We start from the raw sequence: 57,110 nt of genomic DNA on the forward strand, positions 1-57,110 counted from the left end.
TAACATCAAGCGATTGTCCTGATGGAAATAATGAATTTGCTACCGAAGTGGTAGCCATGTACGATTCCAGTACCGAGTTACCAGAATCTCAATACCCAATAACAGTTTACTATCGCTTAGATGGTGATACTGAAGATAAAACCGCAACTATTGAATATGCGGATAACATGTTCACAGTAGTGGGCATCATTGAAGATGAAGATATTGAAACAATTAATAATATAACCATTGTAAGTGCAACCAATAAATATGGAGGTACATTAACAGTGGTATCCGGAGAAGATATTCACACAAGAACAATATTTGCTTTACCGGCAAAACCTATAATAACTGTAACAAACTAAAAACTTTAAATATGAAAAATCTGCTAAAATCTTTGCTCGTAATGTGCTTTACCATTGGACTATTTAGTAGTTCATATGCACAGGCTCCTACTGCTGATAATACACAAACAGGTGTTGTGGCCGGAGGTACTTATACTTATACTATTCCAACAACAACCGGCGAAACTCCAGCTTGGACTGTTCTTGATGATTCGGGTGCTGAATTGGTATCTGGAGCTGGTGATTTTGATTTGTCTTCTGTTTCAGATTTTGAGAAGTCAATTACCTGGAATACACAAGGAACCTTCTATGTAAAAGTGATTACTACAGATGATGCAACACTTTGTACCAATCAATATGTAATTCAGGTAGATGTAGCTACAAACGACTATGTAGTTGCATTCAATACAACAGCAACAGTATCGGTTTATTGTGCCGATGATGCAAATATTGCTTCGGGAATGGAAATTACACTAGATGTTACTCTCGGTGGAACTACTCCAGATGCAACTTACTATGATATGGAAGTTCAATACCAAATAGATAGTGGAAGTACTGAATTGGCTACTATTGTTTCAGGATCTAATGCTTTTAACATCCCTGCAATTACTATTGCTGATGCTGTAAATCCTGGTTTCACCAGTGTTACTGTTACCATTCTTAAGGTGACTGATAGCAAAGGGGTTGAATTTACTCCAGCTTCTGGTGATGAAAATTTTGTAATTACTGTGAATCCAATTCCTGCAATACCAACTATTACATTCTAAGTAAATTAATATGAAAAAGATATTCACAGTAATTTTGTTTACACTCTGTTTTGTTGGGCTTTCCAAAGCCCAGCAGACTCAGTCTGTGAGCTATAATTCTACAAAGACTTATACTGCAAATCCCGATACAGGGACTTCGGTTGATCACTACCAGTGGCAATTGGTCGACATGTCGGATGTTACTGTGAAGGATCTTTCTGCTGAAACAGGTGCAACGGTAAGTATCAGCTGGGATTTGACCATCGGGGAAACCTATCGATTGCGATCGCAGGTTTACGATACCGAGAACTGTTCCAGTGAATTCGTTTATGTGGATGTAACCATTGTTGGCGATGCCTCGGTACTATTTGCCGATGTTTCTGCTAACGAAAGTGTGGTAACTTGTTCTCTGCTTTCAGGAGAGGATGCTACATCCTACGACTTCGACATTACCATAAGCGGAGGAGTTGCTCCTTTTGTGATAAACTATATCTCAACTGATAAGTACGGAGTCGAAATTGTTGGAAGCAAAACTTTTGGTGCTACCGGCGATACAACTCCTTTAACGGGAACTTTCTCTATTTCTGATTTTGAAAATGTAACGGGTGCGAGTCAGACCGTAAGTATTGAAATAACAGGTGGTACTACTGCTGATGGTTCTACCATTGCTATTGACAGTGATGAAAGTGACAACATTAGAAGTGTTACTGTTTATTCAAAACCAGTGATTACAAATCTTACTTTGAATTAAGTTAAACATTAAGATATATGCTACGAACCTTACTACATAAAACACTGCTCACTGCAATAGCCATCCTTTTGGGAGGATGGGCTGTTGTGGCACAGCAATATGTAGAAAAGGGAAGCTCTCTTAATTTTAAAGTAGATGAAGTAGCTAACTACGAATACAATTGGTCGGTAACTTATACAACCACAGGTTCTGAAGAAGAACTTACTTCCAAAACATTTGAATCGGGCGATTACGTGTTTTCCGAAGAGGGAACTTATGAGGTGACTGTTTATCCTAAAGATTCAACCACCCTTTGTTATGGTGATGCTTTGAGTATGACCGTAATAGTTAGTGGGGATTCCCCAACGGCAGTTTTCGAAGATTTAGATGTTCCTTATATTTGTTCGGCGAATAATGGAAGTGATGAGGGTGGCATATTAACGCTTACTGTTTTGTATTCGGGACCTAAACCTTGGACTTTTAAATATTCAGTAGACGATTCTCCTGCGGAAACACCCGATGGAGCCGATGAGATCAATGAAGATAGTTTTGAGTTTGATGTTGAGATTGTAAATACTTCGAGTAAAACATCTCGGGCAGAGATTGTATTGGTTGATGCTCAAACGGTATCTGGTATTGCAGTAGAAGAAGATGCAGATAATCAAACTTTAGAGGTGGATGTAATGGCCTTGCCAGGAACCGAATTTGGTGATTATACCGCCGTAATACAAGCTGGGACTATCCAATCCTATACAGCAACAATTTTAAAGATAGAAGATTACGATCTTTTTATTCCAAGTGGGGCAACAATAGCCAATGAAACAACAACACAATCTAGTGATAATTATTCCAGCGAATTAAGTTTCGATCTTCAATGGGGAAATACTCCTGGCGATTATCAAATAAAATTGATAGAGCGTACGGCATTTGGTTGTGTGGGTGATACTGTTTATGCAAATATTACTGTAGTTGAATCCTTTGTGGTGACTCTTGGTAGCGATCTTACAATTTGTGAAGGGGAGACTGTGGAATTAACTCCAAGCATCGATTTTGATGGAACATATACTTACTTATGGTCCGATGGAACAACAGAATCTACATTATCAGTTTTCGAAACAGGAACCTATTCTGTAACAGCAACTGATACAGATACAGGAAAAACTTCATCGACATCTATCGAGATTACAGTGGTGAATGCTCCAGTTGTAGATTTGGGTGAGGATTATACCTTAGCCGAAGGCGAAACAAAAACGCTTGATGCCGAAAATGAAGGTTTAAGCTATCTGTGGTCTACCGATGAAACAGGTCAGACTATTGTGGTGAGTACTAGTGATGAATACAGTGTAGCTGTTACCAATTCATATGGCTGTATTGGAAGAGATACCATTGTAGTTAGTAGCATTAATGATGTATTTGCTATCGACCTGGGTGCGGATGAGGATATTTGTGCTGGTGATGAATTGGTGTTGAACCCGAACCCAACCATTTCACAAAATTATACTTACCTATGGTCTAATGGTGCGGGTACTTCAACCTTAACAGTGATTGAATCGGGAACTTATTCGGTTACGGTAATGGATGAGGATGGAAATTCAAAAACTGATGAAATTATAGTTACAGTTCATGCTTTGCCAATTGTCGATTTGGGTGATGATATCACACTTTACGATGGAGAAACAGCTTCCTTAGATGCTGGAGATGACGGAACTGGTGGTAGTTATGAATGGAATACAGGTGAAGATACTCAGACTATAACCGTAAGTGAAGAAAATGTTTATTCTGTTATGGTTGTCGATGAATTCGGATGTAGCAGTACCGATGAGATAAGTGTAATCATGAAGGAAGGTCATAGTTTCACAGTTGATTTAGGTGATGATATCGAAATTTGTGAAGGGGATCAAGTTTATCTTACTCCGACTGTTGATAGAACATTTACTTCCGATCCAACTTATTTATGGTCTCCTTCGGGATCAACAGAAAGTGGAATCTTAGTTGATGAATCAGGAAGCTATTGCGTAACAGTTACTGATCCTTATGGTAATGTTGAAGAAGATTGTGTTGATTTAACAGTAAATCCTACTCCTATTGTTGATTTGGGTGAGGATCTTACCTTACAATCTGGTGAAACTGTAACTTTAGATGCCGAAAATACTGGTAGTGTTTATATCTGGTCTACCGATGATATTACCCAAAGTATAACAGTAGAAACAACTGGTGAATATTGGGTTGAAGTAATAAATTCTGAAAGTTGTACAGGAAGAGACACAATCAATATTACGTATACTAGTAGTAGTCAGTATGTAGTCGATTTGCCTACAGCATTTTCGCCAAATAATGATTCAAATAATGATGTGTTGTACTTGAGAGGTGATGTTGATGAAATAAAAGAAATGACCGTTATTATATATAATCGATTGGGACATAGAGTATTTCAATCTGTTCGGATGACAAGTGAAACCGAAGGTTGGGATGGAACTTATAAAGGAGAGAAACAAGACATGGATGTATATGTTTATTTTCTTAGTATTACTTTTACAGATGGTAGTTCAATGAAAAAGCAAGGTAATATTACACTACTACGTTAAAATTGGTGATGAATAAATTTTATTATTACTGTTAAACTTTATCGGATTAATTATATTTAACCAGATTATTTTGTCGTAAAAAGCAAATGTAAAATAAAATATTTCACATTGGGTAATAGAGAATTATTACCCTTTTTTATATTTTTGCTTAGGATTTTATCAAGAGGAGAAATAGCTGCTCCAGTAGTCGAGATCCCCTGTAATCTTGCGTATGAGAAAAATTGCAATAGTTCTTATATTGATGTTTTTGTTCGGAGCCTTTCAAGTCTCTGCTCAACGTGTGCACTCTTCTCAATTCTATTCAATACCTTTATTGTTAAATCCAGCTTTAACTGGTAATTCAGATTATAACCTTCGTGGTGGATTGAATTACCGGAATCAGTGGAACAGTGTTACTACACCTTTTGTTTCTGAAGCTGTTTTTGTGGATGGTAAGCTGTCCACCCAGTTATTAAGTTCTTCATGGATTGGTGTTGGAGGAATGGTTTTTAACGATAAAGCAGGAGACGGAGGCCTAAAAACAACTCAAATAATGTTTTCAGGCTCTTTAAATAAAAGTTTAAACGCTGGAAATACCTTGTTTGTGCATGCTGGGTTAGGACTGGAATTAATTAATAAGTCTGTAGATTTTAGTAAGTTGACTTTTGGAGATCAGTGGGACGATGGTGAGTTTGATTCTTATTATAATAGTGAAAATTATGCGTCTCAATCCCTTTTTTATTTTGATTTTTCTGCAGGTACAATGATTACCTATTTTAAAGGAAAATCGAAATATTTTATGGGATGGGCATTGAGTCATATCAATGAACCTAGTGAATCCTTTTATGGGGAAGATAATGTGACTAACAATCTAGAAAGAAAATTTGCCTGGCATGGTGGTGTTGAATCCAGATTGTCTAATCGATTATATGCTAAGCCTGAATTTATGTATACAACCGAAAGTAGTGCAGATGAGTGGATTGCTGGAGTGAATTTTATGATGCTTTACGGTGAGAAAGGAAGTATTCTGCATTACGGTTTGTGGTATCGTTTTACTCAAGATATTATTCCCGCTTTTGGCTACGAGAAAAATCGTTTAAAATTCATGATTAGTTACGACGTTAATGTTTCTGATCTTCAAACTGCGTCATCAAACCGAGGTGGATTAGAAATTTCTCTTACTTATAATTATAATTATTCAAATCCAAGGGAAATAAGGAAGTTAAAACGTCGTCAAAAAGTGAAAAAACTGGGCGACAAAGCTATTTCATGTCCTAAGTTTTCTCACGAAGATTAATTTTAGTTACCAGTTACCAGTTACCAGTTACCACTGACTACTGTCTATCTTTTTTAATGTATTCTTTTTTCTTTTTCTCGATAACCTTTCCACCTAGAACAATTACAATTTCTCCTTTAACTGTTTTAGAACTGAAATGAGTGATTAATTCAGCAAGTGTTCCTCGAGCGTTTTCTTCGTGTAACTTGCTTATTTCACGAGATACCGATGCTTTTCTGTCTGTGCCCATTACTTCGGCAAATTGTTCCAAAGTTTTTACCAAACGGTGAGGCGATTCGTAAAAAATCATGGTTCTTGTTTCTTCTACCAGTTCGGCTAATCTCGATTTTCGGCCCTTTTTCTGAGGTAAGAATCCTTCAAAGCAGAAACGATCGTTTGGTAAACCGGAATTTACTAAGGCGGGAACAAAAGCTGTAGCGCCAGGTAAACATTCCACCTCAACACCTTGGTCAACGCAATGTTTCACTAGAAAGAAACCAGGATCTGAAATTGCAGGGGTTCCGGCATCTGAAATTAAAGCGATGGTTTCACCTGCTTTCAGCCGATTTACAATGTTTTCAACAGTTTTGTGTTCGTTAAACTTGTGGTGCGAGTGTAAGGGTTTCGAAATTTGGTAATGTTTTAGTAGAAAACCTGATGTTCTGGTGTCTTCGGCTAAAATTAAATCAACACTTTTTAAAATGTTTATGGCTCTCAGGCTAATATCTTCTAAATTTCCAATTGGAGTAGGAACGAGGTATAATTTCGACATGTTTAAAATTTTCTTTTGGTAATATCAATAAATTGAGCTACAGTTGGGTCTTCTAAATCCCATTGTTTTTCAGATTTTATCCAATTCAATACTGTTTCAAAACGGTCGGCTTTATTCACATAGGTAATAGCTGTATTGTATTCCTCTGCGTTGTTTTCGAAAAGCTCTCGGGTGAATAAAAATCGATCGTTTATTCCAATGGCAGATTGGATGTCTTCCAATTTATGGGCGGAAATTTGTTCTCCAATTAATTGAATGTGTTCCGTTAAAGGTTCTTCCTTAGTCAAGGATGATTCTTTTTTAGTCTCTATTTTTTCTTCTGGAGCTTCTACATCAGCCTGATATATAGCTTTGGTTTCCTGATCGATTTCAGGACTTATTTTCTTTTCTGTCTTTTCATCTATATATTGCGACTCCTTGGCAGTATCTTCTTCCTTGCTTACTGATGAAAATATTTCTACAGAATTTGATTCGCAATTCTTTTTCAAAATTTCAAAATCTTTTTGTAAACCTTGAATTCTTGCTTCTAACAGTTCAATACTATCGTTTACATCGGCTGGTTGTTTGGCAAAATACGCTAACAAACTTTGAATTTCTTCCGTTTTATTTTTAAGAAGTTGTATCACTATTTTATTATCCATGATCCGAATTTTATGAAATTTAGAATTGCTGGCTCTAATTTACAAAAGTAAAGTTTATTTTTTTTCTAATGATTGCTTGCTTTGATTTTTCCACTTCAATAGGAAAATATTTTAACTCGGCATTGTTTAAAAGTTTACTCCTTCAGTAATGCAAGTATGAAAGTGTTTTCCTATTTTTGTCTATCTATGTAAAATAAGCTAAAGTTAACTACATGTTTCTTGAAAATGATATTAATAGAGCAGGCAGTAATGGATGGATCGAAGTCATTGTTGGATCAATGTTTTCGGGCAAAACCGAAGAGTTGATCCGGCGATTGAATCGTGCAAAGATTGCCCGTCAAAATGTTGAGATTTTTAAACCTCATATTGATGTGAGATATTCTGAAGATGAGGTGGTTTCGCACAATGCCAATTCCATTCGATCTACTCCAGTAGAGACTTCAGCAAATATATTGCTGCTTGCAAGTAATGTAGATGTAATTGGAATTGATGAGGCTCAGTTTTTTGATTCTGGTTTGTCTGATGTTTGCAACGAACTAGCTAATCAGGGAATTCGCGTTATTGTTGCGGGTTTAGACATGGATTTTAAAGGAAAACCCTTTGGTCCTATTCCCAATATTATGGCTACTGCCGAATACGTGACCAAAGTGCATGCTGTTTGCATGCGTTGTGGAAATCTAGCCAACTATTCTCATCGTTTGGCCGACACTGAAAGTTTGGTTCTTTTGGGTGAAAAAACAGAATATGAACCTCTTTGTCGTAATTGTTATTATAAAATATATCATAAAAATTCAAACAAATAAGTAGCCATAAATGTCTGCTGTACAATCATATCCTATTCAGTTGGTTGCTGAAATTGTCCAAGGACAATTCTTCGGATTTGGCCATCATATCATTACATCTTTGTCGATAGATAGCAGATCCTTGCAACTTCCAGAAGAAAGTCTTTTTTTCGCCTTGGTAGGAAAACGACACAATGGTCATTCCTACATTAAAGATTTATACCAACGAGGTGTGCGCGCCTTTGTGGTGAGTGAGCAGGAGGCAATTCAACTCGATAATTACCCTGAAGCAGCATTTATTTGTGTAGAGGATAGCCTCGTAGCTTTGCAGAAGCTGGCCGAAAATCACCGAATGAATTTTTCTTATCCAGTAATTGCTATCACTGGAAGTAATGGGAAAACAATTGTGAAAGAATGGTTGTATCAGTTGCTTAACGAATCATATTCCATTGTACGAAGTCCCAAAAGTTACAATTCGCAAGTAGGGGTTCCACTTTCGGTTTGGAACATGAATAAGGAAGCAGATTTGGCTATTTTTGAAGCTGGAATTTCGCAAGTAGGCGAAATGCAAAAGTTGGCCAATATCATTCGACCAAGTTTTGGAATATTCACTCATTTAGGAGAGGCTCATCGTGAGAATTTTGCGAACGAGGAGCAAAAATTGGATGAGAAACTAAAACTTTTTGCTTCCTGCCAATCCATTGCCTATTGCGCCGACCAGGCGAATGTGCATGAATCTATAACAAGGCTTTATGGTGCGCAAAAAGAATTAATTTCCTGGGCTAGAAATCAGAAAGTCGATTTGCAGGTTGTCTCGGTGCAGACAAACAAAAATCAGACACTTGTTAGGGCTAGATATAAAAATAAAGAACGGGAAGTAAGCTTTCCTTTTACCGATAAAGCATCTATCGAGAATGCTATTACCTGTTGGCTTTGTTTGCTGAATCTGGCTGTGGCCGACCAAACTATCCGAAAAGCTTTTCTGCAATTAGAGCCCATAGCCATGCGTTTAGAAATAAAAGAGGGAACAGGCAATTGCACTTTAATTAACGACTACTATAATTCTGATTTAGGTTCATTAGAAATTGCCCTCGATTTGATGAATCAGCAACAGAAAGAAAAAAGCAAAACCCTTATTCTGTCCGATATTTTTCAGTCGGGCTATACGAATGCTCAGCTTTATCAAGCTATCGCTAAGTTACTTCAGCAAAAGAAAATTACTCGTTTAATTGGTATTGGCGAAGGCATTTCTTCGCAGGCTAAGCGATTCACGTGTCCAGCATCTTTTTATCGGTCAACAGAGGTTTTTTTGGCCGACTTGAATCGAAATCAGTTTAAAAACGAAACGATACTTATAAAAGGTGCTCGGAATTTTCATTTCGAACGTATTTCCAATGCACTCCAATATAAGGCGCACCAAACTGTTCTTGAGGTGAACTTGAATGCTATGGTTCACAATTTGAACTATTTTCGGTCTTTATTGCGGCCTTCTACCAAGATGGTAGTAATGGTAAAGGCTTTTTCTTACGGAAGTGGATCCAGCGAAATAGCCAATTTACTGCAATATCATCGGGTCGATTATTTGGCGGTGGCCATAGCCGATGAAGGGGTAGAACTTCGCAATTCGGGTATTAACATTCCCATTATGGTAATGAATCCCGAACCTCACAGTTTCGATACGATGATTGAATATCATCTTGAACCAGAGATTTACAATCATGCAATTTGCCTGGAATTTGAGAAGGCTTTAAAAAGAAATGGAGTTAAAGGTTATCCCATTCATATCAAATTAGATACTGGAATGCATCGTTTGGGCTTTGTTCAGCAAGATATTGAGCTCCTTTTGCAGCGAATTGTGAACAACGATCATTTTTTGATTGCCTCAGTTTTTTCGCATTTAGCGGGAGCTGACGAAGAGCTGCACGATGAGTTTACAGCTCAGCAAATCGAATTATTTACTCAATGGAGTGAGCAAATTCGAACCCAATTCCCTTATCCTATTATTCGGCATGTCTTAAATTCCGCTGGAATTGAGCGTTTTCCTCAGGCACAATTCGAAATGGTTCGTTTGGGCATTGGTCTTTACGGGGTAAGTAGCCTTCATCAGCGTGAATTGATGAATGTTAGTAGTTTAAAAACCACCATTTCTCAAATTAAGGAAATCTCGAAAGAGTGTACCGTTGGATATGGTCGAAAAGGCCGTTTGAAGAGCGATACACGCATTGGTGTTATTCCCATAGGTTATGCCGATGGTTTCAATCGTAGGCTGGGAAATGGCCTTGGAAAAGTGCTGGTGAACGGGCAGTTTGCTCCTGTTGTTGGTAATGTGTGCATGGACATGAGCATGATCGATCTTACAAATATCAATGCCAAAGAAGGCGATTCGGTTCTTATTTTTGGTGACCATTATCCTGTGACTCAATTGGCCGAGCAACTGGGCACCATTCCTTATGAAATTCTCACCACTATTTCGCGGCGTGTAAAACGTATTTATTTTCAGGAGTAACTAATCCCGATTTGCTACTCTTTAGACTAATAGGGTAGATGATAGACAGAAAAAGCCACATACTGATGTGGCTTTCTATAATTTATGGAGATGAGATTATCCTAATTTACTAATTCTATCAAGTCGAACTTTGTCGAGAATTTTTATTTTTCGGCCATCGATAGAGATTACATTTTCGCTGGCAAAAGTCGAAAGAGTTCTAATCGCATTGGAAGTGGTCATATTTGATAAATTCGCAATGTCTTCCCGAGATAAGTATACTTTAATTGTTGCTTCATCTTCTTCAAAACCATAAGTGTCGCGAAGAAAAAGAAGTGATTCAGCCAATCTTCCACGAATGTGTTTCTGTGTTAAGGTGATGGTTCTGTTGTTCGAAAATCCTAATTCTGTTGATAGAGAACGTATGATGCATAAAGAAAGTTCAGCATTCAATCGAATCAGTTTAAGAATTAATTCATAGCTTACCGTACAGGTAATTGAATCTTCAATAGCAACGGCAGATGCGATGTTATTTTCTTCTGCAAAAAGTGCCCGGTATCCAATAAAGCCAATGGGTTTAGCCATGCGAACAATTTGCTCTCGACCGCCTACTCCTTCCTTAAAAACTTTTACCTTCCCTTTTGATAAACAAACAAGTCCTAGTGGTCTTTCACCTTCTTTGTAGATGTACTCGCCCTTCTTAAAAAAAGAACAGGTCATGTTCGCAAGTAATTCTTCTTTTTCAGAAGGAGTAAGAACATTAAATACAGAGTTTGGATTGTTTATTACTTCCCCACAAATATTCTCTCTAGACTTTCTTTCATTCTCAATCATACACATAGTGGAATATTGAATTTTAAAAAACGTTGTATGTTTTAAAACACTTCAAAAGTATATAAATGAAATGAGATGAAAAAATGATTACAGAAATAATTCATTATTAGTGTGATGTTCGACAACATACTATTATGTAGGTATTTATACCCAAAGCCTAGTGTTTTGCTACTAAAGGAATCTTTCTGCCGAAACCAAATGCCTTTGATGAAACGCGTAAAATAGGTGGTGTTTGAAATCTTTTGTACTCATTCATATTCACCATGCGAATTGTTTTATTTACTGTTGCAGGTTCAAAACCATCTTGTATAATTTCATCTGATGACATATTTTTTTCTATATATCTGAACAAAATACCATCCAAAATATCATAATCTGGTAAAGAATCAGAGTCTTTTTGATCGGGACGCAATTCTGCAGAAGGTGGCTTAATAATTGAGTTTTCAGGGATTACCTCTTTGTCCTTGTTCATGAACCAAGCCAGTTTGAATACATCTGTTTTGTAGACATCGCCTAAAACCGATAAGCCACCATTCATGTCGCCATACAAGGTTCCATAGCCAACAGCAGTTTCGCTTTTGTTCGAGGTGTTCAAAAGAATGTGTCCAAATTTATTTGATAGGGCCATTACCAATGTTCCTCGTATGCGTGCCTGTATATTTTCCTCTGCTATCGAAAAGGGTAAATCACCAAAAATAGGTTGCAATGATTTTTGAAATTCAAGAAAAATATCTTGAATTGGCACAATATCATACTCTATTCCGAGATTATTAGCCAGATCAACGGCATCTTTAATGGAATGATCGGATGAAAATTTCGAAGGCATTAAGAATACACGAACATTTTCTTTGCCCAAAGCTCGTTGCGCCAAAACAACCGTTACCGCAGAATCGATACCACCCGATAAGCCAAGAGTGGTTTTTGTAAATCCCATTTTTCCGAAATAATCTTTCAATCCTAATACCAGGGCATCATGAATTTTTTCGATGTAATCTACATTTCGAGGCTCGGCCTTTTGTGTTTCAATATCGTTTGATTCAATAATTTGATAATCTTCTTCGAAATAGTTTAAGCGGGTAGCGACTTCTCCTTTGGAATTGATTACCAAAGAATCGCCATCGAAAATGAGTTCGGTATGTGCTCCAATTTGGTTGACGTAAAAAATGGGCATGCCATATTTTTTAGCTGTTGATTGAAGGATGTTTGTGCGCAAATCTTGCTGATTGTAAGAAAATGGAGAAGCTGCAATATTTACCACAAAATCGGGTTTTAATTTGCTTAATTCTTCCATCGGAGAAACAGTATACAGTTCCGATTTGGCAAAATTGTTGTCGACAGGCTGTTTTTCCCACAAATCTTCGCAGATCGTAATGGCAATTTTTTTGCCTTTTACCTCTACCAACGAAAATTCCGTATTGGGCTCAAAATAACGATACTCATCAAAAATGTCATAGTTGGGAAGTAAAGTTTTATTGTGAATGCTCTTTATTTTCCCATTGGCAATAAAATAGGCCGAATTGTACAGGTTTTTTCCTTTGGGATGTGGATTTACCGAAGGACCTCCAACTACGGCTGCAATATCGATGCAATGCTCTGCGACTTTTTGCAGAGCAATTTCCGACCTTTCAATAAATTCTTTTCGTTCTAAAAGGTCTTTGGGAGGATATCCACAAATGGCCAATTCTGAAAAAATCACCAAATCAACTTTGTTTTTGCGCGACTTTTCAATAGACGATATTATTTTTTCGGTATTGCTTTCAAAATTACCGATATGGTAGTTTAATTGTGCTAATGCTATTTTCATACTTACTGATAGGTGCCCCGAAAGTTATCGGGGAGAAGTGCTTAGATCATTTATCTGCCTTCTTGGTTTTACAAATTCATTGTCTCAACGTCTGCTTTTTACAACAGAACAAATTTAGTGATAAAAATATGGAATAGGTATTTCTCTCTTCTGCAAAATGAATCGATTGAAAAAATAGTTTGTGAATGATTTACCTGTTGCCATAGGGAATTTGTGATTTTTCAACTCCTCTTCACTTATTTTTAATATTTTTGAGAGACTAAAAATATATTACGATTTCATTTAATAAACAGGTATGTCCGTAAAACATTCGTCTCCTACATTTCATTTTTTATCCATCTTATTGCTTGTTTTTGCTTTTTCGTGTCAATCAGGAAAACAAAAGCCTGATGTTTCGGATCGTGATTTGACAATTAAAATTCAACGATTTGAAAAAGATCTTTTTGCCTTAAAACAGCATCCCGATTTGGAACAGTTAAAGCAAAAATATAAGGATGTGTTGCCTTTGTATAGTAACAAAGTAATTGGATTGGGAAATTCAGATGATTCAAATTATATGGAGTATTTGAATAAGTTTCTCTTCGATTCAACTATGTGTATGGTATACGATCGTGTGATTGAAAAATTCCCAACACTCGAAAAACAAGAGAAAGAATTGGCAAATGCCTTTAAGTACATTTCCTACTATTTCCCAAATCGACCTATACCTCAGTTTTTTTCCCAAATTTCTGGATTCAATCAATCCATAGTTGTGGCTCCCAATTGGGTTGGGATTAGTTTGGATAAATATTTGGGAAGCGATTGTGAATTTTACGGCTATTTGGGAACACCAATGTATGCTCGTTCAAATATGATTCCCAAACGTATTGCTCAGGATGTAATTTTGGCTTATGCATTAACTGAATTTCCCTTTCAACCATTAAAAGACGATTTGATTAGTAATATGGTCTATCAAGGTAAAATCCGTTACTTTGTTCAAAGCATGATGCCAGAAAAACCAGAAGCCGATGTGATGAAATATTCGGTTGAAGAGTTGGAGTGGTGTCGTGAGAATGAAGAGCAGATTTGGGGATACATCATCGAACAAAAACATTTGTTCAGTAGCGAATATCGTACCATTATAAAATATATTAACGATGGACCATTTACGCAAGGCATGCCTTCAGAATCACCTTCGCGAACAGGTATTTGGATTGGATGGCAAATTGTGAACGACTATATGGAAAAACATCCAAAATATAGTCTTTCTCAATTAATGCAGGAAAAAGATTATGCAATGTTGCTAAGAGAGTCAGCTTATCAGCCTTAAAAACAAAAAAATGAACGGATCAAAGCAAACGATCGATGAGGAAAAAAAACGGGTTCGAAAAGAAATAAAAGTCTTAAAAAGCAAATATACTTTGGAAGAGAAAAAAGTTTTAAGCTTGCCCATCCTGAAAAGTTTAGAACAAGTTCCTGAGTTTATTCGGGCTAAGACTGTTATGCTTTATTGGTCTATGGAAGATGAGCTTCCCACTCATGATTTTGTTTGCAAATGGGCACATGAGAAACAAATTATTCTTCCTTGTGTTAAAGGGGAAACTTTAGATTTGAGAGTTTTCGAAGGAGTAGATCTTTTGGTAGAAGGAGAAAATTATGGGATTCTTGAGCCAGTTGGGCCTGTTTTTATGAAGGAAGATGAAATTGATCTGATTGTTGTGCCGGGAATCGCTTTCGATCGGGAGAATAACAGGATGGGAAGAGGAAAAGCTTACTACGATCGCCTGTTAAAATCACTAAGTGCATATAAGTTGGGGCTTTGTTTCGATTTTCAGATGCTTGAACAAGTGCCGGTTGATGAGCATGATATTAAAATGGATGAGATTGTATTCCAAATAAAAAAGCCAGTGAATTGATCACTGGCTTTTCAATATCGCTAAATTGCGATTATTCTGCGTGAATAGCTTCCACAGGACATGCGTCAACGCAAGTACCACAATCAGTACAAAGATCTGCGTTAATCATATAATGCTCATCACCCATAGAAATTGCCTCAACAGGACATTCTCCTTCACAAGAACCGCAAGAAATACAGTCGTCGTTAATTACGTAAGCCATTTTCTTTAATTTTTTAGTGTTAATACTCCTACAAATGTACAATCATATTTCAAATGGAGAAATAAATTAGAAAAGAAATATATTATTTTAAAACAGATTAAATAGTGTACTTGTCTAACTGTTTACATAAACAAATGATTTTCTTAGTATTTGTAAGCGTAGTTATGTTTATTACAAAAGCAATTTCCTAGATTTAATTATCTGTTTAAGTATGAAATAGCCAGCCAAGACATGGTTGTTATTGAAGTTTTTAAAGCATCCTCATTGGCTTCAAAAGTAGAGGTGTGTAACGACCCTTTCTTGTCTGATTTCACTCCAAAACGATAAAAGGTAGCTGGGTATTTCTGTGAATAAAAGCCAAAATCTTCGGTGGTCATTCTAAGATCCATATTTACCACTTTATCGGCTCCCAATATTTCAATGGCATTGTTTTTTGCTTGGTCGGTAATACTTTCGTTATTGATTAAAAAAGGGTAGCCATGTCGGATATCAACTTCACATTCTGCACCCATTCCTGTTGCTGTTGATTTAGCTATGCTTGTAATCAGTTGTTTTGCTTTTGCTCTCCATTCCTCATTCATAGTTCTAAATGTACCTTCAATATACACTTCATCAGGAATGATGTTGGTGGCTCCATTGGCAATCATTTTTCCAAAGGAAAGAACGCATGGAATTCTGGCATCGCAATGTCGGCTTACAATTTGTTGTAAAGCAACAATAATGTGAGAGGCAATTAGAAGGGTATCGGTACAATTATGTGGCATGGCTGCATGTCCGCCTTTGCCTTTAATTTTTAGGTATATCTCATCTCCTGAAGCCATGTACATTCCAGATCTAAATCCTACTGTTCCAGCTGGTAAATCAGGTAAAACATGCTGTCCAAGTATCCATTCAGGTTCGGGATTTAGAGCGCCTTCTTCCATCATTAACTTAGCACCTCCTGGCAGTAGTTCTTCTCCAGGCTGAAAAATGAGCAATATGCTTCCTTCCCATTCTTCTTTAAATTTTAATAAGATTTTTGCAGTACCCAGCAAGCTTGCCATATGCATATCGTGGCCACAGGCGTGCATTACTCCGCTATTAGTTGAGCAATGTTTGTTTTCTGCATGTTCGTGAATTGGTAAAGCATCCATATCAGAACGCAGGGCAATCACCTTTTTATTTGGATTGTTTCCTTTGATAGTTGCTACGATTCCTGTTTTTACAAAACCCGATTTAAATGGAATTCCCAATTCCATTAGGTAATTCTGAATGTATTGTGAGGTTGCAAATTCCTCAAAAGAAAGTTCGGGATGGCTATGTAAATGAGCCCTTATTGCTTTTATTTCTGAATTAATTTCTTCAGCGTATGCTTTTATTTGTGATTTTAAATTGGTCATTTGTGGTCAATAGTTAAGTGGATTGCTAATCATTTTTACCGCAACATTTAGGCTGCGTCTTCAGTCAATTTGTTGATCAGAAAATCAGAGAATAGTAACATTGATTTTTCTGGAAAATCATATGAAATTACAAATTTACTAAATTGTTTTTAGACTTGTAAAAATAGGCAAAATAGGGATATTTTCTTTGGCTCTTAAGAGTTTTCTCTGCCTTTTCTTTTGCACAGAAGGGACCTTTTGTTTTGATGTGGATTTATTATAGTAAAATGATGCGGAGGCATAATTAGCTCTGAAATGCAGAGGTTCACTTAACAACTATTTAACGATATTTAGGTTTTCTTTTTGTGAAAATTAATTAATTTTGTTTCTGAACTAATTTTTGGCAAAATTTTAAACCCATTACAATCTTTGCCGTAAAAGATAAAATCACCTTAATTAAATAATTAACTGTTATGAGTAAAAAAATATTTTATTTGTTGGTTGTTGCAATTTTAGGAGGTACATTTCTTGTGTCTGCTCAAAGTGCAAAACCAGTAATGAAATTTGATTCCAAGGAACACGATTTTGAGACTTTTAAGGAAGAGCAAGGTTTAACGTCTTACTCATTTGAATTTGTGAATACGGGAAATCAGCCTGTGATTATTAATCAGGTAAGATCTTCTTGTGGATGTACAACTCCAGAATGGAGCAAAGAACCAGTAGCTCCAGGACAAAAAGGTTATATCAAAGCAACTTTTAATCCTAAAAATCGTCCAGGTCCTTTTAATAAATCCGTTACAGTTACAGCAAATACAAACCCAGCCGTTACTATATTAAGAATAAAAGGAAACGTAATAGCCAGAGAGAAAACAGTAGCTGATTTGTATCCAAGAGAAATGAATGGCTTGAGATTGCAAAATAATCATCTTTCTTTTACAAAGTTGAAAAATACAGAAGTGAAAGAAGCTACATTGGATGTTTATAATGATAGTGATGAAGCCATAAGTATTGGTTTTAAACGAATTCCTGCTCATTTAAAATTGAAAATGGTTCCAGAAAGTTTGCAGCCAAAAGAAAAAGGGCAGATTGTTGCAAGCTATGATGCCAGTAAGAAAAATGATTGGGGTTTTGTGATTGATTACCTAGATGTTTTGATCAATCAGGAATACAAATCAGGAAATCGATTGACTGTGAGTGCTAATTTGGTAGAAGATTTCTCAAATCTGTCACAGGCCGAAATTAGTAATTCACCAAAATTGGAATTCACTGAGAGTGTTTTTAATTTCGGAGAACTTACTCAAGGAGAGAAAGCAGAGCATACTTTTATTATGAAAAATGTGGGTAAATCTGATTTGATCATCAGAAAGACCAAAGCTTCTTGTGGTTGCACAGCGATTGCTCCGAGTACAAAAGTTGTAAAAGCGGGTGAAGCTTCAGAACTTAAAGTGGTCTTTAATTCCCGAGGAAAAAGAGGTCGTCAAAATAAAATGATTACCATCATCACTAATGATCCTAACGAATCAGAGGTAAAACTTCGTGTTTCGGGAAATGTAGTGATGCCTAAGGTGAATTAATAAAAATATTGAATTTGGAGAGATTAGAAGGCTTTTCCTACGGGGAAAGCCTTTTATGTTGCTAACAAACATATTCATTTTTCTAGAATTTTGCGAAGGGGTTCACTACTAAATTTATAACTTCGCCAATAACTTACGAACGGAAATTTATTGTTATGACAGATAAAAATAAAAACCATCATATCGAAAATGCTCCTGATTACAAGGCGCTAAAAGTAAATTCAGGAATTAGTGCTCCTCCGTCTATTAACCCACGTATTGCTGAGCGTTTACGATCTAATAAACGAAAAAAACATACGGTAGATGATTTTGTGCAAGGAATCTTGCAAGGAAATATTGGTGTTTTAAGTCAGGCAATTACCCTTGTTGAAAGCTCTAAGCACGAACATCAGTTGGTGGCACAGGAAATTATTGAAAGGTGTTTGCCTTATTCTGGAAAATCGGTACGGATTGGTATTACTGGTGTTCCAGGTGCTGGAAAAAGTACTTTTATTGAAGCCTTTGGAAAACATGTAACAGGACAAGGACATAAGTTGGCTGTATTGGCCATTGACCCAAGTAGCGAACGAAGCAAAGGGAGTATTTTGGGCGATAAAACCAGAATGGAAGAATTAGCTGTCGATTCGAATGCTTACATCAGACCTTCTCCTTCAGCTGGTTCTTTAGGTGGGGTTGCACGTAAAACTCGCGAAAGCCTAATTCTTTGCGAAGCTGCAGGTTTTGATACAATTTTAATTGAAACAGTTGGTGTTGGTCAATCAGAAACAGCAGTTCACTCTATGGTGGATTTCTTTTTGCTGATAAAAATTGCAGGTGCTGGGGATGAGTTGCAGGGAATTAAACGAGGAATTATGGAAATGGCTGATGCAATAAGTATCAATAAGGCCGATGGAAATAACATTCATACTGCACAATTGGCACGAGTTCAATTTCAGAATGCTTTGCATTTGTTTCCAAAATCCTTATCGGGATGGATTCCTAAAGTGCTTACTTGTTCGTCGGTAGAGAAGATAGGTATTGATGCTATTTGGAATAATATATTGGAATATTGCACGCATACGCAAAAGAATGGATATTTCGATCAGCGAAGACGTGAGCAGGCTAAATATTGGATGTACGAAACCATTAATGAACAATTAAAAAATCGATTCTACCATTTGGATTTGATTAAATCACAAATACCTGATTTTGAAGAAAAAGTATTGCACGATGAAATGAGTTCTTTTGTGGCTGCTCACAAATTATTGGAGACTTATTTTGACGATGTTAAAAACAAAATTTAGACTCATCAGTTTACATTATTATTTGCTATTTTTCCTTTTATTATATTCAATCATCAAAATAACTACTCAAATGAAGAAAATTTTTACCGCTATTACTGCGATTGGGCTTATTTTAAGCTCTTGTACTTCCGCCGATCAATACAAAGTAACGGGTAAATTGGAAGGTATGACCAAGGGTAAAGTTTATCTTTCGAAACTTCAGGATCATAAATTGGTAAAAACAGATTCTACAGAAGTAGCAGGTTCATCTTTTTCTTTTGAGGGAACTCTTGAATCTCCAGAAATGTATTTTATTCAGTTGGAAGGACAGAGAGGAGCCATTCAATTTTTTCTTGAAAATTCAAAGATTACTATTGATGCGAATGTGAAGAGTCTGAAAAATGCAAAAATTATAGGATCTGTTAATCATGACTTGATTAGCTCGTATAATGATAAACAATTGCAGTTTCAGCTTAAACAACAAAAAATGTTCTCTGAATATCAAAAGGCTGAACAAAAAGGCAATCAGTTTCAGATGGATTCAATCGAAGCAGCATTCAATAAACTTGAGCTTGATAAATTAGACGCAGGAGAGCAGTTTATTACTTTGAATAAGAATACCCATGCAGCTGCTTTTGTTGCGTATCGTATTTCATCTCCGCTTGAAACTTCTGAAATTGAGAAAATCTACGCGATGTTAAGCGAAAAAGCAAAAAAATCACCTTATGCTGATTTGTTGAAAGAGAAAATTGAATTATTAAAGAGTGTTGAAACAGGGCAACCTGCGCCCGATTTCATACTGAATACACCGAAAGGGAAACCGCTTAGTTTGTCTTCTTTTAAAGGCAAAGTTGTGGTGATCGATTTTTGGGCATCATGGTGTGGTCCTTGCCGGAAAGAAAATCCACATATGCTTGAATTGTATAAGGAGCTTCATCCTAAAGGAGTGGAGTTTTTAGGTGTTTCTTTAGACAAGGAGAAAAAGAGCTGGTTAAAAGCAATTAAAGATGATGGTTTGATTTGGAATCATGTGTCTGATTTGAAATATTGGGATTGCGAAGCTGCCAAGCTATATGGAATTACTGGAATTCCTGCAACAGTTGTAATCGACCAAAATGGAAATATTGTTGCTAAAAAAGTATTTGGGGATGATTTAAAAGCTGCAATAGAGAATTTAATTCAGTAAATACTTTATCCTTAACTGATGATATAACCCGAGAGATGATTAAATTTATCTTTCGGGTTCTTTTTTGTTAAATGGATTGATTTTCACTAAATTCAATCTTAGGTCACAAGAAAAACGTTTTAACAGTACAACGAAATTTAAAAGAAAAACCTTTGTAGAAAGAAAAAAACATCTACTTTTGTTATTTAAAGTAGATCTAAATAAAAACAAAATTACGAACAATAGTAATGCACATAGTTAACAAGTTTTTTCTGCTCCTGATTCTGGGAATTACCATGTCGTGCCAGATAGGAAAAATAGAAAAGGAAAGTAATTTAATATCGGTAAGTATTTTACCTGAGAAATATTTTGTGGAGCGAATTGCAGGAGATGATTTTAAGGTGAATGTGCTGATTCCTCCCGGAGCCAGTCCTGCAACCTATGAACCAACCCCTATGCAAATGCGTGATGTAGCAAAATCAACCGCCTATTTAAAAATAGGATACATTCCTTTTGAAAAGGTTTGGTTGAATAATTTGGTAGAAGGAGCTGGTGATATTAAGATTTTTGATCTTTCCGAAGGCATTGAATTAATTCAAGGGAAAGAAAAGCATGGTGATCATTTTCATGAAGGAGGAATTGATCCTCATATTTGGTCTTCTTTAAAATCAGCAAAAATACTTAGTGCGAATTTACTTCAGGCACTCATTTCAATGGCACCTGATAAAAAGAATTTGTACGAGAAGAATTACCAGAAATTCATGTCCGAGATAGATTCTTTGAATCAATCTGCGGAATCTGCTTTTTTTAAGAAAAAAGGGATGTCATTCATGATTTTTCATCCAGCATTGTCCTATTTTGCTCGTGATTATGGATTGCGACAAATTACAGTAGAGTTGGAAGGAAAAGATCCTTCTCCAACTCATATGAAAAATTTGGTGGAGGAAGCAAAAGAACGAGGGATAAGAAAAGTTTTTGTTCAGAAAGAATTTAATGTTGAGAATGCAAGGGTTATTGTGGCCGAAATTAAAGGAGAAGTAGTTTCTATTGATCCTTTATCGGAGAACTGGTTAAGCGAAATGAAACGAATCATCGATATACTTAAAGACTGAAATTATATTTAATGAGAAATATTTTAGAGTTAAAGTCGCTGACTGCCGGATACGATGATAAAGTCGTTTTGAAAGAAGTGAATTTACTTGTTAAAGAAAATGATTTTTTGGGTATTATCGGTCCAAATGGTGGCGGTAAAACAACTTTGCTAAAAGTCATGTTAGGCGTTTTAAAGCCGATGGAAGGAGAACTGATTACCGAAAAGGGGCTTGGTAGTATTGGTTATTTGCCTCAAGTGAACCAGATTGATAAAAAATTTCCTATTTCAGTTAAAGAGGTTGTACTTTCAGGACTAATGTCCCATAAAAAAATATTTAAAAGGTATACCAAGCAGAATAAAAAGCGTGCAGAGGAATTGATGTTACAAATGGGGATTTTGCATCTTAAAAATAAAAATATTGGTGAACTCTCAGGGGGACAATTGCAACGTGTATTTTTATGTCGGGCAATTATCTCAGATCCTGATTTGTTGATTTTAGATGAGCCCGAAACTTATGTGGATAGCAATTTTGAAGGAGAATTGTATGAAATTCTTCATCAGTTAAATTCCCACATGGCTATTGTTATTGTATCGCACGATGTGGGGACGATTTGTTCGCATGTAAAGAGCATTGCCTGTGTAAATGAAAGTTTGTGTTATCACGATTCAAACATCATATCGCAAGAGCAATTGAAAGCTTATAATTGTCCTATCGATTTAATTACACACGGTCAGGTTCCTCATCGTGTATTAAAGTCTCATAATTAAGAAATGAATACATTATTTGAATTATTTCAATATAACTTTTTTTTGAATGCTGTTGCTGCTGCCATCTTAGCAAGTATTTCTTGTGGTATTATCGGTTCCTATATTGTTGCCCGACGAATTGTTTTCATAAGTGGAGGAATAACTCATGCTTCCTTTGGAGGAATCGGAATTGCTTGGTACTTAGGATTGAATCCAGTTTTTGGTGCTGCCGTTTTTGGTATTCTATCGGCTTTGGGTATCGAGTGGATTTCAAAAAAAACGGAGGTGCGACAGGATTCGGTTATAGGTATTTTATGGGCTTTTGGAATGGCTTTAGGAATTATATTTATTTATATGACCCCAGGCTATGCTCCAAATTTAATGAGTTTTTTGTTCGGTAATATCTTAACTGTAGGTGCTTTGGATTTATATTTGTTACTGGCTTTGTGTCTTTTTACCATTGCGATTTTCTACTTTTTGTTGCGACCGATTTTGTTTGTTGCTTTTGATGAAGATTTCGCAAGAACTCAAAAGGCTCCTGTTCAGCTTTTAAATTATATTATGATTTCATTGGTAGCTTTGGCTATAGTTTTGAATATTCGAGTGGTAGGAATTATTCTTGTGATTTCATTCTTGACCATTCCACAGACCATCGCAAATATGTTTACAAATGATTTTAAAAAAATGATATTCGGTTCCATTTTATTTGGAATTATTGGCTCGTTTATAGGTTTGTTGGTTTCTTATCGGATCAACGCACCATCTGGAGCTACCATTATTTTTTCATTTGTGATTCTCTTTATATTGGCAAAAATTAGCCAATTGATTCTTATTTCGATAAAACGAAAGAGCTTAGTCTGATTTAACAATCAGCAAGAAGAAAGATAGAAAAGAAGTATAAAATTTTTTGTATAAATCATAAACAACAAAATATCATGAGTTACGATTTAATAGTAGTAGGAAGTGGTCCTGGTGGTTACGTAGCCGCCATTCGTGCTTCACAATTAGGTTTGAATGTTGCTGTTGTAGAACGAGCCGAATTGGGTGGAATTTGTTTGAATTGGGGTTGTATTCCGACTAAATCTTTACTGAAATCTGCTCAGGTATTTGAATACATGAAACATGCCGGAGATTACGGATTGGCAATTGAAGGCGAGGTTAAACCTGATTTTGAAAAAGTAGTTGCACGTAGTCGTGCAGTTGCTGAAAAAATGAGTGGTGGAATTCAATACCTGCTAAAAAAGAATAAAATTTCGGTAATTAATGGTTTTGGTAAGTTAGTAGGAAATAAAACGGTCGAAGTAACTGCCGAAGATGGTAGTAAATCGAAGCATGAGGCTAAGCATATCATTTTGGCTACTGGAGCTCGCTCTCGCGAATTGCCAAATCTCCCTCAGGATGGAAAAAATATCATCGGTTATCGAAAAGCTCTAACGCTTGAAAAATTGCCTGAATCGATGATTGTAGTAGGTTCTGGAGCCATCGGATCTGAATTTGCTTACTTCTACTCAACCATGGGAACGAAAGTGACTTTGGTGGAATTCTTACCAGAAATTCTTCCCGTTGAAGATGTGGAGGTTTCCAAACAAATGGGTCGTACTTTCAAGAAAAATAAAATTAAAGTGATGACCAATTCTACTGTAGAATCGGTTGAAGGTGCAAATGGAGATTTGAAAGTTAATATCAAAAATAAAAAAGGTGAAATTGAAGTGCACGAGTGCGAAATTGTACTTTCAGCAGTTGGTATTATGCCAAATACTGAAAACATCGGATTGGAAGAAGTAGGCGTTGCTACTGAAAATGGCCGAGTGCTTGTTAATGAGTATTTCAGAACAAATATTGAAGGTGTTTATGCCATTGGGGATATTGTAAAAGGACCTGCATTGGCTCATGTTGCTTCGGCCGAGGGGATTTGTTGTGTGGAGAAAATTGCTGGAATGAAAGTTGATCCTATCGATTATACCACTATTCCAGGTTGTACCTATACTGTTCCTGAAGTTGCTTCGATGGGAATGACCGAAAAAGCGGCTAAAGAAGCGGGTTATGAGTTGAAAATTGGTAAATTTCCTTTCTCAGCCTCAGGAAAAGCTAGTGCTGCCGGTGCTAACGAAGGTTTTGTAAAACTTATTTTCGATGCAAAATATGGTGAATTATTGGGCGCTCACATGGTGGGAGCCAATGTAACCGAGATGATTGCCGAGTTGGTTACAGCTAGAAAGCTAGAAACAACTGGTCATGAGTTGATTAAAGCGATTCATCCGCATCCAACAATGTCGGAAGCAATTATGGAGGCTGCTGCAGCTGCTTATGATGAGGTAATCCATATTTAGAAAATTAAACGATAGTCTGTTTCAGAAGCCACCTTTTGGGTGGCTTTTGTCTTGGAAGAAATCGTGTTTTCAAATCATATTTATAAATTTGTGGGCGTTCTTAAGAACAACAACCTACTAAAAACAATACACATGAGGAAAATTTTTATACTAGCCTTTCTTTTTTGGGGCTTTAGTGAAATGTCGAATGCTCAAAATAACGGTGAAGTAGATGCTAATATGTTGAACGAAATTCGTTCCGATTTTACCTTAGATGCATCAAGTAGAGCCATACAAAATGCGGTCACCAATTCGGAAAGTATTCGCGATTTGTCTTTGAATCGTGCTAAGATTGGACAGATTGATCATTTTTTTAGCTACCGAGTAGATGTGAAGGGAATTACAGACCAGGAAAGTTCTGGTAGATGCTGGATGTTTACTTCCATGAATACCATGAGACCCGAGGTGATGAAAAAATTCAATTTGAGTTCTTTCGATTTTTCGCACAACTACAACTATTTCTGGGATATTTTCGAGAAATCGAATTTCTTTCTGGAGAATATTATTGCCACTGGAGATCGCAAAATGGATGATAGAGAAGTGGTGACCTACTTTAAAAGTCCGGTGAATGATGGTGGTGTTTGGAATTCCTTTTTTAATGTGGCTAAAAAGTATGGTGTTGTTCCTAATGAAGTAATGCCAGAAACAAAAGCAAGTAACAATACTCGCGAAATTACCAGTTTGATCAATAAAAAACTAAGAGGAGAAGGGTATAAAATTCGTGAACTGATTGCAGCTAAAGCTTCCCATAAAGAAGTGCAGAATGCTAAAATGTCTGCACTGAAAGCGATTTATAGAATGTTGGCTTTAAGTTTGGGTGAACCTCCTGTAAATTTCACCTGGAGATATAAGGATACTGATGGAAATGTTAGTAAATCGAAAGTATACACTCCTAAAGAATTTTTAGCAGAAATCAATCCTGAATTTGCCAATACCCAATTGGTAATGATTATGAACGATCCAACGCGCGAATATTATAAAGTATATCAAATTAAGAATTACCGAAACGTAGAGGAAGGAATCGATTGGACCTATCTAAATCTTCCGAACGAGGAAATTAAAAAGTTTGCAGTTGCTTCTATCAAGAACAACGAAGCCATGTATGCTTCCTGCGATGTGGGAAAACAACACAACCGAAAAGCGGGCGTAATGGACGTGAATACCTACGATTATGCTTCCTTATTTGGTGTAGAATTCGATATGGACAAAAAAGCAAGAGTACTGACTCGCGAATCGGGTTCTACTCATGCGATGACTCTAATTGGTGTTGATTTGGATGAAAATGGAGTTCCTGCGAAATGGGAATTTGAGAATTCATGGGGAACTGAAGCCGGTAATAATGGCTACCTAACCTTTACCGATGAATGGTTTTCGGAATACATGTTTCGTGTTGTAATCAATAAGAATTACCTAGACGAGAAGTCTAAAAAAGCATTAGAAAGCAAAGCTATCTTACTGCCTGTTTGGGATTATATGTTTTAAACTAAGCACAATATAAAATGAAAGAACCTCTATTTTGAGGTTCTTTTTTTTTGTCTTTTTTCGAATAGATAAACTTAAAACCCTCTATTTTTTGCAATCGATCTGTATGAAAATTACGATTTTAAATTATAAGTTTTACTTATGGATAGATAAAAAATAATAATTCGATAGCCACGATATTTGTATTGTCAATTTAAAATAAGAACAATAGAAATATAGAATCATGAAAGAAGTAAAAAGTAATTCAGCAGTACTAGAAGGAAACTCTAAAGAACAAGAAGTAGAGCAATTGCAAATTTTGTTAGCCAACTATCAGTTGTACTATCAGAACTTAAGAAATTTTCACTGGAATGTACGAGGAAAAGAATTTTTTCAACTGCACGAAAAATTTGAGGAGTTGTACGTAGATGCTAGTGATAAAGTAGATGAAATTGCAGAGCGTATTCTAAGTCTCGATGCTCATCCATTGGGAAGTTTTTCCGATTATGTAGCAGTTTCGAGCATTGAGGAAGCCAATGCCAATGTTTCAGGATCCGATATGGTGAAACAAGTTGTAGAATCGCACAATATTCTAATTGAAAAGGTAAAGAACGTAATTGCAGAAGCCGACAAGAATGGCGATGAGGGAACTTTAGATATTCTTCCTGCCTACGTTTCCTATTTCGAGAAATTAAACTGGATGTTTAAAGCCTATTTGGGATAAGAATATTAGATTATAAGTTATTCTTATAGCTAGATAAAAATTAATAATTCGATAGCCGCGATATTTGTACTATCAATTTAAAATAAGAACAATAATAAAAACATAGAATCATGAAAGAAGTAGGAAGTAATTCAGCAGTACTAGAAGGAAATGTAAAAGAACAAGAAGTTGAACAATTGCAAATTTTATTAGCTAATTATCAACTGTATTATCAAAATCTAAGGAACTTCCATTGGAATGTTCGAGGAAAGGCATTTTTTGAGTTGCATACTAAATTTGAAGAATTGTATTTGGATGCCAGCGATAAGGTGGATGAAATTGCCGAGCGAGTTTTGAGTTTGGATGGGAATCCATTGGGAAGTTTCTCCGATTACGTAGCTGTTTCGAGCATAGAGGAAGCCAATGCTAATGCTTCAGGAGTCGATATGGTGAGACAAATAGTAGAATCGCACAATATTCTCATTGAAAAAGTAAAGAATGTAATTGAGCAAGCCAATGCGAATGAAGATGAAGGAACTTTAGATATACTTCCTGCTTACGTTTCTTATTTCGAGAAATTAAACTGGATGTTTAAAGCTTATTTGGGATAAAAATTAGAGAAAATTAAGAAAGCGTCTTCACAAGGAGTGGAGGCGCTTTTGTATTATTCAAAATCTAAAACCACAGGGAAATTCATGTAATTTGCCATGTAATCTTCCATTTTATTGGTGATTTTATGGCTGAAAACGATTCGTTGTGCTTTTGGTAGGTTATCCGAAAGTCGATTTATTTCCGAAACAATTTGTTCTTTAATGATTAGTTCGGCATCATCTATTACAACCATTTTTAGGTTGTTTAAATTGATGCCACTGAATGAATAGAGTTCATTGAATTTTTTGGCAGTTGCGATTACAATATCCGATCCAGCATAAATTTTATCACGGAGGTTATGAAGATTCCCTGCATCACCTTCGCTAAATATTCGCAAACTTGTGTTTTCACAAAGCTCAAGAAATTGTTCTTTTAAGCGAATGGCTTTTTCTCTGTCCGAAACAACCACAATGGCTCTTGGTACATCTTCAAATTCAGCTTTAAGTTGCTGAATAATACTGATAATGATTGTGTATGTTTTCCCAGATTCGTCAGGAGCTTTTACAAACAAATCAACTCCGCTTTTTATTTTTGAAATGCAGCTCTTTTGAACTTCTGTAGGGGTTTCGAATCCTAAATTTTCAATCGCTTCTAAAAGCTGAGGATCTAATTTTTTTAAAAACATGGAGGGATTGTATTTGTTTGTATTCCGTGCAAAATTACAAAATATCCAGTTAATAGAAACTATATTGATCTTTTTAAGAAATGAGCAAGCAAAATAAGCTTTTACAGTTTTGCCTGAATAGGAGCATGGCTCTTTATTTTTTCTTTTTTGTTGACCAAGTAAACTCCTAACAGAATAATAATCATGCACATTAGCTGTAAGATTGAAATCGTTTCGTTATCAATTATTCCCCAGAGTATGGCAAAAACTGGAATAATATAGGTAACTGATGAGGCATATACAGCCGAACTATGCCTGATTAGGCTATTCATAAGTAACATGGCGAGAGCGGTTCCCATTATTCCCAAAGCCGCTAAAGCTAGAAAATGAATCGGCCAATTTGGAGATTGCAGTACTGGATTGAAGTCGGTTGTAGCCAAATAAATAAAAGCAACTGGCCCAGTGAAAAAGAAGGATAATGAGGTGATTTGAATACCACTTAAGTGCGATAAACGAGCTTTTACCACATTAATATTTATGCCATAAAATAGAGTGGCTAGAACAATTAGTAAGGCATAACTATTAATTTTTCCGATGGATAGATCTTGACCAGAAGTAATCAGACCAAGTGCTCCAACTAAACCCAATAATAATCCGGTTAATTGCAGCCACTTAAATTTTGTTTTATAGAGCAGTATCCCAATTAGTAAAGTGAAGATTGGAGTTAGTGAATTTAACATACCAGCCAAAGCACTATCGATTTGTGTTTGTGCTTTGGTAAACAGAAAGGCGGGAATAAAACTTCCAATGAAACCTGCAATTAGTAGACCTACGAGATCTTTTCGTTGTAAAAATTTTAGATTTTTCAGGGAGTAGGGTAAAAGGACAAGCGAGGCTAAAAGCATTCGAATGCCGGCAGCTTGTTCACTGCTAAAACTATTTAATCCTATTTTCATTAAGATAAAAGAAGACCCCCAAATAAAAGCTAAGAGGATGAGGATAAAAAATTGAAACCAAGGTTTTTTCCAATGCATATGCTTCTGTATTTGAGTTCGCGAAATTACTCGAATTTCGAGAAATAAAAAATTAGAAGTGTTTTTTTTTGAGAGGTGACGACCTAAAAACGATAGCGCTAAATTGTTGATGAAAAATGCTTTGCTTTTTAGAAAAATAAAAGCCCAATATTTGTCTATTGGGCTTTTGTGTGTAAACACAGAATTATGTTTTCAGCCACAACGATATCTGATTGTTGTTTAGAATTTAAAGATCTTAGGTCATTGCTTAAATTCACTCTTTTATTTTAGTCTGTGGCGAAAAGGTAATTCGTACATTGCAACTATTTTTAAAATTGGTTGACGATACTTTTCAATTGAACAAGTGCTTGCTCCAAAATAGAGCGCGGACAACCGATGTTAATGCGAAAATATCCTTCTCCTTCTTCTCCAAAAGTGGTTCCTTTGTTAAAGGCAAGACCTGCTTCATTAATTAAACGTTGATTTAATTGTTCGGTATTTATTCCCAATGATCGGCAATCTAGCCATAGCAAATAGGTTGCTTCTGGTTCCACTAATTTAATTTTGGGCATATTTTTTTCGATGTAACTTCTAAGAAAATTTACATTTCCTTCTAAATATTCCATGAGCTCATCTAACCATTCGGCTCCCTTTTCATATCCAGCTTGCATGGCTATATGGCCAAATAAATTGCCATTGTTTAGGTGAAGCGAATTGAGCATTTTTTCGTACTGTTTTTTTAAGTTCTGATTGGGAATAATTACCACTGAACTGGCTAGTCCTGCAACATTAAAAGTTTTAGAGGGAGCAATGCAAGTAATTGTTCTTTGCGCTAATTCATCTGAAAGAGATGCAATCGGAATGTGTGTATGATTTTTATACACAAGATCTTGGTGGATTTCATCTGAGATAATCAGAAAGTCGTATTTTTGAGCTAATTTACCAAGTTGAATCAATTCACTTTTTGTCCATACTCTGCCTACCGGATTGTGAGGATTACTTAGAAGAATAGCTTTTAAACCTTTTTTAGCTAGTTTTTCTAGGTGTTCAAAATCCATTTCGTAACCTGCTTCTGTTCTTCGAAGAGGATTTTTTACCAAATTACGTTTGGTATCATTAGTTACATGATAAAATGGATGGTATACAGGAGACTGAACGGCTATGTTATCATCTTCTTTTGTTAAACTAAGTAAAAGAATAGCTAGAGCTGTAACTACACCTGGGCTGGATGAAATCCAATCTTTTGAAACTGCCCAGTTGTGTCTGTTTTGCAGCCAATTTTGAATGCTTAATATACATTCTTCACCGCGATAGGTATATCCATAAATTTCATGATTTGCTCGTTTTATGATTGCTTCTGAGATACAGGGTGGAACTTTAAAATCCATATCAGCAACCCAAAGAGGCAGTAGTTTCTCTTTTCCAAAATAGGCGTTCAGCTTGTCGTATTTTACACAATCTGTATTTTCTCGTTTAATAATCTCATCAAAATTGTAAGGCATATTTTATTTTTTTTTAGAAGAGTGAATGTAAAAAAAAAGGCTCTACTAAAAAAGAAGAATAGAAGTAAGATAAAGATAAAAGAAGCTGAACTTTTATTAGTTTAACAATCGATTTTCGAGCAAAGATGAAAATTATTAGGGTAGTTGGTTGCCCGATTCGGAAATTAATTCAACAATACCAGAACCATAAACACCAATTTCCCAATAATGACGATTGATGCAACCAGAAGGACAATCGTCCCAGCCATAGCTGTAGATAAGGTGAATAAAATCATTTTGTAAATCGATAATCTCAATTTGCGATCCATCTCCGATACAAAAGCTTGATTTTGCATCCAGAATAAAGGAAATCTCCTTGAGTTCCGTAGCTAAGGCCAACTGATTGATTCCAATTTCGGAATGATAAAGAAATTGGTTATTCCCTAGAGAATCCAAGCTAATATTATAAGTGTAAATGTAATCATCAAGTAAGTCGTGGCCCGAGTAGTTGTTCCTAAGCCAAGATGTTATGTGCGGATTTAAACTATCGGATTGTAAGGTTCCTTCGTGCAATTGAATGGGGCAAAGGGTGTGAATTTGGTAGTCTCTTATTTGATAACTGGCAGAAAGCAACGAGTCTAAAAATACCATTTGGACGGCTGAGATGATTGGTGCAATATTTGACTCATCAATTTCAATATTTCTTAGTTCTTTACTTTCCTCATTTAAATATAGGTTTAAGCACAAAAGTTTAGCATCATCTAGTAGAATTTGGAAGGTAGAATCTGAAATTCGTGAATCTTGAATGATATCAGTAGGGAAATTGATTGTTGTTTCACCATCGCAGGCGGGGAAAAAAAGAAAGATCCAAATGAAGGAGAAAAGAAAAAGAGATGTTTTCATTCTTTTTGGATTTAGGGATTGGGTTAATAATTAGCCGATGTAGTCGCATAAACGACTAGGTTTAAATATAACGAATTCAAAATTAATTTGTTGCATGCTTTTGTTTGAATTCACTAAATTACTTTGCAAAATTTTTTATATTGAATCTTGATGAACTGTAAATTTTTATTGATAGAAATAATCTTTTTAGTCAAACATTTTTGATTTAAATCAAGTAATATCTTATACTTTTGGTATCCAACAAAAAAAATAATCATGACTACATATACTTCAATAAAAAAAATCAGAATTCTCCTTATTGTTTTCGGCGGTGTTTATTTGGCTGCTCAACTTTTTAATTTCTCCAAAGTAAACGATCCCGTTACTGAGCATATTGGTAGCGAATACATGAGTAAGTACAATGTTTATGCTTTAAAAACGCCTGATAAAATTTTATTTGCTGGTGAAGATGTACCCATAGAGCGATGGGATGTGAAGGAGTCGTTTGATAGAGAGCTTTTGGTGAATACTTACTGGCAATCTCAAACCTTGCTTTTTATTAAGCGAGCCAATCGTTTTTTTCCAATTATCGAACCTATTTTAAGGGAGGAAGGAATCCCTGATGATTTTAAATACTTAGCACTTATTGAAAGTGGTTTGGTTCAAACCATTGAATCGCCTGCTGGAGCCGTCGGAATTTGGCAATTTATGGAAGGAACGGCTAAAGATTATGGTTTGGAAGTTGGAAGCGAAGTAGATGAAAGATATAATGTTGAAAAATCAACTCATGCCGCCTGTAACTATCTGAAAGATTCCTATAAAAAATATGGATCCTGGACACTGGTGGCAGCTTCCTATAATTCAGGTAGAAGATTTTTAGATAGGCAGATGCAATTGCAAGATGCAGGAAATTACTTTGATCTTCTTTTGGGGGAAGAAACGGGACGGTATGTTTTCCGGATTATGGCTATTAAGAGAATCATGGAGAATACTGATGAATTCGGATTTAAGTATCGTGAGTCTGATTTGTATGTTAACATTCCTACTCGTAAGCTAAAAATTACTGGTAGCGTGGAGAATTTTGCATTTTTTGCCAAGGAAAATGGAATTAATTATAAGCTACTGAAGTTTTTTAATCCTTGGCTTCGAAAAGCTTACCTAACAAATAAATATAAAAAAGAGTACGAAATTACTCTTCCTGCCAAAGGATATATTAATTTTGCATTTTCTGAATATAAAAACCCATCCGATTCTGTTTCTGTAAAGTAACCAATTAGAGGGTGTAAAAAGGAGATTGTAAATTGACTGTCAAGAATCATAAAAACAAGAATGGGGAAGAATCATTGGATACTGAAAAGCTAGAAGTTTTTGGTGCTCGTGTTCATAACCTTAAAAATATAGATATTAGTATTCCCAGAAATCAACTTTCGGTGATTACTGGTTTGAGTGGAAGTGGAAAATCCTCACTTGCATTTGATACTATTTATGCAGAAGGTCAACGGAGATATGTCGAAACTTTTTCGGCTTATGCCCGACAATTTTTGGGTGGAATGGAGCGTCCGGATGTTGATAAAATTACTGGTTTGAGTCCGGTGATTTCTATAGAACAAAAGACAACTAATAAAAACCCTCGTTCTACTGTAGGAACAATCACCGAACTGTACGATTTTCTTCGTCTTTTATATGCTCGGGCAGGAATTGCCTATTCTTACGAAACTGGTGAGAAAATGGTCAAATACACCGACGAGCAAATTATTAGTTTGATTCATGAAAAGTTTAGTCACAAAAGGATTCTTATTTTGGCTCCAATTGTGAAAGGGAGAAAGGGTCATTATAAAGAATTGTTCGAGCAAATTAGGAGTAAAGGCTTTTTGTATGCACGCGTAGATGGCGAAATTGTGGAATTGTATCATGGCTATAAAGTTGATCGATACAAAAATCATAATATTGAGGTGCTGATTGATAAGTTGGTGGTCGAGGAAGTAGGAGATAAACGCCTTAAGGAATCGGTACAAACTGCAATGAAGCACGGAAAAGGAATTACTATGATTCAGGATAAGGATACTGATGAAACACGATTTTATAGTCGTTTATTGATGTGTCCCACAACTGGAATTTCTTATAACACACCCGCTCCACATAGTTTTTCTTTTAATTCGCCACATGGTGCATGTCCTAAATGTAAAGGTCTGGGACGGGTAAATGCCATCGATATGGATAAAATTATTCCAGATCGAAATTTAAGTATCCGAGAAGGCGGAATTGTTCCCTTGGGAAAATATAAGAATTCCTTGATATTTTGGCAATTAGAAGCCATTGGTCGCAAGTATGATTTCTTGATGGATACGCCAATTAAAGAAATTCCAGATGAGGCTTTAAGCATTATTTTAGATGGTAGTAGTGAGACTTTCAAGTTGGAGAATACTCCTTTAGGGGCTTCATCGAACTACTTCCTTAGTTTCGATGGGGTGATTAAATACATCTCGAATCAGGAAAGTAATGTTACCTCGAAAAAGGCAAAAAAATGGGCTGAGCAATTTATCATTACTAAGGTTTGTGATGTGTGTAATGGCGATCGCCTAAAACGTGAATCTCTTCATTTTAAAATTCACGACAAAAATATTTCGCAAGTTGCAAGTATGGATTTGGGGCTCTTGAATGAGTGGTTTAAGGATTTGGAGCATCATCTGAGCGAAAAACAACAAAAAATTGCGGTTGAAATTCTAAAGGAAATTCGTTCTCGTTTGGGTTTCTTGATGGATGTTGGTTTGGAATACCTATCGCTCAATAGAAGTTCGATTTCGCTTTCGGGAGGGGAATCACAGCGAATTAGACTAGCAACACAAATTGGATCTCAATTGGTGAATGTTTTATATATTCTTGATGAACCCAGCATTGGATTGCATCAAAGAGACAATGAGCGTTTGATTTATTCATTGCAGCAACTTCGCGATTCGGGTAATTCGGTCATTGTTGTTGAGCACGATAAAGACATGATTCTCTCCGCTGATTATGTTGTGGACATGGGACCATTTGCCGGAAAACATGGTGGGGAAGTTGTTTCGTTTGGACGTCCAGATCAAATTGTTAAAAGCAATAGTTTAACTGCTAATTACTTAAATGGCGAGAAAAAAATTGAAATTCCTGAAAGTAGAAGAGTGGGAAACGGTAAGAGCATTACCTTAAAAGGTTGCACCGGAAATAATCTTAAGAATGTTGATGTTAGTTTGCCTTTGGGAAAATTTATTTGTGTAACTGGTGTCTCCGGAAGTGGTAAGTCAAGCCTGATAAATGGGACTTTACATCCAATTTTGTCTCAACACTTTTATCGCTCTGTTGCTGATCCATTGCCCTACCAAAAAATTAATGGAATTCAGAATATCGATAAGGTCGTAGAGGTTAGTCAATCGCCTTTAGGAAGAACACCGAGATCGAATCCGGCAACCTATACCAATTTGTTTGGTGATGTTAGAAAATTGTACGAGAAATTGCCTGAATCACAAATTCGGGGGTATAAAGCAGGTCGATTTTCTTTTAATGTGAAAGGCGGACGATGTGAAACCTGTCAGGGAGCTGGCGTTCGATCCATCGAAATGAATTTCTTGCCTGATGTTCATGTGCGATGTGATGAGTGCAATGGTAAACGATACAATCGCGAGACATTAGAGGTGCGATACAAAGGAAAATCGATTGGTGATGTTTTGGATATGACGATTAATCAGGCAGTTGAATTTTTTGAAAATATTCCTTCTATTTTGGTGAAATTAAAAGTTCTGAAAGATGTTGGCTTGGGGTATATTACTTTGGGGCAACCTTCCACAACCCTTTCGGGAGGAGAATCGCAACGAGTAAAATTGGCAACAGAATTGGCCAAACGAGATACTGGTAAAACTCTTTACATTCTCGACGAGCCAACCACAGGATTGCATTTTGAAGATGTTCGGGTTCTGTTAGATGTGCTCAACCGATTGGTGAATAAAGGAAATACAGTAATTGTTATTGAACACAATATGGATGTGATTAAAGTCGCTGATCATATAATTGATGTTGGAGTAGAAGGAGGACGAAATGGCGGCGAAATCTTATTCGAAGGAAGCCCGGAAGAATTACTGAATTGTGAAAAATCATTTACTGCTCGATTTTTGAGGGAAGAGATGAAATAGTAAGCGAAAGTTTATGCGAAAAAAAGGATCTCCAATTGGAGATCCTTTTTTATTTGTCATTTTTCAACAGAAGAAGGAATTTAACAAAAATTAGTCCATTCGTATTTTAAATGCATCATCCTTATTCTTATCTTTAAAACAGTCTAATCATAAATAGGCATTTTGTAAATTTTGAATGATATGGGAAAATTAATTGATATTTATTTCGAAGATTTAAAAGAGAAGCGGTCTTATCCTTTGGGAACAGATCTTCAAACAATATTGGCCGATTTGGGCCCTAAGTATAATGGCGAAATACTTGGTGCTATGGTAAATAATAAGCTGAAAGAATTAAGCTATGAAATTTACAAGCCCAAAAATGTAACTTTTGTGGACGTGACACATCCCGATGGTCGACGAATGTATGTTCGTTCTTTATGTTTTCTGTTGTATAAGGCGGTTCATGATTTGTTTCCCAAAACCGGCTTTAGGATTGAACATTCTATTTCAAATGGTTTGTATTGTAGGATTACCGACCGGAGTATTTTACTTACACCCGACCTTATCGAAAATATCAAGATGAGAATGCTTGAGCTTATTGATGAGGATCTTCCTTTTATCCGTGAGGAAATTGAAACGGAAAAAGCTATTGAGATTTTCGAATCTCAAGGCTTAAAGGAGAAGACTAGTTTGTTTCGTACTCGCGGGAATATGTACACATCAGTGTTTCATTTGGGCGGTACTGTTGATTATTTTTATGGATTCTTGGTTCCATCTACAGGTAAGTTAAAGGTTTTTGATTTACTGCCATTTGCTCATGGTATGCTCCTGATGCCTCCAGGTAGACGCGATGCAACTGAGACAAAACCGGTAATCGATCAGGAGAAAATGATGAAGGTATTTAGCGAATTTAAGCGCTGGGGAAAGGTGTTGAATATTTCCAATGTTGGTGATTTGAATCGCTATGTCGATAACGATAATATCTCGGAGTTGATTAAAATATCAGAAGCTCTTCATGAAAAGAAAATTGCTCAAATTGCTGATAAAATTCGAAAGAAAAGGAAGCACACAAAATTGATTTTGATTTCGGGGCCATCGTCATCAGGAAAGACAACTTTTGGTAAACGTTTAGCTATTCAGCTGAAAGTAGCAGGCCTAAATCCGGTAAATCTATCTTTAGATAACTACTTTGTCGATAGGGAACATACTCCTAAAGATGAGAATGGTGAATATGATTTTGAAGCTTTAGAATCTTTAGATATCCGATTGTTTAACCAGAATTTGGTTGATTTGTTGAATGGTCAAGAAGTTGAGTTGCCAAAATTTTCATTTGAAACAGGAACTAGATATTACAATGGAGAAAAATTGAAGGTCAATGGTAAGCAAATTATAGTGGTCGAAGGAATTCATGCTTTGAATCCAAAATTGACTCCATTAATAGCCGACGAATCGAAGTTTCGAATCTACGTTTCGGCACTAACTTCTATTTCCATTGATGGTCATAATCGCATTCCTTCAACCGATAATCGATTGATCAGGAGAATTGTACGTGATCATAAATATAGAAAATATAGTGCTTTGGATACCATTAGTCGCTGGCCTAGTGTGAGACGCGGCGAGGAGAAAAATATTTTTCCTTTTCAGGAAGAGGCTGATGCCATGTTTAATTCGGCACTTCCCTACGAACTAGGAGTTTTAAAAAGGCATGCAGAGCCAATTTTAAAGGAGATTCAGCCAAACCAAGTAGAATATTCCGAAGCGAATCGTTTGCTTAAGTTTTTTAGCTACTTTCTTCCCATCAAAGATCATGAGATACCACCAACTTCCTTAATGAGGGAATTTTTAGGCGGTAGTACCTTTGAATATTAACCTGTTAATAACTTTTTACCTGTTTATATTCATCCCTGTTTTACTTGTTAATATCCTTAATGAGTAAGGCGGGGATTTTTAGTTATTAACAATTGGAAATATTGAATACAGTGACTTCTGAGAGTTATTAACAATTCATCAACAATGTTGATAACTTGTTCATTCTCTGTTGAAAAGTGCATATTCGTATCTGTAGCCTGATTTTCTTTAGCGGGCTGCAAATATAGACTAAAAAGTAGGAATAGTAAAAGGAATTTTTTGATTTTTTTAAAGGAAAATTGAGTTAGAAAGCTAACTATCTCTTCATCATACGATCTATCTCTCGTTTATGATCTTTTTGTTTTAAACTTTCTCTTTTGTCGTAGTGTTTTTTACCACGACAAAGAGCTATTTCCATTTTGGCAAATCCTTTTTCATTCAGAAAAATTCGTAACGGAACAATTGTTAGACCACTTTCTTTTGTTTTGCGGTCTAATTTTTCTAATTCTTTTCTGTTTAAAAGGAGTTTGCGTTCTCTTTTTTCTTCGTGGTTGTAGTAAGAGCCAAATTTGTATTCGGAAATATGCATTTCTTTCACGTAAAGCTCATTGGCATTAAAATAGCAAAAGGAGTCCCCTATGCTTGCTTTTCCAGCACGAATGGATTTTATTTCTGTTCCAAATAGTTGAATACCTGCCACAAAGGTTTCAATTATCTCATATTCAAAACTAGCTTTTTTATTTCTGATATTGATTTTCTGCATTGTAAAGTCTTAATTGCCTCACAAATTTACAATATTAAATTGTAACTGGGAGCTTGAAAATAATAGAAAACATTCGTTCAAACAGCAATGGGAGAATTAAAATAAGTAAACTGACCATTATTGTAAAGCCTGCTTTTTTATTTTGTGAAATAGGGAGTAAAGGTGATATTCCTAGCCATAATACACGAATAAAATAGAGTTCGAAGACCAAGCTAATTTGATTTAGAAATGAGTACGGGGTAAAAAGTTTAGCCAAACTATGAAATAGGCAGAATATGGCTCCACTGTAAATTATTAGCGGATAAATACTTTCCGATTTAATTTGTAATTGAAAGTTGGGTGCCATCAATTTAATCATTTTTCCACTTGCGTAAAATCCTAGATTTAAGGATAAGAAAGAGATGAAAAATTGAGATATGCCAATTAAAAGACTTCCGGAGTGTATTAGAGCACCCGCGAAAGAAATTGCCGAGCAGATTGCAGTAACAGGAAATAAAAAAGTGATAAATATGGATTGTACACGATATGTTTCCTTTGCAATTACTTCCCATTCTATTGCCGGAGAAATCAATAAATTGAGCCACCGGGTGAATGAATTTAGAATATTTTTTGAACGAAAAATCATTGTTGTTTTCTCTTAATTTAGATTGGTGCCAAAATTAAGCAAGCTTTTTAAATTTGCTCTATATTTAGTGTAAAATTGTTGGACATTGGTTAAAAGCCCATAAGGCTTGCTATGCCAATAAAAAATGCGCCTAAAACCGCACTAATAGAAAGGAGGCCGATGAGTATAAATGTAAAATAACCTGATTTTCTATTCTCTGGAATGGAAAGCATTGGTGAAATTCCCTTGTAAAGAACGAAAAAACTAAACAGACTAAAAATGGTTAGATAGTTTATCATCGGAATTAGGAAAGCGATCGAATTAAAAATGATGCCAGGAATAAAGGAAAAAGTAATAAGAGTAAAGGCTCTCTTGAATCGTTCTGTTCGGATAGTGAAATGGGCAAACTGGCTTGTCATAAGAGCCGAAATATAGATGTATAGAAGGGAAAAGACAAAAGTTGCACCTGCTGCAAAAAGATGCATGTTGATTTCTTGCAAAGGGTTTTGTTCGAAAAATTGATAACCTAAAAAATTGCATGCTGCCATGAATAATAGCAATGGCAGAAGGTAGAGAAATAATTGTTTTGGTTTGCATGATTGACTTGCAATTGATTCCCAGGCTTTCTCTGTTTGAAAAAATAGTTGCAGACAGTGCTTTAGTAGGCTTGCTATTGTCATATTGACTGGACTTGTTGGTGAATCTGAAAAACTTGGAGTAATTTTGTTGTGTAATATAGATATACAATTTTGTCTTATTGAAAGATAATCATTATCTGGATAAACAAAAATTGATTGTTTTATACGATTGGGAAAAATAGTAGAGATGCAGAATAATTTATTGGTGGTATTAGGAGCAACAGCAACAGGAAAAACAAGTTTAGCTGTTCATTTGGCAAAAGAATTCGAGGGTGAAATTATTAGTGCAGATTCCCGACAGATTTATCGCGGTATGGATTTGGGAACAGGGAAAGATTTGGACGAATATGTTTTGGATGGAAAAACAATTCCTCATCACCTGATTGATATTGCTGATGCTGGTTATAAATACAATGTGTATGAGTTTCAGCAGGATTTTGTGAAAGCCTTTGAGCAAATTACTGCAAAAGGAAAAATGCCAATTGTTTGTGGGGGAACAGGAATGTATTTGGAAGCAGCTTTAAAAGGGTATAAGTTGATTGCAGTGCCCAAAGATCAAGATTTTAGAGATCAATTATTAGATAAAACATTGGATGAGTTAGGCGTAATTCTGCGATCCTACAAAAAAGTGCACAACAATTCCGATTTAGAAACTCAAAAACGCGCTATCCGAGCCATTGAAATTGAACGATACTATGCTTCTCATCCTGAAATAGAAATGGATTATCCTGAAATGAATCCTTTACTGATCGGAATTAAATTCGATCGCGAAGTAAGAAGACAACGAATTACCCAGCGATTAAAAGAACGTCTGCAATCGGGAATGGTCGAAGAGGTAGAAAGCTTAATGAAATCAGGTGTTTCGGCTGATGACCTTATTTATTATGGGCTGGAGTATAAATTTTTAACTCGTTACGTTGTGGGTGAGTTGACCTACGATGAAATGGTGAATCAGCTTGAAGTGGCTATTCATCAATTTGCCAAGCGCCAAATGACCTGGTTTCGTAAAATGGAACGCAGTGGATCAAACATTCATTGGCTGGATGGTTTTATGCCTTTGGAAGAAAAAATTCAGAAAGTGAAAGAGTTGGCAGCTATTTAGTTGATGTAGTTGTTAATTTCTGAGAATGTGATTTTTTTTACGCCTAATTGTTCCCATTTTGCATAAGGAAGAGGAATATTTGGTAACTCTTTTATGGCATCTTCAATTACGTACACCTTAATATTTTGCTTCGCTAAACCAACAACAGCGCAGTCGACACAAACATTGGTGCTTACTCCATAAACAAAAACTGTTTTTGGGGCAATTTGCTTTAGAATGGCATTTGTGTATTTATTTCCCTCGAATACATCGAAGGCATCTTTGCGAATTACAATGTTTCGGTGAGCGGTAATAGCACTTATTTCTTTATCGGAATAATTATTTTCCCACAAAACCTCGGAGAAAGGAGTTTCTGGTTTTGTTTCGTTGACATACTCTGCTCCAGATGTATTTGCCATGCAATGAGGCGGAAATGTGGTGATAAAATCAGGAGACTGGGACAATTCCTTTGAATTTGAATAATGGAAATCGGCCGTGTTAACAACTTGAATATTGTGCCTTTTTGCAAAGCTACTTAGTTGAGCAAGTGTAGGTTGAATTTGTTCTGCATCAGAAACGTAAAGTTTCCCCGTTTTACTCATAAAATCAATTTGAGTGTCAACATTCCAGAATAAGATATCTTTTGCAAGCATAGAGAATTGCTTATTTAAATTTATATTCATTACAATATTACAACAGCTCGGATAGATATCAAAGTAGAAATAGATATTATGTGCCTCGATAGATCTGAAAATTATTGTCTTTTAACAGGAGAATCGTTAGTGATAACGAATAATTTTTACAGCTAACGAATTCTTTTTTACTTTACTCTTCTAAATTTACAGTAGTTCCAACTTATGACTAATATAAAAGAAATATCGCGTAGTAGGATCGCTTATCATATTTTGTTTTGGGTACTTGCCTTTACATTTTGGTTGTTTACTATGTTTGTGGCTAGTAATTTTAAGAATATTTTGCGAGTAGAGCCCGTTTTAATGACCTTGGTTTTTAATCTTTGCTTTGCTGCTGCTGTTTATTTTAACCTTTTAGTTTTAATTCCTCGTTTTTTTAAAAAACAGAAGTTTTTTCTTTATGTGTTTTCTCTCATAGGTATAATTTCTTTGTCTGCCTTTTTTATCGATTTTTTGTTGGTTTATCCTTTAAGTCGTTTTGTGCAAGGCGAGCAATTTTTCGGAGATCTTACCTTCGTAGTGTGGTTTAATTTTGCATTTTTTACTTTTATCTATGTTGGTGTAACTAGTTTTTTATCACTGATGAGGGAGTGGTTTATTTTGCAGAAAATTTCATTTCAGTTGAAAGATATTGAGCGGGAAAAATTGGAAGCTGAACTAAAAGCTTTGAAGGCACAGATCAATCCTCATTTTTTGTTTAATACCTTAAATAATATCTATTCTCTTACCTTGGATAAGTCAGATAAAGCACCAAGTTTGGTGTTGAAATTGTCTGATTTAATGCGATACATACTTTACGATTGCAATGATCGATATGTTCTGCTGGAGAAAGAATTGGAGTTCATTCAGAATTATATCGACTTGCAAAAAATTCGATTGGACGATAGTGTACCTGTGCAGATTGGAGTGAAGGGAGATCCGGCAAGAAGAAAAATAGCTCCGCTTTTGTTTGAACCACTGATAGAAAATGCATTTAAGCATGGAGCTTACGGTAAAAACAATGACGGCTTTGTTAATATTCTCTTTAATTTTGAAAATACTAACGAAATAGAGTTGTCAATAGAAAATCGCTTGGCTAGCGATTGGAATAAAGAGAACGAAAAAAATGGGGGGATTGGAATTAAAAATGTGATTCGTCGTTTAGAGCTGTTGTACCCCGAAAAGCACCGTTTGGTAATTAAGGAGGATAACAAGCTTTTTAAAGTTACCTTGCAAATTGATTTGTCCTAACGAAGTTAAGATTCTATGAAATTAAAATGTTTAATTGTTGATGATGAGCCGCTTGCACAGCGTGTTTTAGAGAAATACATCTCGGAATTGCCTGGACTAGAACTAAAAGGGAAGTGCAGTGATGCTATTGAGGCTATGGAGCTTCTGCAAGAGCAAGATGTTGATCTTATTTTTTTAGATATCAATATGCCCAGGTTGAGTGGAATTAATTTTCTTAAAACCTATAAGAACCCACCTATGGTTGTTATTACAACAGCCTATACCGAGTATGCATTAGAAAGTTACGAGTTAAATGTGTTGGATTATCTGAAAAAACCATTTTCGTTTGAACGGTTTTTACAGGCTGTTCAAAAGGCTGAAGATAGGGGGAAGGGGCCTGCTGAATTGCTAGAGTTAGGTAAGGAAGAAAGAGATTATATATTCGTGAAGGCAAATAAGAAAACCATTAATATTAATCTGGATTCTATTTTATATGTAGAAGCTTTGGGTGACTATGTAAAGATTTTTACTAATGATGGACATGTGGTTACCTATCAGTCTCTTAAGGGGATTGAGCGTTTGTTGCCCTCGCAGAAGTTTTATCGAATTCATAAATCCTACATTGTTTCCTTATCTAAAATTAAATCGATAGAAGGAAATATGGTTCACCTCGAAAAAGGAACAATTCCCATTGGAAACAATTACAAGCAGAGTTTTTTTCAACGAATTCATCCTGCATAATACTGTTGATAAGTCTAATTTTTAAAGGCTTGGCGAGATTTTTGTCACAATCTTTTTAAGATGTATTTGTTGATTTACAGTTCTTGTTTTGGATTTAAATATGTATTGATTCATGTTTGATTGTGGCGATAAGTATTCTTATTCTAAGGACGAATATTTTGGAATAAAATTGTATAAATATATTGGGCCTTTAGTGCTTGTAATTCGCTCCCTTTTTGTTAAATTTAGACCTATAAAATTTGAATCTTGGATTTATAAAAATTTAATATTTATGAAAAAACAAACTAATTATCGTTATATCGTTTTTCTTTTAGTTATGGGTTTTGCATTTAATTTTGTTGCTTGTAAGCCAGTTGATAAAAAGAAAGCTCAAGAGCAAACTGTTAAACCTTTGCTTAAGAAAGCGATCGAGAAAGAGGTAAGAGATGTTGTATATCCTCTTCCAACTACTTTTGAATTAACTTCTATGTTGAATCGAATTGGTGCTGATTATATTTTAGGACTTTCGAATTCTACTGAGAATGCAGATAAATATTTCACAGAAAAAGCAAGAGCTTTAAATTTAGGTGTTTATAGTGCTGATTTAAGTTATGCAAGTACCTATCAGCGTAAGCAGGAAACAATGTTGTTTTTAAAGGCATCGAAATCTTTAATCGACAATTTGGAAATTACGAGTGCCTACAATGAGACTTTAGTGGAAGAGGTAGAGAAAAATTTAGATAATAAAGATCAGTTGGTATCAATAATTACTAATTCGTTTTACGATACTTATGAATTTTTAAATAAAAACGCAAAAGGAAATCTTTCTTTACTGGTTGTGAGTGGTAGTTTTATTGAAGGCTTATATATTGCAACTAATATTTCTGACAATACTTATGCGAATTCGGAAATTGTAAAAGTTATTTTTGATCAGAAAGAATCATTAGAAAAATTACTAGCTGTATTAGAACCAGAAGCCAAAGATCCAAATATCGATTCAATATTAGTAGAGTTACATGGTTTGAAAGTAAGCTACGATAAAATTGTAGATGGAAGCATGGACAAGGCACAGTTGGATGAAATTACCGCAAGTGTTACTAAGCTTAGAGAGTCTATCGTTCAATAATTGAAAATAGTCTAATAAATTTCTAACTGCTTTCCATTTTGGAAGGCAGTTTTTTTTGTGTCCACAAACTAGTATTTTAATATTCCTGCACTAAAGAAATAAGTTGTAAATTTAGATTAGTCTGATAAAAACAAACCAATAATTCCAAAGATGTAAATGGGAGAATCGATTTTAAATGCATTAATGCATCTCTTTGCCATTGTTGCTAATGCCAAAGAACGTGGAATTTCGCGCGAAGGAAAAGTGATTGTAGAAGGGTTTCTAAAACGATATGTGAACATGGAACTTGAGCTTGAATACCTGCGTTTGTTCGAAAACTATTCTGAATTTTATCATCGAGAGATGGAGTATCAGGCGAATGTAAATGCCCAGGAAGGAAATATTCTTTCTTTAACCGAAGCCACTAAAGTTTGTTCCAAAATAAAATCTGAGTTAATTCAGGAAGAACGTTTAATTGTATTATTGCATTTGCTCGAATTTGTTTACGAAGACAAGTTGGTGAGTGAGAATGAATTTGAATTTATAAGTATTGTTGCGGAGAGCTTTAAAATTCCTCGTTCCGAATTTATTAACTGTCTTGCTTTTGTTTGGGGCGATACTCTTGATGAATTCGATAAAAGTAAATTCTTAATCATAGATAATAAGGTTACGGAGTGGTCCGATAACTTGTCTTGGTTCATGAAAAAGGATCCGAAGAGAAAGGACAATGATTATAAACATTTGTTTTGTTACAATTTGTATGGGCGAATTGTAGTTATGTTTGCGAAAAGTGTAAACTTGTTGGTTTTTAAGTACGAGGGAGAGTTGAATCTTTATCTGGAGGGAAATAAGATAAAATCTGATAAAACCTATCAGTTGAGCAACGGTTCTATCATTAAAGGTCCCAATATTAAATCGCTTTACTATTCAGATATTGCTGGTAAATTTCTACAGGAGGAAGTGCAGGAAAAAATTGTATTTACCGCTAAAGATATCGAATTTAAGTTTCGAAATTCTGAAAATGGAATTCATAAATTTAATATCTCAGAAGAAAGTGGACAGCTAATTGGAATTATGGGTGGAAGTGGGGTTGGAAAATCAACTTTGCTGAATGTTTTGAATGGAAACTTGCCACTAAATCGGGGCGAGATTAGAATTAACGATTATGAAATTCATCGAAATCAATTAGCTGTTCGTGGTTTAATTGGTTTTGTGCCTCAGGATGATTTGCTCATAGAAGAGTTGAGTGTTTTTCGAAACCTGTATTTTAATGCCAAACTGTGCTTTAAGGATTATAGTGAAATACAAATCTTAAAAAAGGTATTGAGAATTCTTCAGGATTTAGATTTGTATGAAGTGCGTAACCTTAAGGTTGGTGATCCCTTAAATAAATTTATTAGTGGAGGTCAGCGAAAAAGGCTCAATATTGGGCTGGAATTGATGCGTGAGCCAGCCATTCTTTTGGTAGATGAGCCTACATCAGGTTTGTCTTCTACCGATTCGGAAATGGTGATGAATTTACTAAAAAGTCAAACTTTGAAGGGGAAACTGGTGGTTGTAAATATTCATCAGCCTTCTTCCTTTATTTTTAAGATGTTCGATAAGCTTTGGATACTCGATAAGGGTGGTTATCCAATTTACAATGGGAATCCAATTGATGCCATTGTTTATTTTAAAACACAGAATTCTCAAGTGAATGCTTCGGAAAGTGAGTGCGTGACTTGCGGAAATGTAAATCCGGAGCAGATCTTACAAATTGTAGAAGCTAAATTGATCGATGAACAGGGGAAGCCAACTCGAGAACGCCGAACTCCTCCTGATAAGTGGTATCAGAAATACCTCGATAATATTGAGGCCAATCATTTACCCTTGCATGTTGATAAAAAATTGCCACAAAGTGATTTTAAAATTCCAGGTAAAATAAAGCAGTTTTCTATTTTTTGGCTTCGTAATGTGCTTTCAAAGTTAAGTAATAAGCAATACTTAATTATTAATTTATTCGAGGCTCCTTTACTTGCTGTGATACTGGCTTATTTTACAAAGTTCACCACTGATGGCGGATATGTATTTGGAGACAATAAAAATTTCCCGGTATTTCTTTTTATGTCGGTGGTCGTTTCTATGTTTTTGGGATTAACGGTGAGCGCCGAAGAAATAATAAGGGACAAGAGGATTTTGCAGCGTGAGAAATTTTTGAATCTGTGTCGGTTTAGCTACCTCAGTTCTAAAATTATCTTTTTATTTCTTCTTTCTGCTATTCAGTCTATTTCTTTCGTTTTGGTGGCTCATTATATTCTCGAGATTCAGGATATGATTTTTGCCTATTGGTTGGTTTTATTCACAACATCTTGCTTCTCGAACCTGATTGGTTTGAATATTTCAGCAGGGTTAAATTCTGTAATCACTATCTATATTTTGATTCCTTTGATATTGGTTCCACAGCTTTTGTTGGGAGGTGCAATGATTAAATTTGATGATTTACATACGGGAATTACCGATAAAGTTTATGTGCCAATTGTTGGAAATTTAATGACTACTCGATGGGCTTATGAGGCTTTGGCTGTTACACAGTTTAGAGATAACGAATTTGAGAAGCATTTTTTCGATTTTGAAAAAGGAATTAGTGATGCGTCTTTTAAAAGTTCTTTTTTGATTCCTCGAATTGAATCCATCTTACTTGATTGTAAGCGCAGTATCGAGTTTGAACAGGATTCGGAAGAAATAAAAGCAAATTTTGGGATGTTGAGAAATGAAATTGTCAGTTTAGGAAGCGAATCAGGAATAAAAATTTTCCCAGAACTTAAGGAGTTAAATTTTCACGATTTTAATTTAAATGTGGCTGAAAAAACCACAGCTTTTCTAGATAATGTAAAACTATACTACATGGGGTTGGGGCGCGAATCTGGCTATAAAAAGGACTTTGAATATTCTCGTTTGGTCGATTCCCTGGGGCGCGATGGCGTTTACGGTTTTAAGCAAAGATATTACAATACAGCCTTAGCCGATTTGGTGCTTAATAAATCAGAAGTCAACAAATTAATTGAGGTAGATGGTCGTTTGATTCAAAAGAAAGATCCAATTTTGATGAACCCTAAGTCAAAAATTGGACGTTCTCATTTCTATTCTCCTGTAAAACGAGTTTCTTTCTTTTATATCGATACCTTTTGGTTTAATATTGTTGTTGTTTGGTTAGGAACGAGTATTTTATTCATGACCTTATGGTTCAATTTGCTCAGAAAGCTAGTTAATTACATAGAAGGCATGAGATTGCTTCGTCGCGAAAAAAAAGGAAATAGAAACTATTTTCAGTTGCTTGCGTTTTTGATTTTTAAAGCTTTTCGATTCAAATAATTTATTGAGAGTAAACTGCTGGCAATTACGAGCATTCCCGTAATGGAAAGTGCATCAGGTTTTTCTCCGGGTAAAACCATCCAACTTAAAGAGGCTCCAAAAATTGGTATGATGAATTTCCAGGTGTTTAAATTGGAAACTTTTACTCCTGGGCGTTGCAATAGTCCAAACCAAATTGTGATAGCGAATGCCGAAACCATAGCTAACCATGCCAGAGAAAGGTAATATTCGGTTGGATGAATGGTGGACCATGTTGGATGTTCTGTAGGAATTGAAACTAGTAGCAAGACAGCACCGCCAATAATCATTGAGAAGGAAGCCAATACTCGTGGAGGCATATCTTTTGCATCTCTTGAGACAATTACATTTCCCGTGCTTCCAACGATATTATTCAAAATCAGAATTCCTACTCCTAAGGGAATAGTTGTGGTGAGAACAAAATCGGATCTTCCTAAACTAATAATGCAAACGCCGCTAATTCCTATGAGAATTGCCATTATTTTTTGCCAGCTCATTTTATCATTTTTCAACATGAAATGAGCTACTACTGCAGTAAATAACGGGGATGAACCTATAAGCATTGCACCTAAAGCACCAGGTACATAATTAATGCCGGTATAGAATAATCCGTAAAGAAATGAGGTTTGGAGTAAGGCAACCCATAAAATGAAATGCCACCGCTTTTTTGCTTTCTCAATTTTTGACTTTAGATCTTTGATAAAAGGAAGAATGATTAATCCGGAAATAAAAAAACGCATTCCTGCAAATTGCAGAGGGGTAGAATATTTTAAACCAATTTTAATGGCTGTAAATGGAGTGGCCCAAAGTAAGCAGGCAAAAATTGCAAGAACACTTGTAGAGAATAGGAATTTTTTCATGAAGGCAAAAATTTTATGCAAACTTAGGAATTTTATTTTCACAGAAAGGCAGATGTGTGAATTATTAGTAGTGTTAGAAAATATGGAAGGCAAAAATCCCCACCAAATACTTGTTTGATGGGGATTTATATGTTGATTAATGATGATTTTTATTTTGCATTTTTCACATACTTATCAAGCCAATTGGCAAATGTGCGTTGCCATAAAATTCCGTTTTGAACACCTAAAACCCAATGGTTTTCCTCGGGAAGATGAAGAAGTTGGGCTGGAATTCCTCGTAATCGAGCAGCATTAAAAGCTTGCATTCCTTGAGAGTCAACAATGCGGTAGTCTTTTCCTCCGTGCACAACCAAAATTGGAGTGTCCCAATTTTGCACAAATTTATGAGGCGAATTGGCGTAAGATCGTTGTGCTATTTTGTTGTTTTTATCCCAAAAAGGACCTCCTAAGTCCCAGTTTACAAACCACATTTCTTCGGTTTCTAAATATTGAGATTCCAAATTAAACATTCCGTCATGGGCAATAAATGCTTTAAAGCGTTTCTCGTGATGCCCAGCTAACCAGAAAGCAGAGAAGCCACCGTAGGAAGCACCTACGCATCCCAATCGGTTTTCGTCTACGAATGGTTCCTGTTTGATGGCATCAATTGCACTTAGGTAATCTTCCATGTTTTGTCCACCATAATCTCCTGAAATTTGTTCATTCCATTCCTGACCAAAACCCGGTAAGCCTCGTCGGTTTGGAGCAACAACAATATAATCGTTGGCAGCCATCATCTGAAAATTCCATCGGTAGCTCCAAAATTGAGAAACGGTTCCTTGAGGTCCTCCCTGGCAGTAAAGCAAAGTAGGATATTTTTTGCTGGCATCGAAATGAGGTGGATAAATTACCCAAACTAACATTTGTTTGTTGTCGGTTGTGGTAATCCATCGTTTTTCAACTTTCCCCATTTCTAATTGATCAAGAATGTTTTTGTTGATGAATGAAATTTCTTTTTCTTCTCCCGTGGCCGGATTAATATTGTAGATTTCAGCTGGTTTCGACATGGATACTTTGGTTCCGATAAGAGCATCGCCGGCAATGTGTACCGTATGGTAATCGTGGATTCCCTTGGTAACTTGCTTTATATTTCCATCAGCTAAGGAAAGTTTATAGATTTCCTGAACGGCATGCCATCCCGAAATAAAATAAATGTCTTTGCTGTTTGCCGACCAGGTTAATGATTGAACATTCTGATCGAAATTTTTCGTGTAGAATGTTTTTTCACCAGTGGCTAAATCCATTACGAATAAACGATTTTTATCGGCCTCGTAACCATCTCTTTCCATGCTTTCCCAAGCCATTTTACTTCCGTCAGGAGAAAAAACAGGATTCATGTCGTAGCCCATCATTCCTTCAGTTACATTTTTGGTTTCACCTGTTTTTGTGTCGTAGAAATAAATGTCCGAATTAGTAGATTTTGCATATTCGGTACCTTGTAGTTTTCTAGATACGTAGGCTAAAGTTTTTGAATCTGTTAACCAGTTTACTTGTTCGATTCCACCAAAGGGTTTTACTGGCGCAGACCATTTCTCACCAGGCATGATGTCTGTTCCTGAAGTAATTTTAGAGCTATAATCAGCAATAAAAATATGAGTGTAGGTATCTACCCAACTATCCCAGTGACGATAATTCATGTCATTAATTACGCGAGCATTTGCTTTTGGAAGATCAGGATATAAGTCTTGAACTTTTTTTTCTTCCTGAACTTCTTTCAGGTAAAAAATCTTGCTCATATCAGGAGAATATTTAAAACCATTTATTCCGCCTTCGATATCCGAAATTTGAACAGCATCGCTTCCATCAGGATTCATTTCCCACATTTGGCTGGTTCCACTTTCCGAACTTAGGTAGGCAATTTTTTTTCCATCGGGTTTCCATATTTCGTTATGCTCTTTTTGGGAGGAGTTTGTAATTTGTACTGCCTCACCGCCTTCAACCGGAAGAGTGTACAAATCGCGATATGAACGATTTTCTTCCTTGTTAAAATAGCTTACTCCATATAAAATAGTGGTACCGTCAGGTGAGATGTTTTCTCCTCCCAGACGACCGAATGACCATAATACTTCAGGAGTCATTACATCTGATGTAAGATGAGTTTCCGGTGTTTTATAGGAGGAGTCGTTAGTTGATTCTTCAGCTTTTTGTTGGCAGGACGATAAGCCTGTTACAATAGCTAAGCCCAACAAAATTTGTTTGTTTGTCATGTTAGTATAACTTAGTTGGTTTAATTTATATTGCCTTGTAAATGTAATAAATGCAAAGAATATCTAATAGTCTATGGATGTTTGATAATTCTTAATTGCTTGAGAGATAGGTTGGCTGTGAATTATTATATTCAAAAAAAGACCCTCTGTAAATGAGGGCCTTTGGATTGTTTTATTTGAAAAATTATTGAGCAGGTTGATTGATTGCTGTAATAATTTTAGTTTCTAATTCTTCGGCTAATTCAACGTTGTCGATAAGAAGTTTTCGAACAGCCTCACGACCTTGTCCTAACTTAGTGTCACCATAGGAAAACCACGATCCACTTTTTTTAATGATGTTGTAATTTACACCAAGGTCGATGATTTCACCAGTTTTTGAAATCCCTTCTCCGTAAATTATATCGAATTCAGCTTTGCGAAATGGAGGTGCAACTTTATTTTTTACAACTTTCACACGAGTGTGGTTTCCACTTACTTCATCGCCGTCTTTGATTTGTCCAATTCTTCTAATATCCAAGCGAACAGAAGCATAGAATTTAAGAGCGTTACCACCAGTGGTTGTTTCTGGGTTACCAAACATAACTCCAATTTTCTCTCGCAATTGGTTGATGAAAATACAAGTAGTGTTTGTTCTGTTGATGTTTGCAGTTAGTTTACGTAAAGCTTGAGACATTAAACGAGCCTGTAAACCCATTTTTGATTCACCCATTTCACCTTCAATTTCTGCTTTAGGAGTTAGGGCAGCTACCGAGTCAATTACAATCAAGTCGATTGCAGAAGAACGGATCAACTGATCGGTAATTTCCAAAGCTTGTTCTCCATTATCAGGTTGAGATATTAATAGATTCTCAGTATCAACACCTAGTTTTTCAGCATAAAATCGATCAAATGCATGCTCAGCATCAATAATTGCGGCAATTCCTCCTGCTTTTTGAGTTTCGGCAATTGCATGAATTGCTAGGGTAGTTTTACCCGAAGATTCTGGTCCGTAAATTTCAATAATTCTTCCTCGGGGAAGTCCTCCTACGCCTAAGGCCATGTCTAAGGATAAAGATCCAGTTGAAATGGTAGGAATATCTTCGATGGCATTGTCGCCCATCTTCATGATAGCACCTTTTCCATAGGTTTTGTCAATTTTCTCCATGGTTAATTGGAGAGCTTTTAGCTTTTCTTTGTTGATTTCTGAAACTTCTTTTGCGCTCATATATTCTGAATTATTTATTTACTAAAGTAGGCCCATCTCGGCAAGGATTTGATGGGTGTGATCTTTTGTTTTTACTTTTTGGAATATCTTTTCGATATAGCCTTGCTCGGAAATGATAAAGGTAGTTCTTAAAACGCCCATATAGGTTTTGCCATAGAGTTTTTTCTCTCCCCAGGCACCATACGCTTCCAATATTTCTTTTTCTGTGTCGGCAATTAAATTAAACGCCAAATTGTATTTTGCAATAAATTTTTGGTGTGATGTTATCTTATCAGGACTTACCCCTATGATCTCGAATCCTTTTTTGCTGAGTTCATCGTAATTTTCGTTTAGGTTGCACGATTCTGCGGTACACCCAGGAGTATTGTCTTTGGGGTAAAAATATAGAATGATTTTTTTTCCAGTAAAGTCGGAAAGTTTTAGTTCTTTGTTATCTTGGTTTAATCCAGTGAAACATGGAGCTTTATCTCCTTCTTTTAATAGTAGCATCTATTTAAATTTTGAATTGCAAATATACCTATATCTGTGTATAGGTACGAATTTTAGATCATTAAAATTATTAGTAATTGAAGGTAGAAAAAAATGATCCTAAAACCTGATGAAAAGATTTTTTTTTATTTTTTTGTTAATCTTAATCTTTATCTTGTAATTTTATACTTACACATTATATATTATCTTTGTTATGATATAATTACTATCTTAACTCTTTATAAAATCCTGCATAGTATGAGAAGTGTTCATGGATAGTAGTGGTTTGCAGGCAGAGAATTTACTTTTTTGTTGTTAATTGGAAGGAAAAACTATGGTTTTACCTATTTCCATTTTCAAGAGATTGATCTATGAATAATAAAATGAAATTACGCTACTGTTTATTTTTGCTTTCTTTTTTCTTTTTTCAGGTGTCGATAGCACAAAGTTTTCAGGAAGGGAAGACAGAACAAGAGGTTGAACAAAAAGCTTTTGTGTTTTTTGATGGTGAGGATTATAGTAAAGCTTTGCCTTTGTACCAGGATTTGATAAATGTATACCCGCAGGATCCTGAGTATAATTATTATTTGGGCGTTTGTCAAGTAGAAGTAAATGAGAATATTAAGCAGGCTATCCAGCACCTAAAAATCGCATCTACAAAAAATGTAAATGCATCGGTCCCTTACTATCTGGGGAGGGCTTTTCATATGAATTATGAGTTTAATTCAGCTGTTCGTTACTACCGTAAGTTTAGTGAGTATTATAAGAAGAAATCCATTGGGATAGAGCGTTTAATAGAGATGTGTCAGAATGGGTTGCCACTTGTAAATTCTTATTCAGTGTTGGATGTTAAAAGCAAAAAAGTAGTCAGTCGAGATGGCTTTTTTAGGTCTTACGATTTAGATGGTTTTGAAGATCGTCTGTCGAAAAAGAAGAATTCACTTAAATCCCGATATGATGAAGATGGTGATAAAGATGTTGCTTGTCTTGCTAATAAAGGACAGTACATCTACTTTTCAAGTTATGGAAAAAATAAAAAGACAGGAAGGGATCTGTATCGTGCCAAGCGATTAAAAAACGGGGGGTGGGGAGAAGCTGAAGAATTAAGTGCTTTAAACACCGTTTATGATGAGGTTTATCCTTTTATGTCGAATGATGGCAGAACTCTTTACTTTTGTTCTCAGGGACATTCAAGTATGGGAGGATTTGATATTTTCCGCTCAGTGTATAATGAAATATCAGATACTTGGACAGAGCCTGAGAATATGGGTTTCCCAATTAATTCAACATCCAACGATCTGTTTTTTGCTACTGATTTAAACGATGAGTATGCAAGTTTTGTTTCTAGCAGAGATACAGGGAAAGATGAGGTGAATGTCTACAAAATAAAGTTGTCTGATTATTCAGAACAGAAAGTAGTGATGGATCCAGAAATGCTTGCTGATATTGCAAGTTTGGAGGTTGGAAATGCTAGTCTTGCTGGAAATTTGCTTGAAAATGACGAACCTATTTATTCCAATAAGTACAAGGAAACAGATTTTCCTTACTTTAATTTCCCTGTTACTAGCGAATTTACCTACCATTTTATTAAAGAATTTAAATCTAATCAGGCAAGAGCAATTTTTATAGAGGCCAAAAATGATCGTTTTAATTCCGATAGTTTAATCGGTGTTGCCGATCAGCTAAGAATTCAACTAAATGATGTAAAAGGAACCCCTAAAAAAACACTTGCAGATAAGATCTCAAAGTTAGAACAAAAGTCTTTTGAATTAAGTAAGAAGGCTGAAAATAAATTGGCTGAGGCTCAGCTTCAGGAGTCGAATTATCTAAATGAAAATATAATAGGAACCGTTACTGCAGATGTTGTTGCTTCAAATGATACTAGAACATCTACAGCGATTCCTGCAATGGATAATCATTCACAAGATGGATATGTTTATCACTTACAAGTAGGAGTTTTTTCTAACCGAGTAGAATCTAGTTTCTTTTCTGGTTTGGCTGATGTTAAGGAAGATGTTGTTGAGAATGGGAAGTTGTTTAAATATATGGTAGGAAATTATTCTAGCTTTGCTGCTGCTAAGAAGGAAATTCCAGAGGTACGACAACTGTTTCCAAATACTTTTGTTGTAGTTTATAAAGATGGACATAAAACAAGTTTGGGTGCTGCTATTAAAGTTACCGATGCGGATTATGTGCCTGAGCCAATGAAGAAAGTAAGTGCAAAAGCTAATCCTGAAATGACGACAAAAGGAGACGATAAAGTCTATTTTAGAGTTCAAGTTGGAGCATATTCTAATGATATCCCTCAGGATGTGAAATCAAAATTGGAGAGTTTCTCAAAATATCCAATTAATTATTCTAAAGATTACAGAGGTTTTACCATTTGTACGGTAGGTAGTTTTGATTCGTACAGTAGAGTGAGTAAATTAAAAATGGAGATTCGCGAAGCTGGCTTAAATGATGCTTTTACCGTTGCATTCTCTGGTAACGATAAGATTACTATTCAACAAGCATTAGAAATACTAAGACAGTAAATAGAAGGACTTATTTATGTTTGTAGATAAAAATATAGATGCTGATAAGAAAGAGAGCGATGTTATTAATGACCTTTTAAATCGTAATACTTTGCTGCTTATAAACGATGATTTCCACACTTTTGATTTTGTGGTGGATGCATTGGTGGAGGTTTGTAGGCATAATCCTGATCAAGCTGAGCAATGTGCCTACATTACTCATTATAAAGGAAAATGTGATGTAAAAAATGGAAGCCTGAATACTATCAGGCCCATGCGGGATCGATTAGCTGAAAAAGGATTAAAAGTGAGTATCGTATAGTGGTAATAAATCAGATTTAGATTACATGACAGCCTTAATTATTATTTTACTCATCGTATTTGGTATTGTCCTTTTATTATTGGAGTTTCTAGTGATTCCTGGAGTTACCGTGGCTGCCATTGGCGGCATATTAATGATTGCTGGAGGAGTGTATATGTCTTATCATCATTATGGATATTCGGTTGGACATTTAAGCATTTTATCTGTAATAATTCTTTTCGGGGCCTCCTTTGCCCTTGCTTTAAAGTCGAAAACATGGAATAAAATCATGTTGAAAACCGAAGTAACCTCTAAGGTCGAAAAAATGGAAGATTCCGATGTTCTGATTGGGGATCAGGGTGTTTGTACCTCTCGTCTTGCGCCTATGGGGATGGTAAAAATGAATAATAAAATTGTAGAAGCAAAATCAATGGGAACTTATATCGATGAGAAAACCCCAGTTGAGGTTGTTGGAATTATTGATAAGATTATAATTGTAAAACCTATTTAAATTTAAGCAAATGGAAATTGGTGCTTTGATATTGTTAATTGTAGCCATCGGGGTTGGAGTTTATATACTCTTCTATTTTGTCCCAGTTGGTCTTTGGTTTTCGGCTCTGTTGTCAGGAGTTCGCATTTCGTTACTTCAATTAGTATTTATGCGATGGAGAAAGGTTCCACCAAAAGTGATTGTGAGTGCTTTAATTGAAGGAACAAAAGCTGGTTTGGTTTTGAATCGGGATGAGTTAGAAGCCCATTATTTGGCAGGAGGCCGTGTTGCTCAAGTTACGCATGCATTGGTTTCTGCGTCAAAAGCAAATATCGATTTGAGCTTTAAAATGGCAACAGCAATCGATTTGGCGGGTAGAGATGTTTATGAAGCAGTACAAATGAGTGTAATTCCTAAAGTTATTAATACACCTCCAGTAACTGCTGTTTCTAAAGATGGTATTCAGTTAATTGCAAAGGCTCGAGTGACAGTGAGAGCTAATATTCGCCAGTTGGTAGGTGGTGCAGGTGAGGAAACTGTTTTGGCTAGAGTTGGAGAAGGAATTGTATCTTCTATCGGTTCCAACGAATCGCATAAATCTGTTTTAGAGAATCCGGATTATATTTCGCGAGTTGTATTGGAGAAAGGATTGGATGCAGGAACTGCATTTGAAATTTTGTCTATTGATATTGCTGATATCGATATAGGTAAAAATATTGGAGCTGTTCTACAAACAGATCAAGCTGAAGCTGATTTAAAAATTGCACAAGCAAAAGCAGAAGAGAGAAGAGCAATGGCTGTTGCTTCCGAACAGGAAAATAAAGCATTGGCTCAGGAGATGAGGGCAAAGGTTATTGAGGCCGAATCAGAAGTTCCCAGAGCGATGGCTGAGGCATTCAGAAATGGACAATTAGGAATAATGGATTATTATAGAATGAAGAATATTGAAGCGGATACAAGCATGCGCGAAAATATTGCCAATCCATCTGATAAAGGAAAAAAGAAATAAAAGAAGATCAATTTTACTCGATTACCGGGAAGTATTTTTATGCTTTCCGGTTTTTTTTTCATTAAAAATAAAATAAATATTTTTCAATCTCATTGATTTATAATTTACTATAAAATGAAGGCAATAAATCTTTGATTTATGCTGATAAAATATTTTGCACATCTGAAATTTTTACATACTTTTGCTACCGCAATAAAGGAGAGGTGGGAGAGTGGCTTAATCCACCAGTTTGCTAAACTGACGTACTGTGTAACGGTACCGGGGGTTCGAATCCCCCTCTCTCCGCAAATTTTCGGGGTGTAGCGTAGCCCGGTCATCGCGCCTGCTTTGGGAGCAGGAGGTCGCAGGTTCGAATCCTGCCACCCCGACGAAAATTTTAGAGGAGTTTAAAAACTTCTCTTTTTTTATCTTAATAGAATACCGGAATGAGA

At 35.7% G+C, this 57,110-nt stretch carries 49 protein-coding genes and 2 tRNA genes; 34 read left to right on the forward strand and 17 right to left on the reverse strand.

What is annotated here, in order from left to right:
* The 5 genes from ABYT26_RS08095 to ABYT26_RS08115 all read left to right on the forward strand — a co-directional run.
* Positions 1-344 (forward strand): hypothetical protein (locus ABYT26_RS08095; RefSeq protein ID WP_372752698.1); only part of this gene is annotated, 344 nt, incomplete at its 5' end.
* An 11-nt stretch (positions 345-355) separates the two neighbouring features.
* Positions 356-1,090, forward strand: coding sequence for a hypothetical protein (locus ABYT26_RS08100; RefSeq protein ID WP_372752700.1), 735 nt, complete (start codon positions 356-358; stop codon positions 1,088-1,090).
* Between the two features lie 10 nt (positions 1,091-1,100).
* On the forward strand, positions 1,101-1,820 hold the full coding sequence (locus ABYT26_RS08105) for a hypothetical protein (protein WP_372752702.1): 720 nt from the start codon (positions 1,101-1,103) through the stop codon (positions 1,818-1,820).
* 17 nt (positions 1,821-1,837) lie between these two features.
* Entirely contained in the window at positions 1,838-4,384 is a 2,547-nt protein-coding gene (locus ABYT26_RS08110; protein ID WP_372752704.1) for a gliding motility-associated C-terminal domain-containing protein, read from the forward strand.
* Between the two features lie 211 nt (positions 4,385-4,595).
* Positions 4,596-5,660 carry a PorP/SprF family type IX secretion system membrane protein gene (locus tag ABYT26_RS08115; protein ID WP_372752706.1) on the forward strand — a complete coding sequence of 355 codons (1,065 nt, stop codon included), beginning with the start codon at positions 4,596-4,598 and terminating at the stop codon, positions 5,658-5,660.
* Between the two features lie 37 nt (positions 5,661-5,697).
* On the opposite strand, the gene rsmI is transcribed toward ABYT26_RS08115, so the two are convergent.
* Together rsmI and ABYT26_RS08125 are read right to left on the reverse strand one after the other, a co-directional pair.
* Complete coding sequence (gene rsmI / locus ABYT26_RS08120) at positions 5,698-6,411, reverse strand: 16S rRNA (cytidine(1402)-2'-O)-methyltransferase (RefSeq protein ID WP_372752708.1); 714 nt, start codon at positions 6,409-6,411, stop codon at positions 5,698-5,700.
* Between the two features lie 2 nt (positions 6,412-6,413).
* On the reverse strand, positions 6,414-7,052 hold the full coding sequence (locus tag ABYT26_RS08125; protein WP_372752709.1) for a hypothetical protein: 639 nt from the start codon (positions 7,050-7,052) through the stop codon (positions 6,414-6,416).
* A gap of 212 nt (positions 7,053-7,264) precedes the next feature.
* On the opposite strand from ABYT26_RS08125, the gene ABYT26_RS08130 reads away from it, so the two are divergent.
* Positions 7,265-7,855, forward strand: coding sequence for a thymidine kinase (locus ABYT26_RS08130; RefSeq protein WP_372752711.1), 591 nt, complete (start codon positions 7,265-7,267; stop codon positions 7,853-7,855).
* 10 nt (positions 7,856-7,865) lie between these two features.
* Positions 7,866-10,340 carry a bifunctional UDP-N-acetylmuramoyl-tripeptide:D-alanyl-D-alanine ligase/alanine racemase gene (locus ABYT26_RS08135; protein ID WP_372752713.1) on the forward strand — a complete coding sequence of 825 codons (2,475 nt, stop codon included), beginning with the start codon at positions 7,866-7,868 and terminating at the stop codon, positions 10,338-10,340.
* 96 nt (positions 10,341-10,436) lie between these two features.
* Here the strand turns inward: ABYT26_RS08135 and ABYT26_RS08140 are convergent, their stop codons facing one another.
* Together ABYT26_RS08140 and ABYT26_RS08145 are read right to left on the reverse strand one after the other, a co-directional pair.
* Positions 10,437-11,153: a Crp/Fnr family transcriptional regulator gene (locus ABYT26_RS08140; protein ID WP_372752715.1), complete on the reverse strand. Its 717-nt coding sequence runs from the start codon at positions 11,151-11,153 to the stop codon at positions 10,437-10,439.
* Positions 11,154-11,310: 157 nt separating this feature from the next.
* Complete coding sequence (locus ABYT26_RS08145) at positions 11,311-12,957, reverse strand: NAD+ synthase (RefSeq protein WP_372752717.1); 1,647 nt, start codon at positions 12,955-12,957, stop codon at positions 11,311-11,313.
* 295 nt (positions 12,958-13,252) lie between these two features.
* Between ABYT26_RS08145 and gldB the strand changes: the two genes are divergently transcribed.
* Both gldB and ABYT26_RS08155 read left to right on the forward strand, forming a co-directional pair.
* Positions 13,253-14,266, forward strand: coding sequence for a gliding motility lipoprotein GldB (gene gldB, locus ABYT26_RS08150; protein WP_372752719.1), 1,014 nt, complete (start codon positions 13,253-13,255; stop codon positions 14,264-14,266).
* Between the two features lie 10 nt (positions 14,267-14,276).
* Complete coding sequence (locus ABYT26_RS08155; protein ID WP_372752721.1) at positions 14,277-14,852, forward strand: 5-formyltetrahydrofolate cyclo-ligase; 576 nt, start codon at positions 14,277-14,279, stop codon at positions 14,850-14,852.
* A gap of 31 nt (positions 14,853-14,883) precedes the next feature.
* On the opposite strand, the gene ABYT26_RS08160 is transcribed toward ABYT26_RS08155, so the two are convergent.
* Together ABYT26_RS08160 and ABYT26_RS08165 are read right to left on the reverse strand one after the other, a co-directional pair.
* Positions 14,884-15,054: a DUF362 domain-containing protein gene (locus tag ABYT26_RS08160; protein ID WP_372752723.1), complete on the reverse strand. Its 171-nt coding sequence runs from the start codon at positions 15,052-15,054 to the stop codon at positions 14,884-14,886.
* Between the two features lie 197 nt (positions 15,055-15,251).
* Complete coding sequence (locus ABYT26_RS08165; RefSeq protein ID WP_372752725.1) at positions 15,252-16,433, reverse strand: M20 family metallopeptidase; 1,182 nt, start codon at positions 16,431-16,433, stop codon at positions 15,252-15,254.
* A 452-nt stretch (positions 16,434-16,885) separates the two neighbouring features.
* On the opposite strand from ABYT26_RS08165, the gene ABYT26_RS08170 reads away from it, so the two are divergent.
* The 10 genes from ABYT26_RS08170 (at position 16,886) to ABYT26_RS08215 (ending at position 27,397) form a co-directional block, all read left to right on the forward strand.
* Positions 16,886-17,986 carry a DUF1573 domain-containing protein gene (locus ABYT26_RS08170; protein WP_372752727.1) on the forward strand — a complete coding sequence of 367 codons (1,101 nt, stop codon included), beginning with the start codon at positions 16,886-16,888 and terminating at the stop codon, positions 17,984-17,986.
* Between the two features lie 155 nt (positions 17,987-18,141).
* Complete coding sequence (gene meaB / locus ABYT26_RS08175; RefSeq protein ID WP_372752729.1) at positions 18,142-19,269, forward strand: methylmalonyl Co-A mutase-associated GTPase MeaB; 1,128 nt, start codon at positions 18,142-18,144, stop codon at positions 19,267-19,269.
* Positions 19,270-19,339: 70 nt separating this feature from the next.
* Positions 19,340-20,434 carry a redoxin domain-containing protein gene (locus ABYT26_RS08180; RefSeq protein ID WP_372752731.1) on the forward strand — a complete coding sequence of 365 codons (1,095 nt, stop codon included), beginning with the start codon at positions 19,340-19,342 and terminating at the stop codon, positions 20,432-20,434.
* 227 nt (positions 20,435-20,661) lie between these two features.
* Positions 20,662-21,525, forward strand: a complete 864-nt coding sequence (locus tag ABYT26_RS08185) for a metal ABC transporter solute-binding protein, Zn/Mn family (RefSeq protein WP_372752733.1) — start codon at positions 20,662-20,664, stop codon at positions 21,523-21,525.
* A gap of 11 nt (positions 21,526-21,536) precedes the next feature.
* Complete coding sequence (locus ABYT26_RS08190) at positions 21,537-22,274, forward strand: metal ABC transporter ATP-binding protein (RefSeq protein ID WP_372752735.1); 738 nt, start codon at positions 21,537-21,539, stop codon at positions 22,272-22,274.
* 3 nt (positions 22,275-22,277) lie between these two features.
* Complete coding sequence (locus tag ABYT26_RS08195; RefSeq protein WP_372752737.1) at positions 22,278-23,114, forward strand: metal ABC transporter permease; 837 nt, start codon at positions 22,278-22,280, stop codon at positions 23,112-23,114.
* Between the two features lie 74 nt (positions 23,115-23,188).
* The gene (gene lpdA, locus ABYT26_RS08200) at positions 23,189-24,583 is read left to right on the forward strand and encodes a dihydrolipoyl dehydrogenase (RefSeq protein ID WP_372752739.1); all 1,395 of its coding nucleotides are present in this window, start codon (positions 23,189-23,191) and stop codon (positions 24,581-24,583) included.
* A 132-nt stretch (positions 24,584-24,715) separates the two neighbouring features.
* Positions 24,716-26,104 carry an aminopeptidase C gene (locus ABYT26_RS08205; protein ID WP_372752741.1) on the forward strand — a complete coding sequence of 463 codons (1,389 nt, stop codon included), beginning with the start codon at positions 24,716-24,718 and terminating at the stop codon, positions 26,102-26,104.
* A gap of 223 nt (positions 26,105-26,327) precedes the next feature.
* The gene (locus ABYT26_RS08210; RefSeq protein ID WP_372752743.1) at positions 26,328-26,807 is read left to right on the forward strand and encodes a Dps family protein; all 480 of its coding nucleotides are present in this window, start codon (positions 26,328-26,330) and stop codon (positions 26,805-26,807) included.
* A gap of 110 nt (positions 26,808-26,917) precedes the next feature.
* Positions 26,918-27,397 carry a Dps family protein gene (locus ABYT26_RS08215; protein ID WP_372752745.1) on the forward strand — a complete coding sequence of 160 codons (480 nt, stop codon included), beginning with the start codon at positions 26,918-26,920 and terminating at the stop codon, positions 27,395-27,397.
* A 53-nt stretch (positions 27,398-27,450) separates the two neighbouring features.
* On the opposite strand, the gene ABYT26_RS08220 is transcribed toward ABYT26_RS08215, so the two are convergent.
* The 4 genes from ABYT26_RS08220 to ABYT26_RS08235 all read right to left on the reverse strand — a co-directional run bounded on the left by ABYT26_RS08220 (position 27,451) and on the right by ABYT26_RS08235 (position 31,438).
* Positions 27,451-28,062 (reverse strand): DEAD/DEAH box helicase, encoded by a 612-nt coding sequence (locus ABYT26_RS08220; RefSeq protein WP_372752747.1) that lies wholly within the window; start codon positions 28,060-28,062, stop codon positions 27,451-27,453.
* A 101-nt stretch (positions 28,063-28,163) separates the two neighbouring features.
* Positions 28,164-29,075 carry a DMT family transporter gene (locus ABYT26_RS08225; RefSeq protein WP_372752749.1) on the reverse strand — a complete coding sequence of 304 codons (912 nt, stop codon included), beginning with the start codon at positions 29,073-29,075 and terminating at the stop codon, positions 28,164-28,166.
* 308 nt (positions 29,076-29,383) lie between these two features.
* Positions 29,384-30,556, reverse strand: a complete 1,173-nt coding sequence (locus ABYT26_RS08230) for a MalY/PatB family protein (protein ID WP_372752751.1) — start codon at positions 30,554-30,556, stop codon at positions 29,384-29,386.
* Positions 30,557-30,691: 135 nt separating this feature from the next.
* Positions 30,692-31,438, reverse strand: coding sequence for a hypothetical protein (locus tag ABYT26_RS08235; RefSeq protein WP_372752753.1), 747 nt, complete (start codon positions 31,436-31,438; stop codon positions 30,692-30,694).
* 255 nt (positions 31,439-31,693) lie between these two features.
* On the opposite strand from ABYT26_RS08235, the gene ABYT26_RS08240 reads away from it, so the two are divergent.
* The 3 genes from ABYT26_RS08240 to ABYT26_RS08250 all read left to right on the forward strand — a co-directional run bounded on the left by ABYT26_RS08240 (position 31,694) and on the right by ABYT26_RS08250 (position 37,428).
* Entirely contained in the window at positions 31,694-32,686 is a 993-nt protein-coding gene (locus tag ABYT26_RS08240; protein WP_372752755.1) for a lytic transglycosylase domain-containing protein, read from the forward strand.
* Positions 32,687-32,718: 32 nt separating this feature from the next.
* Positions 32,719-35,580: an excinuclease ABC subunit UvrA gene (gene uvrA / locus ABYT26_RS08245; protein ID WP_372752757.1), complete on the forward strand. Its 2,862-nt coding sequence runs from the start codon at positions 32,719-32,721 to the stop codon at positions 35,578-35,580.
* A gap of 180 nt (positions 35,581-35,760) precedes the next feature.
* A complete protein-coding gene (locus tag ABYT26_RS08250; RefSeq protein WP_372752759.1) occupies positions 35,761-37,428 on the forward strand; it encodes a nucleoside kinase in 1,668 nt (555 codons plus the stop codon).
* Between the two features lie 295 nt (positions 37,429-37,723).
* On the opposite strand, the gene smpB is transcribed toward ABYT26_RS08250, so the two are convergent.
* Complete coding sequence (gene smpB / locus ABYT26_RS08255) at positions 37,724-38,170, reverse strand: SsrA-binding protein (protein WP_372752760.1); 447 nt, start codon at positions 38,168-38,170, stop codon at positions 37,724-37,726.
* A gap of 416 nt (positions 38,171-38,586) precedes the next feature.
* Between smpB and ABYT26_RS08260 the strand changes: the two genes are divergently transcribed.
* Complete coding sequence (locus tag ABYT26_RS08260) at positions 38,587-38,811, forward strand: hypothetical protein (protein WP_372752762.1); 225 nt, start codon at positions 38,587-38,589, stop codon at positions 38,809-38,811.
* A gap of 73 nt (positions 38,812-38,884) precedes the next feature.
* Here the strand turns inward: ABYT26_RS08260 and ABYT26_RS08265 are convergent, their stop codons facing one another.
* Positions 38,885-39,454, reverse strand: coding sequence for a YIP1 family protein (locus tag ABYT26_RS08265; RefSeq protein ID WP_372752764.1), 570 nt, complete (start codon positions 39,452-39,454; stop codon positions 38,885-38,887).
* A 145-nt stretch (positions 39,455-39,599) separates the two neighbouring features.
* Here ABYT26_RS08265 and miaA point away from each other — a divergent pair, with 145 nt between their 5' ends.
* The gene (gene miaA, locus ABYT26_RS08270; protein WP_372752766.1) at positions 39,600-40,514 is read left to right on the forward strand and encodes a tRNA (adenosine(37)-N6)-dimethylallyltransferase MiaA; all 915 of its coding nucleotides are present in this window, start codon (positions 39,600-39,602) and stop codon (positions 40,512-40,514) included.
* On the opposite strand, the gene ABYT26_RS08275 is transcribed toward miaA, so the two are convergent.
* The gene (locus ABYT26_RS08275; RefSeq protein ID WP_372752768.1) at positions 40,511-41,146 is read right to left on the reverse strand and encodes a cysteine hydrolase family protein; all 636 of its coding nucleotides are present in this window, start codon (positions 41,144-41,146) and stop codon (positions 40,511-40,513) included. The two genes, miaA and ABYT26_RS08275, sit on opposite strands and share 4 nt — an antisense overlap.
* 204 nt (positions 41,147-41,350) lie before the next feature.
* On the opposite strand from ABYT26_RS08275, the gene ABYT26_RS08280 reads away from it, so the two are divergent.
* The 4 genes from ABYT26_RS08280 (at position 41,351) to ABYT26_RS08295 (ending at position 47,570) form a co-directional block, all read left to right on the forward strand.
* Positions 41,351-42,415: a sensor histidine kinase gene (locus tag ABYT26_RS08280; RefSeq protein WP_372752770.1), complete on the forward strand. Its 1,065-nt coding sequence runs from the start codon at positions 41,351-41,353 to the stop codon at positions 42,413-42,415.
* A 15-nt stretch (positions 42,416-42,430) separates the two neighbouring features.
* Positions 42,431-43,135 carry a LytR/AlgR family response regulator transcription factor gene (locus ABYT26_RS08285; RefSeq protein ID WP_372752772.1) on the forward strand — a complete coding sequence of 235 codons (705 nt, stop codon included), beginning with the start codon at positions 42,431-42,433 and terminating at the stop codon, positions 43,133-43,135.
* Between the two features lie 271 nt (positions 43,136-43,406).
* On the forward strand, positions 43,407-44,240 hold the full coding sequence (locus tag ABYT26_RS08290; RefSeq protein WP_372752774.1) for a hypothetical protein: 834 nt from the start codon (positions 43,407-43,409) through the stop codon (positions 44,238-44,240).
* Between the two features lie 156 nt (positions 44,241-44,396).
* A complete protein-coding gene (locus tag ABYT26_RS08295) occupies positions 44,397-47,570 on the forward strand; it encodes an ATP-binding cassette domain-containing protein (protein WP_372752775.1) in 3,174 nt (1,057 codons plus the stop codon).
* Here the strand turns inward: ABYT26_RS08295 and ABYT26_RS08300 are convergent.
* From ABYT26_RS08300 to bcp, 4 genes are all read right to left on the reverse strand, one after another.
* Positions 47,525-48,448, reverse strand: coding sequence for a DMT family transporter (locus ABYT26_RS08300; RefSeq protein ID WP_372752777.1), 924 nt, complete (start codon positions 48,446-48,448; stop codon positions 47,525-47,527). The genes ABYT26_RS08295 and ABYT26_RS08300 overlap by 46 nt on opposite strands.
* Before the next feature lie 149 nt (positions 48,449-48,597).
* Complete coding sequence (locus ABYT26_RS08305; protein WP_372752779.1) at positions 48,598-50,694, reverse strand: alpha/beta fold hydrolase; 2,097 nt, start codon at positions 50,692-50,694, stop codon at positions 48,598-48,600.
* Positions 50,695-50,878: 184 nt separating this feature from the next.
* The gene (gene recA, locus ABYT26_RS08310) at positions 50,879-51,898 is read right to left on the reverse strand and encodes a recombinase RecA (RefSeq protein WP_372752781.1); all 1,020 of its coding nucleotides are present in this window, start codon (positions 51,896-51,898) and stop codon (positions 50,879-50,881) included.
* A gap of 21 nt (positions 51,899-51,919) precedes the next feature.
* On the reverse strand, positions 51,920-52,387 hold the full coding sequence (bcp, locus tag ABYT26_RS08315; protein WP_372752783.1) for a thioredoxin-dependent thiol peroxidase: 468 nt from the start codon (positions 52,385-52,387) through the stop codon (positions 51,920-51,922).
* Between the two features lie 350 nt (positions 52,388-52,737).
* On the opposite strand from bcp, the gene ABYT26_RS08320 reads away from it, so the two are divergent.
* The 6 genes from ABYT26_RS08320 to ABYT26_RS08345 all read left to right on the forward strand — a co-directional run bounded on the left by ABYT26_RS08320 (position 52,738) and on the right by ABYT26_RS08345 (position 57,047).
* Complete coding sequence (locus ABYT26_RS08320) at positions 52,738-54,900, forward strand: hypothetical protein (protein ID WP_372752785.1); 2,163 nt, start codon at positions 52,738-52,740, stop codon at positions 54,898-54,900.
* Between the two features lie 16 nt (positions 54,901-54,916).
* Positions 54,917-55,201, forward strand: coding sequence for an ATP-dependent Clp protease adaptor ClpS (locus ABYT26_RS08325; protein ID WP_372752787.1), 285 nt, complete (start codon positions 54,917-54,919; stop codon positions 55,199-55,201).
* Between the two features lie 25 nt (positions 55,202-55,226).
* Entirely contained in the window at positions 55,227-55,691 is a 465-nt protein-coding gene (locus ABYT26_RS08330; RefSeq protein ID WP_372752789.1) for an NfeD family protein, read from the forward strand.
* A 10-nt stretch (positions 55,692-55,701) separates the two neighbouring features.
* The gene (gene floA / locus ABYT26_RS08335) at positions 55,702-56,679 is read left to right on the forward strand and encodes a flotillin-like protein FloA (protein ID WP_372752791.1); all 978 of its coding nucleotides are present in this window, start codon (positions 55,702-55,704) and stop codon (positions 56,677-56,679) included.
* A gap of 197 nt (positions 56,680-56,876) precedes the next feature.
* Positions 56,877-56,964: transfer RNA gene (locus tag ABYT26_RS08340), tRNA-Ser, on the forward strand.
* A gap of 8 nt (positions 56,965-56,972) precedes the next feature.
* Positions 56,973-57,047, forward strand: a tRNA-Pro gene (locus ABYT26_RS08345).
* Positions 57,048-57,110: the final 63 nt, after the last annotated feature.

The organism is Labilibaculum sp. (assembly GCF_041595635.1).
Lineage (GTDB): Bacteria > Bacteroidota > Bacteroidia > Bacteroidales > Marinifilaceae > Labilibaculum.

What these genes read in the sequence shown, in the direction of transcription:
- meaB (WP_372752729.1), top strand. Translation starts at nt 18,142, where the DNA reads ATGACAGATAAAAATAAAAACCATCATATCGAAAATGCTCCTGATTAC.
- ABYT26_RS08235 (WP_372752753.1), bottom strand. Translation starts at nt 31,438, where the DNA reads ATGAAAACATCTCTTTTTCTTTTCTCCTTCATTTGGATCTTTCTTTTT.
- ABYT26_RS08215 (WP_372752745.1), top strand. Translation starts at nt 26,918, where the DNA reads ATGAAAGAAGTAGGAAGTAATTCAGCAGTACTAGAAGGAAATGTAAAA.
- ABYT26_RS08140 (WP_372752715.1), bottom strand. Translation starts at nt 11,153, where the DNA reads ATGATTGAGAATGAAAGAAAGTCTAGAGAGAATATTTGTGGGGAAGTA.
- gldB (WP_372752719.1), top strand. Translation starts at nt 13,253, where the DNA reads ATGTCCGTAAAACATTCGTCTCCTACATTTCATTTTTTATCCATCTTA.
- ABYT26_RS08305 (WP_372752779.1), bottom strand. Translation starts at nt 50,694, where the DNA reads ATGACAAACAAACAAATTTTGTTGGGCTTAGCTATTGTAACAGGCTTA.
- ABYT26_RS08220 (WP_372752747.1), bottom strand. Translation starts at nt 28,062, where the DNA reads ATGTTTTTAAAAAAATTAGATCCTCAGCTTTTAGAAGCGATTGAAAAT.
- ABYT26_RS08165 (WP_372752725.1), bottom strand. Translation starts at nt 16,433, where the DNA reads ATGACCAATTTAAAATCACAAATAAAAGCATACGCTGAAGAAATTAAT.
- ABYT26_RS08130 (WP_372752711.1), top strand. Translation starts at nt 7,265, where the DNA reads ATGTTTCTTGAAAATGATATTAATAGAGCAGGCAGTAATGGATGGATC.
- ABYT26_RS08275 (WP_372752768.1), bottom strand. Translation starts at nt 41,146, where the DNA reads ATGCTTGCAAAAGATATCTTATTCTGGAATGTTGACACTCAAATTGAT.
- ABYT26_RS08325 (WP_372752787.1), top strand. Translation starts at nt 54,917, where the DNA reads ATGTTTGTAGATAAAAATATAGATGCTGATAAGAAAGAGAGCGATGTT.
- ABYT26_RS08155 (WP_372752721.1), top strand. Translation starts at nt 14,277, where the DNA reads ATGAACGGATCAAAGCAAACGATCGATGAGGAAAAAAAACGGGTTCGA.
- ABYT26_RS08330 (WP_372752789.1), top strand. Translation starts at nt 55,227, where the DNA reads ATGACAGCCTTAATTATTATTTTACTCATCGTATTTGGTATTGTCCTT.
- miaA (WP_372752766.1), top strand. Translation starts at nt 39,600, where the DNA reads ATGCAGAATAATTTATTGGTGGTATTAGGAGCAACAGCAACAGGAAAA.
- ABYT26_RS08195 (WP_372752737.1), top strand. Translation starts at nt 22,278, where the DNA reads ATGAATACATTATTTGAATTATTTCAATATAACTTTTTTTTGAATGCT.
- ABYT26_RS08240 (WP_372752755.1), top strand. Translation starts at nt 31,694, where the DNA reads ATGACTACATATACTTCAATAAAAAAAATCAGAATTCTCCTTATTGTT.
- rsmI (WP_372752708.1), bottom strand. Translation starts at nt 6,411, where the DNA reads ATGTCGAAATTATACCTCGTTCCTACTCCAATTGGAAATTTAGAAGAT.
- ABYT26_RS08115 (WP_372752706.1), top strand. Translation starts at nt 4,596, where the DNA reads ATGAGAAAAATTGCAATAGTTCTTATATTGATGTTTTTGTTCGGAGCC.
- ABYT26_RS08100 (WP_372752700.1), top strand. Translation starts at nt 356, where the DNA reads ATGAAAAATCTGCTAAAATCTTTGCTCGTAATGTGCTTTACCATTGGA.
- ABYT26_RS08180 (WP_372752731.1), top strand. Translation starts at nt 19,340, where the DNA reads ATGAAGAAAATTTTTACCGCTATTACTGCGATTGGGCTTATTTTAAGC.
- ABYT26_RS08290 (WP_372752774.1), top strand. Translation starts at nt 43,407, where the DNA reads ATGAAAAAACAAACTAATTATCGTTATATCGTTTTTCTTTTAGTTATG.
- floA (WP_372752791.1), top strand. Translation starts at nt 55,702, where the DNA reads ATGGAAATTGGTGCTTTGATATTGTTAATTGTAGCCATCGGGGTTGGA.
- lpdA (WP_372752739.1), top strand. Translation starts at nt 23,189, where the DNA reads ATGAGTTACGATTTAATAGTAGTAGGAAGTGGTCCTGGTGGTTACGTA.
- ABYT26_RS08210 (WP_372752743.1), top strand. Translation starts at nt 26,328, where the DNA reads ATGAAAGAAGTAAAAAGTAATTCAGCAGTACTAGAAGGAAACTCTAAA.
- ABYT26_RS08145 (WP_372752717.1), bottom strand. Translation starts at nt 12,957, where the DNA reads ATGAAAATAGCATTAGCACAATTAAACTACCATATCGGTAATTTTGAA.
- ABYT26_RS08125 (WP_372752709.1), bottom strand. Translation starts at nt 7,052, where the DNA reads ATGGATAATAAAATAGTGATACAACTTCTTAAAAATAAAACGGAAGAA.
- ABYT26_RS08205 (WP_372752741.1), top strand. Translation starts at nt 24,716, where the DNA reads ATGAGGAAAATTTTTATACTAGCCTTTCTTTTTTGGGGCTTTAGTGAA.
- ABYT26_RS08260 (WP_372752762.1), top strand. Translation starts at nt 38,587, where the DNA reads ATGCCAATTAAAAGACTTCCGGAGTGTATTAGAGCACCCGCGAAAGAA.
- smpB (WP_372752760.1), bottom strand. Translation starts at nt 38,170, where the DNA reads ATGCAGAAAATCAATATCAGAAATAAAAAAGCTAGTTTTGAATATGAG.
- ABYT26_RS08280 (WP_372752770.1), top strand. Translation starts at nt 41,351, where the DNA reads ATGACTAATATAAAAGAAATATCGCGTAGTAGGATCGCTTATCATATT.
- ABYT26_RS08265 (WP_372752764.1), bottom strand. Translation starts at nt 39,454, where the DNA reads ATGACAATAGCAAGCCTACTAAAGCACTGTCTGCAACTATTTTTTCAA.
- ABYT26_RS08135 (WP_372752713.1), top strand. Translation starts at nt 7,866, where the DNA reads ATGTCTGCTGTACAATCATATCCTATTCAGTTGGTTGCTGAAATTGTC.
- ABYT26_RS08160 (WP_372752723.1), bottom strand. Translation starts at nt 15,054, where the DNA reads ATGGCTTACGTAATTAACGACGACTGTATTTCTTGCGGTTCTTGTGAA.
- ABYT26_RS08230 (WP_372752751.1), bottom strand. Translation starts at nt 30,556, where the DNA reads ATGCCTTACAATTTTGATGAGATTATTAAACGAGAAAATACAGATTGT.
- ABYT26_RS08250 (WP_372752759.1), top strand. Translation starts at nt 35,761, where the DNA reads ATGGGAAAATTAATTGATATTTATTTCGAAGATTTAAAAGAGAAGCGG.
- ABYT26_RS08320 (WP_372752785.1), top strand. Translation starts at nt 52,738, where the DNA reads ATGAATAATAAAATGAAATTACGCTACTGTTTATTTTTGCTTTCTTTT.
- ABYT26_RS08105 (WP_372752702.1), top strand. Translation starts at nt 1,101, where the DNA reads ATGAAAAAGATATTCACAGTAATTTTGTTTACACTCTGTTTTGTTGGG.
- bcp (WP_372752783.1), bottom strand. Translation starts at nt 52,387, where the DNA reads ATGCTACTATTAAAAGAAGGAGATAAAGCTCCATGTTTCACTGGATTA.
- ABYT26_RS08300 (WP_372752777.1), bottom strand. Translation starts at nt 48,448, where the DNA reads ATGAAAAAATTCCTATTCTCTACAAGTGTTCTTGCAATTTTTGCCTGC.
- ABYT26_RS08185 (WP_372752733.1), top strand. Translation starts at nt 20,662, where the DNA reads ATGCACATAGTTAACAAGTTTTTTCTGCTCCTGATTCTGGGAATTACC.
- ABYT26_RS08170 (WP_372752727.1), top strand. Translation starts at nt 16,886, where the DNA reads ATGAGTAAAAAAATATTTTATTTGTTGGTTGTTGCAATTTTAGGAGGT.
- ABYT26_RS08190 (WP_372752735.1), top strand. Translation starts at nt 21,537, where the DNA reads ATGAGAAATATTTTAGAGTTAAAGTCGCTGACTGCCGGATACGATGAT.
- recA (WP_372752781.1), bottom strand. Translation starts at nt 51,898, where the DNA reads ATGAGCGCAAAAGAAGTTTCAGAAATCAACAAAGAAAAGCTAAAAGCT.
- ABYT26_RS08285 (WP_372752772.1), top strand. Translation starts at nt 42,431, where the DNA reads ATGAAATTAAAATGTTTAATTGTTGATGATGAGCCGCTTGCACAGCGT.
- ABYT26_RS08110 (WP_372752704.1), top strand. Translation starts at nt 1,838, where the DNA reads ATGCTACGAACCTTACTACATAAAACACTGCTCACTGCAATAGCCATC.
- ABYT26_RS08225 (WP_372752749.1), bottom strand. Translation starts at nt 29,075, where the DNA reads ATGCATTGGAAAAAACCTTGGTTTCAATTTTTTATCCTCATCCTCTTA.
- ABYT26_RS08295 (WP_372752775.1), top strand. Translation starts at nt 44,397, where the DNA reads ATGGGAGAATCGATTTTAAATGCATTAATGCATCTCTTTGCCATTGTT.